Here is a 53,826-nt window from a genome sequence, read left to right as displayed (position 1 = left end):
CGCCTGCCGTCCGAGGCCCGTGGCCTGTGGGAGTCGGGTGTCACCTTCGCGTACGGCGCGCGCTCGCTCGCCGTCGGCCACCACGCACCCGCCACGCTGCTTCGCGACCTCGCGGCGCGGGCCGACGCCGCCGGCCGCACGGTCTCGGCGGTGCTGCGGCGCCCCGTACGGCCGGTGGTCGTGGTGCCGGCCAGCACCGAGGAGGCGGCGGCGCTGGCCGGCACGGGCTCGCTCGAGGGGCTGGCCGCGCTGGCGTCGCGCGGAAGGGTGATCGTCGTCCCCGGCGCCTTCTCGCGGCTGACCCCCGTGGGACGCGACGTGGTGCTCGCCCACGAGCTCACCCACGTCGCAGCGGGCACGCACGGCGGTCCCGTGTGGCTGCGAGAGGGCTTCGCCGACTACGTCGGCTACCTCGGCTCGGGGCTGGAGGTCGGCGTCGCGGCCGCGGAGCTGGCCGAGGAGGTCGGCTCGGGACGGACGAGCGCCCGGCTGCCGGCCGACGGCGACTTCACGCCGGGCGCGCCCAGGCTCGCGCAGGTCTACCAGGAGTCGTGGCTGGCCTGCCGCCTGATCGCGGGCCGCTACGGCGAGCGGGCGCTGGTCGAGCTCTACGATCGGGCTGCGGGGCGCGATCTGGCCCAGGCGCTGCGCCCTCTCGGCCTGTCGGTCCCCACGCTGACCGGCCTGTGGCGCGAGTATGTCCGGGACGAGCTGACTGCGGGGGGACACGGATGAGCTGGCTGGACCGTCGGGCGGGCATCGCGCTGGCGCTGCTGGGCGCGGCGATCGTCGCGGTGGTCGCGCTCACCACCCCCTGGGCGACGATGCGGGGCGCGCCCGCCGTGCCGCCCGACCCCTCACTCGACTTCACCGCCGCCGAGATCGCCCGCTCGCGCGCCTTCGACGCGGCCACCAGCGTGCCGTCCTACCTGTCGCTCGGCCTGACCGTGCTCTTCGCGGGCGTGCTGGTGGCCACGCCATGGGGCGCCCGCCTGCTGGCCGGGCTGAAGGGGCCGTGGTGGCTGCGGGTGCTGCTCGGCGTCGTCGTGCTCACAGCGGTGGTCGAGCTCCTGCGCTGGCCGCTCGGTGTCTGGTTCGAGGGCGAACTGCGCGAGTTCAGCCTGTCCACGCAGAACTGGGCGAGCTGGACGGGCGACAGGCTGAAGTCCATCGGGGTGCGGACCGCGATCACGGCGATCATGGTGCTGGCCGTCGTCGCTCTGGCCCGCAGGTTCGCGCGCTGGTGGATTCCCGCCGCGGTCGGCGCCTTCATGCTCACCGTGGGCGCCTCCTTCGTCTATCCGGTCGTCTTCGAGCCTCTCTTCAACGACTTCAGGTCGATGCCGGCGGGACAGCTGCGCACCGACCTGCTGGAGCTGGCCGAGCGCGCCGACGTGCCGGTCGAGGACGTGCTGGTGGCCGACGCCTCCCGCAGGACCACCGCGCTGAACGCCTACGTCTCGGGCTTCGGGGCCACCCGGCGCATCGTCGTCTACGACACGCTGCTGGCCGCGCCGGAGAAGGAGGTGGAGCTGATCATCGCCCACGAGCTCGGGCACGCCAAGTACAACGACGTCCTTCACGGCACGCTCCTCGGCGCGCTCGGCGCGGGCTTCGGCGCGGTGCTGCTGTTCTGCCTGGCCCCGCTGTGGAAGCGTCCGCTGTCCGAGCCCGTCGCGACGGCGGCGATCATGGGCTTCCTCTCGCTGGCGACCGTGCTGTCGGGTCCTGGGCAGAATCTCGTCAGCCGCCACATCGAGGCCAGGGCCGACCTGCACGCGCTCGACCTCACCCGCGACCCGCGGACGTTCGTCGCGATGCAAAAACGCCTGGCAATAACCAACATTTCCGACTTGTCGCCGGATGTCGTGGAATATGTGCTCTATGCCTCGCATCCGACCGCTCCACAGCGCATCGCCATGGCCCGCTCGTGGGAGCTCATGAAGGCCCCGTGAGCAGGGTCCTCATCGTCACGAACGACTTTCCGCCCAGGCCGGGCGGCATCCAGTCGTTCGTGCACGGGCTCGCGCTGCGCACGCCGTCCGTGCTGGTCTACGCCCCGCGCTGGCGGGGCTGCGAGGAGTTCGACGCCCAGCAGCCCTACCCGGTCGTCAGGCACCCGACCTCGCTCATGCTGCCCACGCCGGGCGTCGCGCGCAGGGCGGCGCGGCTGGTGGCCGCGCACGGGGCCGACACCGTCGTCTTCGGCGCGGCGGCGCCTCTCGGCCTGCTGGCCCCCCGCCTGCGCGCGGCAGGAGCGCGCAGGATCGTCATGCTCACCCATGGGCACGAGTCGTCGCCGCTGTTCCGCCCCCTGATGCGGCGCATCGGCTCCCATGCCGACGTGGTCACCTACCTCGGCTCCTACACGCACGCCAGGCTCTCCTCCCTGATCCCTCAGGGCAAGCTCGTACGGCTGGCGCCGGGCGTCGACGCCGACGTCTTCAGGCCTCCCACCGAGCCCGCGCGCCTCAGGAACGCGCTCGGCCTCGGGGACAGGCCCGTCGTGGTGTGCGTCTCCAGGCTCGTGCCGCGCAAGGGCCAGGACCAGCTGATCCGCGCGTGGCCGCTGGTGCTGAGGTCGGTGCCCTCAGCGGTGCTGCTCGTCGTGGGCGGAGGGCCCTACCGGCGGCGGCTGGCCGCGATGGCCGCTCACCTGGGCGAGGCGGTGCGCTTCACCGGGGTGGTGCCCGCTTCGGAGCTGCCCTCGTACTACGCGGCGGGCGACGTCTTCGCCATGCCCTGCCGTACGCGGATGGGCGGGATGGACGTCGAGGGGCTGGGGATCGTCTTCCTCGAGGCCTCGGCGACGGGGCTGCCGGTGGTGGCGGGGGCTTCGGGAGGAGCGCCCGACGCGGTCCGGCACGGGGAGACGGGTCTCGTGGTGGACGGCAGGTCGGTACCGGAGGTCGCGGGAGCGTTGGTCGAGCTCCTCGTCGACAGGGACAGGGCGCGCAAGATGGGGGAGAGGGGAAGGGAGTGGGTGGCGGGCGAGTGGGACTGGTCGCGCGTCGCGGCCCGCTTCCACGCTCTGCTCTGAGCGCGCGGCTAGTGAGAGGGGCGCAGGCGGGGGCGCTGGACGGGGTCGATGGAGTCGGCCAGGCGGTGCAGGCGCAGGGCCAGCGTGTGGCGGAAGGGCGGCCGCCTTCGTGCGAGCGCGGACAGGCGCTCGGCCTCGGCGATCCGCTCGCGGTGGAGGGCCTGGACGTGCATCAGGGTCAGCTGGTTGTTCATGGGAGATCCGTTCTCCTGTGGCGGGTGTGCGGGTGGGCGGGCGGGTGGTTCAGCGGGTGCCCGCCCGCAGGATGGTGATGTCGCCGCTCAGCGTGCGGGCGTGCACCTCGAGGGTCTCGGCGGCGTCGCCTGGCTCGCCCGACTGCTCGAGCTCGGAGCTGACGCGCCCCGACAGCGAGGAGATCTCCAGCCAGGCGGCGCTGCCCTCCGTGACCGCGAGCGTGACGTTGCCCGAGGCGCTCCTGGCGTTGACCTGGCCTCTGGTGACGGCGTGGACGACGATGTCGCCTGAGGCCGTGCGGCTGGTGACATCGCCGTGGGCGCGTCCGATCACGGCCGAGCCCGAGGCGGTGGTGACGTTGACGTGGCCGCCGACGGAGCCGACGCCGACCTTGCCCGAGGTGGCGTCGATGACCGCGTCACCCTCGATGACGTCACATCTGACGTCACCTGACGCCGTGGTGATGCGCAGAGCGACGGCGTGCTCCACGGTGACGTCGCCCGAGGCGCACGTGATGGCGACCTCGCCCAGCCGTCCCGTGGTGGTGACATCGGTCGAGGCGGTGTGGGTCAGCAGGCTCGACCCCTCGGGCAGGGCGATGTCGACGTGGACGGCGCGCCTGCTCCGCTGTCCTTCGGGGGCCTTGACGGTGATCACCCCGTCGGCCTGCTCGACCAGGATCGACCGGGCGTAGGCGTGGTCGTCGGAGCTCGCGGGCTCGGCGGGGCGCACCTCGACCACGGTGTCCTGACGCTCGGTGGCGCAGACGCGCAGGTCGCCCGCGGGGAGGTCGACGTGGACGGCGGGGGGCGTGGGGGTGGAGAAAACGGGCATGGTGGAGCTCCGTCTCTGTGCGTGGGATGAGGGAGAAGGTCAGCGGACCCAGCCGCTGATGCGGCGTCCGGCGCCGGGAGGAGAGGGGCGCTGCTGAGGGTCCGACAGCGCCGCGGTCAGCGCCCTGACCAGCCAGGCGTTGACCGAGGCCCCCGAGGCGGCGGCGGCCTGCTCGATGCGGCTCTTCAGCGACTCGGGCAGCCGCAGGGTCATCCTGGCCGTGCCCTGCTCGCCCTCGCCCGGCGGCGCGGGAGGGGCGGGAGGCTCAGGAGGCGGCGGCGGGAACGGCGGCTGCCCGGGGCCGCTCGCGGGGCTGCCGTGCCAGGTTTCGGGCACGGTGAGCACGAACTGGGGCTCTCTGCCGCGCATGCGCACATCGACGACCCCGGGATCGAGCTGCCTGGTCAGCTCGTCGGCGGCCTCGGAGAGCACCTCAATGAGTGTCAGCCTGACCGCCGAGTCGAGCATCGCGGTGAGGCGCTCGGCGGTGGCCCGGGCCTCGGGCCCCGCCGCGTCGGCAGCGTCGCCGAACTCCCTGCGCAGGTTCTCGATGTACGACGTCAGGTCCATGACGTCATCCTGACATCAATCTGACGTCACTGCAAGCGGCGCGTTGACGCCACCGGCGTCAACGCTCGAAGACGGGCCGGTCAGCCCTTGGTCGAGCCGAGCGTGAGGCCCGAGACGAACTGCTTGTGCAGGAGCTGGAAGACGATCAGCGTCGGCAGCGCCACCAGCAGCGACCCCGCGGCCAGCAGGTTGTAGTCGGTGAAGAACTGCCCGCGCAGGTTGTTCAGCGCCGAGGTGACGGGCAGCTTGTCGCCTGAGGACATCAGCACCAGCGCCCAGAGGAAGTCGTTGTACATCCAGGTGAACTGCAGCGTCGACAACGCCGCCAGCGCGGGACGGCACAGCGGCAGCGTGAGCTGCCAGTAGCGCCGCCACACGCCGGCCCCGTCGACCATCGCCGCCTCCGAGATCTCCTCGGGGATGGTCCGCATGAAGTTGGCCAGCACGAACACGCAGAAGCCGAACTGGAAGGCCACGTGGATGAGGATCAGCCCGAGATGGGAGTCGTACAGCGACAGCGAGTCCGACAGCCACCACGGCAGCGGGATCAGCGTGTACAGGGTGTAGAGCGGCGTGATCAGCACCTGGGGCGGGAGCAGGTTGCCCGCGGTGAAGACCAGCAGCAGCACCTTGCGTCCTGGAATGCGCAGCCTGGCGATGGCGAAGGCGGTGAAGGAGGCCATCAGCAGCGTGAGGATCACCCCGGGCACCACGATGATGAGCGTGTTGAGGTAGTACTTCGGCAGGTCGGCCTGGCTCCAGGCCTGGCCGTAGTAGTCGAGCGTGAGCGAGCGGGGCAGCGAGAAGTAGCCGAACCTGGCCGTCTCCTCGTACGGCCTGAGCGAGGCGTAGACGGCCAGCAGCAGCGGCAGCAGCCATCCGAGGGCGACCAGCGCGAGGAAGAGGTGCAGCACCAGCCTTGACGGCCGGAAGGGCCGCTTGGACTGCGGCCTGGGCTCCACCGCGGTGGGGCGCGAGGCGGTCGGCGTCACCGGCGATCCTCCTTGAACAGCTGCGAGAGGTAGGTGACGATGAACGCCATCGAGATCACCAGCAGGATCACCGCGATCGCCGAGCCGAAGCCGATCCTGCTGGCCTCGCCCACGATGTTCTCCGTGACCAGCACCGACAGCAGCTCCAGGCCGTTCCTGCCCTTGTTGATGGCGTAGACGATGTCGAAGGCCCTGAGCGCCTCGATCACCGTGATCACCAGGACGATGACGTTGATGGGCCGCAGCGTGGGGAAGACGACGCGGAAGAAGGTCTGCGCCTCGCTCGCCCCGTCGATCGCCGCGGCCTCCTTGAGCGCGGGGTCGACCGCCTTCAGCCCGGCCAGGTAGATGATCATGACGTAGCCGACGTGCCGCCAGGCCGCCGCGACCATGACGACCCAGATGTTGATGGAGCTGTCGCCGAGCCAGTCGGTGGTCAGCCCGGTCACGGCGTTGAGCACGCCGTAGTCGGAGGAGTAGACGAGCTGGGCGATGAAGCCCACCACGGCAAGCGACAGCACCACCGGCATGTAGAGCGCGCTCTGGTAGACCCGCGACATCCTGAGCCGCCGGTCCAGCAGCACCGCGCAGAACAGGCCGAACGGCGTCGCGACCAGGCCGAGGAAGGCCAGCCACAGCACGTTGTTGCGGACAGCCGACCAGAACGGCGGGTACTCCTCCGCCAGGTCGCCGTAGTTGCGCGTGCCGATCCAGCGCAGCTCGGAGATGCCGTTCCAGTCGGTGCCCGACAGTGCGACGGAGGCCAGCGTGGGGCCCCAGATGAGGGCCACGTTGACCAGGACGGCCGCCCCGAGGCCGAAGCCCAGGACGGCGAGGTCCCTGCGGGAGTAGCGTCGAGTGATCAACGGAAGATGTTGGCCTTCTGCGCCTCGATGTCCTTGAGCAGCGGGTCGATGTCGTCGGGTTTGCCGACGAAGCGCTGCAGCGCGGGGATCATCACGGTCGAGGCGAAGTCGGGCCTGGTGTCGCGGTCGAGGAACTGGGCGATGTGCGTGGCCTGCGAGACGAGTTCGGCGCCGCGCTTCTGCAGGGCGCTGTAGCCGCTGGTGTCGGCCTTGGAGCTGGAGGCCAGCGTGCCAGGGTCAAGCTTGGTGGCCGCGTTCTGCGAGGAGGCCTGGGCTAAGTGCTTGAGCAGCGCCTTGGCGCCGTCCACGTTCTTGGCCTTGGCCGAGATCATGTAGCCGTCGATGGGCGCGTCGATGGAGTCGGTACCGAACTGCGGGTTGATCTCGGGGAAGGTGAAGAAGTCGAGGTCGTCGCGTTCGGCCTCGGGGAACTGCTGGGCGACGAACATGCCGAGCAGGTACATGCCGGTCTTCTTCTGGGCGAGCGACTGGCCCGCCTCCTGCCAGGTACGGCCGAGCGCGGCGGGCTGGTGGAACTCCATCAGCCCTCGCCAGGTGTCGAAGACCTGCTTGACCTTCGGGTCGGTCCACGACTCCTTGCCCGCCATGAGCGAGATGTGGAAGTCGTAGCCGTTTGTCCGCATGTTGAGGATGTCGAAGGTGCCCATCGCGGGCCAGCCGTCCTTGTCGGCGAAGGCGAGGGGGACCAGCCCGTCGGCCTTCATCTTCCTGGCCAGCGCGGTGAACTCGTCGAGGGTCGTGGGCGGCACGTAGCCCTTCTCCTCCCACAGGCTCCTGCGGTAGAAGACCGCCCATGGGTAGTAGGTGAACGGCACGAAGTACTGCTTGCCGTCCGAGCCCGTCGAGGCCGCCTTGAAGGCGGGGGTGTAGTCGCCTCCGATCTCCTGCCACACGTCGGAGATGTCGGTGGCCAGGCCCTGCTCGGCGAAGAACTGCATCCGGTAGCCGGCGAACCAGGTGAAGACGTCGTCGGGCGTGCCCTTGAGGTAGCGGTTGATGTTCTCCTGGAAGGTGTTGTGGTCGACGGTGTTGATCCTGACGTCGGCCTGGGTGAAGGCCTTGACCACGGTCTCCAGTGACTTCTTGGGGATCTCGTCGGAGGCGTTGGAGCCGATCGTCACCGTGCCGCGCGCGGCCGAGCCGCTCGCGCCCTGCGTGTTCTGGGTGTTGGGGTTGCCGCAGCCCGCCAGGATCGCGGGGACTCCGAAGGCCGCGGCACCGAGCAGCATGCTCCTGCGGGTGATCGGCAGACGTGGGGTCATGGTGGGTTCCTCCTAGACCGACCCTCAGATTCCCCCGATATCACGCACGTTCCCCCATGAACAGCGCGCATGTCAACGAATCTTTTCTGACAGTTGCGCCTCGCCTTTAGTTGATATCAACTAGTTGACATCAACTAAAGGAGTGTCCGTGCGCAAGGTGTCCAACCCGCTGGCGTTGGCGGTGCTGGCGTTCCTGCTGATGGAGCCGATGCATCCGTACGAGCTGGGGCGGCGGCTGCAGGAGACCGCGAAGGACCGCAGCTTCAGGTACAACAGGGGCTCGCTCTACATGGTCGTCAAGCAGCTGGCCAAGGCCGGCTTCATCGTCGAGCAGGGCAGCGTGCGCGACACCGAGCGGCCCGAGCGCACGCTCTACGCGCTCACCGACGAGGGCCGCGCCGAGCTCCACGACTGGCTGCGCGAGCTGGTCGCCACGCCGAAGGCGGAGTATCCGCACTTCGGGGCCGCGCTGTCGCTGCTGAGCGTCCTCGACCCCGCCGAGGCCGTCGAGCTGCTCGGACGGCGGTCGGCCAGGCTGGCCGAGGAGGCCGCGCAGATCCGCGAGGCCGTGCGCGCGGCGTCCGAAGGCGGGGTCGGGTGGATCTTCCTCGTCGACGACGAGTACAGACTCGCGCTGCTCGAGGCCGAGCTGCGCTTCGTCGCCACGCTCGTCGACTCGCTCGGCCGGTCGGACTACATCGAGACATGGCACACGATCTTCGGGAGTCGCAATGACGGCGGTTAGAACGGCACTGGTGGTCGGCGGCGGCATCGCAGGACCGGTCACCGCGATGGCGCTGCGCCGCGCGGGCATCGAGGCGACGGTCTTCGAGGCCTACGCGAGCGGCGCCGAGGGCATCGGGGGAACGCTCACCATCGCGCCCAACGGGCTCGACGCGCTGCGGGCCGTGGGCGCGGAGGCGGCCGTCAGGGCTGTCGGCCAGCCGGTGACGCGCACGGTGGTCAGCGACGGAAGGGGCAGGCGGATCGGCGAGCTGGACAGCCTGCACCAAGACCCTGGGGCCCGCGGCCATCTCGGTGATGCGGCTGATGATGCCGCTGGCGGTGCGGACCTTCCTCAAGCCCGAGCGGACGCTCGGCCTCGAGCAGCGCCATCACCTCGACTGGAACGCCGTCGTGGGATGAGGCAGGGCCCCACCCCTGCCTTCACCTCTCGTACAGGGCGTCGATGTCGGCGGCGAAGTCGCGCATCACCAGGTTGCGCTTGACCTTCAGCGTCGGCGTCAGGTGGCCGCTCTCCTCGGTGAGGTCCTCTTCCAGGATCACGAACTTCTTGATCTGCTCGGCCTTCGACACGGTGGTGTTGGCCGTGTCGACGGCCGACTGGACCTCGGCCAGCACGCCGGCGTCGGCCCTGGCCTCCTTCGGCGACAGGCCGCGCTGGGCGAGGGCCTCGGGGTCGAGGGTGATCAGCACCGCGGCGAAGGGCCGGCCGTCGCCGACGATCATGGCCTGGGAGATCAGCGGATGGGCGCGGATCGCGTCCTCCATGGGAGCGGGGGCGATGTTCTTGCCCGCCGCCGTCACCAGGATCTCCTTCTTGCGCCCGGTGATGCGCAGGTAGCCGTCGGAGTCGAGCTCGCCGACGTCGCCGGTGTGGTACCAGCCGTCGGCGTCGATCGCGGCGGCCGTGGCCTGGTCGTTGTTCCAGTAGCCGTCGAAGACGTGGCGGCCCTTGGTGAGGATCTCGCCGTCGTCGGCGATGAGGACGCCGGCGCCGGGGATCGGCTTGCCGACGGTGCCGATCTTGTTGGCGCCCGGCAGGTTGACCGAGACAGGGGCCGTGGTCTCGGTCAGGCCGTAGCCCTCGAAGACCTCGATGCCGACGCCGGTGAAGAAGTGACCGAGGCGCTCGCCGAGCGCGCCGCCGCCGGAGACCGCCGCGGACAGGCGGCCGCCGGTGGCCTGGCGGAGCTTGGCGTAGACGAGCCTGTCGAACAGGGCGTGCCGCAGGCGCAGGCCGAGCGGCGCGCCGCCGGAGGCCTGGGCCCTGCTGTAGGCGATGGCCACGTCGGCGGCGCGGGCGAAGATCCTGCCCTTGCCGCCGGCGACGGCCTTCTGCTCGGCGCCGTTGTAGACCTTCTCGAACACGCGCGGCACGCCGAGCAGGAACGTCGGCTGGAAGGCCGCCAGGTCGGGTGCGACGTTCTTCATGTTCGGCGTGTGGGCCATGATCGTGCCGGTCTCGACCAGCACGATCTGGATCACCCTGGCGAAGACGTGCGCCAGCGGCAGGAACAGCAGCGCCGCCCTGCCCGGGCTGTCGAAGAGCCGGTCCAGCGGGCCTCGCGCCACGTTGATGGAGGTGAACAGCAGGTTGTCGTGGGTGAGGCGACAGCCCTTCGGCCTGCCCGTGGTGCCCGAGGTGTAGATGACCGTCGCGAGGTCGGCGCCCGACCTGGTGGTACGGCGCGCCTCGAGCTCCTCGTCGGAGACGCCGGGCCCGGTGAGCGAGGCGATCTCGTCGACCCGCCACAGGTGCTCGAGACCCGGGTGCGCCGCCTTGACCGTCTCCTCGTGCGCGTCGAGCTCGACGAAGGCGGCCTTGGCGCCGCTGTCGGTCAGGATCCAGGCGACCTGCTCGGTGGCGGAGGTCTCGTAGATCGGCACGCTGACCGCGCCCGCGGCCCAGATGGCGTAGTCGATGACGGTCCACTCGTAGCGCGTGCGCGACATGAGCGCGACCCTGTCGCCAGGCTCGACCCCCGCGGCGATGAGGCCCTTGGCCAGCGCGGCGACCTCGTCGCGGAACTCGCGAGCGGTGACGGCGGGCCAGCTGTCGCCGTCCTTCCTGCGCATCACGATCGCCCCTGGTTCCTGCTCGCCACGCCTGAACACCGTGTCGGCGCAGCTGGCGGTATGCGGGACATCCACCAGGACGGGAACGCTGTACTCGCGCACGGATCACTCCTCCGGGTGCACGCTTCTGGGACGACCGAGGACGCTACAGGGTTAAGTTACGCGTGGGTAGCTTCGTCACAGAGGCGTTATCAAGGGCTTTCATCACGCTAGCAGTCGCCGGCCGCTACTCCGCTCATCCGATCTTCTAGGCTGCGGGCATGCGGGTCCATGTCGTGAGCGATGTCCACGGAAGCGTCGAGGCGCTGGCGCGCGCGGGCGACGGCGCCGACGCGCTGATCTGCCTGGGCGACCTGATCCTCTTCATCGACTACGACGACCACGCCCAGGGGATCTTCCCCGAGCTGTTCGGCGCCGACCAGGCCGAGCGGTTCATCGCGCTGCGCACCGCCAAGCGGTTCGACGAGGCCAGGGCCATGTCGGCCCGGCTGTGGGCCAGCCTCGAAGGCGATCCGCGCGAGCACATCGAGCGCATCGTCAGGCGTCAGTACGAGAGCCTGTTCGCCGCCATGCCGACGCCGGCCTACCTGACCTACGGCAACGTCGACCTGCCGAGGCTGTGGGGCGACTACCTCAGGCCCGGTCTCCACGTTCTCGACGGGCAGACGGTCGAGCTCGGCGGGCTGCGGTTCGGCTTCGTCGGAGGCGGCCTGCGCACGCAGTACCGCACGCCCTACGAGATCAGCGACGAGGAGTTCGCCGCCAAGGTGGAGGCGGTCGGCGAGGTGGACGTGCTGTGCTGCCACATCCCCCCTGCCGTGCCCGAACTGCTCTACGACGTGGTGGCCAGGCGCTACGAGCGCGGCAGCGAGGCGACCCTGGCCGCCATCAGGAGGACCCAGCCGCGCTACGCGCTGTTCGGCCACGTCCACCAGCCGCTCCACGCCCGCACGAGGATCGGCAGGACCGAGTGCGTGAACGTCGGCCATTTCCGCGGAAAGGGCGTTCCCTACGTCCTCCAGTGGTAGCCCGACCGGTACCGTTGACGCATGGCTGATCGCACCACTTCGAGCATCACCGTCGACGCCGACCGCTCCCACGTGATGACGGTCATCGCCGACTTCGGCTCCTACCCCGAATGGGCCGGTCAGGTGAAGTCCGCCGAGGTCCTGTCCAGCGGTCCTGAGGGCCGCCCGCAGACCGTGCGCTTCGTGCTCGACGCGGGCGTCATCAGCGACACCTACACCCTCGGCTACGACTGGAACGACGACGAGAGCGTCAGCTGGCAGGTCGTCGAGGCGGGCACGATGGTGCGCGAGCTGAGGGGGAGTTACACCCTCTCCGAGCGGAGCGGCGGCACCGAGGTGACCTACGAGCTGGCGGTCGACCTGAAGGTCCCGATGATCGGCATGATCAAGCGCAAGGCCGAGAAGGTGATCGTCGACACCGCCCTCAAGGGCCTGAAGAAGCGCGTCGAACGCCGATGAGGGTCCTGCTCTTCACCGGCAAGGGCGGCGTCGGCAAGACCACGGTGGCCGCGGCCACGGCGACGCTGGCCGCGCGCAGAGGGCTGAAGACGCTGGTCGTCTCCACCGACACCGCGCACTCCCTGGCCGACGCGCTCGGCGTCAGCGTCGACGACCGGCCCGTGGAGATCGAGCCGGGGCTGCACCTGCACCAGGTCGACACCCAGCGATCCCTCGAACGCCACTGGGGAGAGCTCCAGGACTACGCCAGGGGGCTGTTCGCCGAGCTCGGCCTCGACGAGATCACCTCCGAGGAGATCACCGTCCTGCCGGGGGCCGAGGAGGTCATCGCCCTGCTCGAACTGCGCGAGCAGGCACGCTCTGGCCACTGGGACGTGATCGTGGTCGACTGCGCGCCCACCGCGGAGACGCTGCGCCTGCTGGCGCTGCCCGAGGCGCTCGACTGGCACGTCTCCCGCCTGCTGCCCGTCGGCCGCAGGCTGATGAAGATCGTCTCCCCGTTCGTGCGGAGCGTCGCCCACGTCAGCACGCCCGGCGAGGAGGTGATGAGCGCGGGTGAGCGCTTCCACCGCGGCCTCATGGAGGTGCGCGAGCTGCTGACCGGCGACTGCGCCTCCGTCCGCCTCGTGCTGACGCCCGAGTCCGTGGTCCTCGCCGAGGCCAGGCGCACCCTCACCTCGCTCAACCTGTACGGCTACCGCGTCGACGCGGTGATCGCCAACCGGGTCTTCCCCTCGGAGGGCGCCGACGAGTGGCGGGCCCAGTGGGTCGAGGCACAGGGCAGGCTGCTGGCGGAGGCGGAGGAGTCGTTCGCGCCGCTGCCCGTCCACGTCGTGCCGTACCTGCGGGGCGAGCCCGTGGGCGGCGACGCGCTCGCCGCGGTGGGGGAGAGCCTCTACGGCGACGGCGATCCCTTCGCCAAGCCCTCCGTCGAGGCGCCGCTGACCTTCGACAGGCACGAGCTCACCCTCGCCCTCCCCGGCGCCGACAAGGACGACGTCGATCTGGCGCGCAAGGGCGACGAGCTGATCGTGACCGCAGGGCCGTACCGCAGGATCCTGGCCTTGCCCGCGGCGCTGGCACGCAGGAAGATCAGCGGTGCGGTGCTCCGCGACGGCCGCCTGCGGGTACGGTTCGTGGCAGGAGGGCGAGATGACTGAGAGCAACGAAAGAGACCCCATCGGCACCGTCGCCGACGAGGCGCGCAAGCTGTTCGACACGCTGCAGGGGCGGGCCACCCGTCAGGTCGGCAGGACGGTGTTCAACTCGTTCACCGGTGGCGGCCGTCAGGACGGGGACGTGTGGGGCGAGGCCGTCGCCGAGCACCCCGAGGGCGAGTACATCTGCCGCGCCTGTCCCGTCTGCAGGGCGATCGCCGCGCAGAAGGAGTCGGGCGCCGACGTGACAGGGCACCTGATGGCCGCGGGCGGCGAGCTGTTCGCCGCCTTCCGGCAGGCACTGGACGCGCTGAGCCGTCCGAGCTCCCCCCGAGCGCCCCGCGAGGAGCGGCGCGAGGACGTGGAGCACATCGACCTGGGCTGAGGGGCCCGGAAGGAAAGGCTGGGACGGACATGTTGACGATCGGTGTGGACATCGGCGGGACCAAGGTCGCCGCGGGTGTGGTGGACGAGAACGGCGCCATCGTCGAGAACGCCCTGCGGCCCACCCCCGCCGACCGGCCCGACCTGGTGGCGGAGACGGTCGCGGACGTCGTCAAGGAGCTGTCGCGCGGCAAGGACATCGAGGCCGTCGGCGTCGGCGCGGCGGGCTTCGTCGACGAGACCCGCTCCATCGTCCGTTTCGCGCCCAACCTGGCCTGGCGTGAGGAACCGCTGCAGAAGAAGATCACTGAGCTGATCGGCCTGCCCGTCGTGGTGGAGAACGACGCCAACGCGATGGCGTGGGCCGAGGCCCGCTTCGGCGCCGGCAGGGGCGAGAGCCACCTCGTGTGCGTCACCGTCGGCACCGGCATCGGCGGCGGCATCGTCATCGACGGGCACCTCTACCGCGGCCGCTGGGGCATGGGCGCCGAGCTCGGCCACATGCAGGTCGTGCCGGAGGGCAGGCTGTGCGGCTGCGGCAACCTCGGGTGCTGGGAGCAGTACGCCAGCGGCAACGCCCTGGTCCGCGAGACCAGGGAGATCGTGGCCAACCAGCCTGAGCGGGCCACCACCCTGCTCGGACTGGCGGGCGAGACCATCGAGGGCGAAGAGGTCACCGAGGCGGCCAGGCAGGGCGACGAGGCGGCGCTGGCCGCCTTCGCCTCCATGGCCGACTGGCTGGCCCAGGGCATGGCCGACCTCGCCGCGATCCTCGACCCCGGCCGCTTCATCGTGGGCGGCGGCGTGTCGAGGGCGGCCGACCTGTTCATCGACAGGACCCGCGAGACGTTCGCGCGCGTGCTGACCGGCAGGGGCCACCGGCCCGTCGCCGACATCAGGCTCGCCGAACTCGGCGCGTCCGCCGGCCTCGTAGGCGCTGCGGATCTGGCCAGAAGGCGTTAAATTCGCGGGGTGACCATCACGGTCGGCACCTACAACGTCCGCGGGATGAAGGACGACGTGGCCGCCCTCGTCAGGGTGCTCGGCGCCATGCGCGCCGACGTCGTGTGCGTGCAGGAGGCGCCGCGCTTCCTCGGCTGGCGGCGCGACCGCATGAGGCTGGCCGAAGCGGCGGGGCTGCGCGTCGCCGCGGGCCGCAGGCTCGGCAGCGTGGCCGTCTTCGTCGCTCCCGGCGTGCGTGTGCTGCACACCGAGAGCAGGTTGTTGAAGATCTTCTTAGGTTTGGAGATCAGGGCGATCGCCATCGCCGTCGTCGAGGTCGCAGGGGCGCGCTTCGCCGTCGGCTCGATCCACCTCGATCTCGACGAGGCGGCGCGGCTGCGTCACGCCACCGAGGCCGTCGCCATGATCGAGCAGGTCGCGGCCAGGTTCGACGCCGCGATCGTGCTCGCGGGCGACATCAACGAGCAGGACGACAAGACCACCTGGCGCTACATCGCCGCCCGGCTGAGCGACTGCTATCCGAGGGCGCCCAAAGGTAATGGGATGACCTTCACCGCCAGGAGCCCGGGCAAGCGCATCGACGCGATCTTCGCTGCTCAGGGCCTCCAGGTGGCCTGGTGTGGCGGCGTCGAGGCCGATCCCGCCGACCTTGTGGCGGCCACCGACCACCTGCCGGTGGTGGCGCGGCTAGTTCGGGGGTAAGCCGCGGGTACGCGCCGCTGGGCCGTACCATTTGGTCATGACCCGTCGCCTTCGGCGGCGTGCGCTGTCCCTGTGCGTGGCAACCATCATCTCCGGCCTGCCCGTCGTCGGTGTCGCGCACGCCGAGCCAGCCCGCCCGCCGATCGAGGCGTGGCAGCGCTCGACCAGCGTGCGCCTCAGCGCTGACAGCTCGCTGACCGACGTCGACGCCTTGTCGGCCGACGAGGTGTGGGCCGTGGGCCAGCAGCAGATCTGGGACGTGTGGGAGAACCGCGGCGCCGTCGGCCGCTGGAACGGCACCGCCTGGACCGAGGTGCCGATCCGCGACGTCGCGGGGGCGGGCCCGCTGCGCGCCGTGTCGGCGGTCTCGGCCTCACAGGTGTGGGCTCTGGGCGACGGTCACGACGGCCTGCCGTACCTGGGCAGGGGCGACGCGAGCGGGCTCGACAGGGTCAGGGTGCCGGGCATGCGGGCCGGCGACTGGCTCGGCGGCCTCGAGGCGCGCACGGACAAGGTCGTCGCGGTCGGCAGCCGCGACGGCAGGGGCCTGCTGCTCATCGGGCAGGACGGCAAGTGGACCTTCCAGGAGACCAAGGAGGAGGGCGCGCTCTACGCGGTCTCCGGCTCCTTCGCGGTCGGCGACACCGGCAAGGCGCCGCTGATCATGCGCCAGTCCGACGGCGAGTGGAGCTCGATGGCGCTGCCGTCCATCCCCGGCGGCTACCTGCGTGACGTCCACGTCGACGGCAAGCGGGCGATGGCCGTGGGCGGCGTCTACAGCCAGTCGGGCGTGGTCACGCCGCTGGTGCTCACCTGGAACGGCAAGCGGTGGACCCGCGCCGAGCTCCCCAGCTCGCGCGCCAGGCTCTACGGCGTGACGGGCGACGGCAAGGGCCGCTTCTGGATCTCGGGCTACGACCCCGACCACGAGGCGGAGGCCTACCTGCTGCGCTACGAGAAGCGTCGCTGGGAGATCATCAGGGGCGGCCCCGACGCCGCCAGGGGCAGCGTACGGCTGCAGGCGGTGACCCACCTGCCGGGCACGGGCGGGGTGTGGGCGGTCGGCCACATCGTGGACGCGAACGACCGCTACACCGACGTCGTCGAGGCCTTCGCGCGGTCGTCGGCTAAATGACCGCGCCGTCGTCCCAGCCCGAGTCGTTGGGCGGGCCGTCGCCCATGCGCACCACCAGCGCGACGAAGCCGCCGATGAAGGCGGCCACCGCGGTGAACAGCGCCCACCCCTGCATGTCCCATCCGCTCATGGCCGCCACCAGCAGGTAGGCGGGGCCGCCGAACAGCGCCACCCACGCCAGCTTGGTGGTCAGGTCGACCTTGGGCAGCGGCGGAGGAGGCTCGGGCACGTAGTGGCCCTCTTCGTCCTCTTCCTGCTCGGGCTCGGGCTCGGACTCGTCGTCCTCGAACTCGGAGGCCTTGACCACCCTGCGGGTCGGCTCTGGCTCGGGCTCCTCCAGCGAGAGGTTCTCGCTGTCGGGCCACGGCTGCTCGGCCGAGTCCGGCTGGTTGTAGGACGCGACGATCTGACGCCAGACCTCGTCCTCGTCACTCTGTGGCGTCACGTCACATCCTTCACGAAGATCGCACTTTCCCCCTGGGAGCGATCAGTCCCTCTGCAAGGGTACCGAGGCGTGTGTCCTGATGAAGTCCAGGCTCCCGGCAAAGATCCTGTCGGCATCGTTGTCGAGCGTCGCAACATGGTAGCTATCGGGGAGCTCCTCGACCGTCACTCCGGCGACCCGCTCGCGCAGGATCGCCACGCTTGTGGGTTTGACCACGTGATCCTCGGGGCTGTGGAACACCAGCACCGGACAGACGAGCGTGTCGAGATCGGCCTGCACCTTCGACCACAGCCACGGCAGCGTCGCCGCCGCCTTGACGGGGGTGCGCGTGTAGGCCAGCTCGACCGCTCCCGGCTTCTTGATGTCGTTGGCCACACCCGGGACCGACGAGACGAACCATTTCAGCACCGGCGCGAGACGCAGCAGCGGCACGTCGTTGGCGATCGAGGGGTTGACCACGATCACGCCCTTGACGCCCGCCCCGTGCACCTCGGCCAGCCGTAAGGCCATGCAGCCGCCCAGCGAGAGCCCCGCCACGAACACCTCGGCACACTGGCCGCGAAGGTCCTCGAAGGCCTTCTCCAGCTCGGCGTACCAGTCCTCCCAGCGGGTGCGGCTCATCTCCTGCCAGGTGGTGCCGTGTCCCGGCAGCCTGGGCAGCGACACGCTGAGCCCGTGCGCGGCGAGATGCTCGCCCCACGGACGCAGCGACTGCGGCGTGCCGGTGAAGCCGTGGCAGAGCAGCACGCCGACCTGTCCGGCCTCGTGACGGTACGGCTCAGCACCTGGCATGACCGGCATAACCGCTCCTTGTTGGGAAATCATCCCCGATTTGCCCGATCGTCGCATGATATGGGGGAGTTGCGCGAGTGGTGGTGTAGGAGGTTCGCCCCCGAGATGCGAAGATGATGAGCGACCAATTCTAAGGAGGGGTGGCCAGGTGTTCTATTGGGTGGTCAAGGCCATCTTGGCGCCGTTCCTGCATCTGGTCTTCAGGCCGTGGGCCGAGGGCCTCGACAACGTGCCGCGTCACGGCCCGGTCATCCTGGCGGGCAACCACCTGTCCTTCGCCGACCACTTCTTCGGAGCGCTCCACCTGCCGCGCAAGGTCATCTCGCTCGGCAAGTCCGACTACTTCACAGGGCGCGGGCTCAAGGGCTTCTTCACCCGGCTGTTCTTCAGCGGGGTGGGCACCGTCCCGATCGACCGCTCGGGCGGCAAGGCCAGCGAGGCGGCGCTGCGCACCGGCAAGCGCATCCTGGCCGAGGGCAACGTGCTCGGCATCTACCCCGAGGGCACCCGCTCGCCCGACGGTCGCCTCTACAAGGGCAAGACCGGCGTGGCCAGGCTCGCGCTGGAGTCACGGGCCCCTGTCATCCCCTGGGCGATGGTCAACACCTTCGAGATGATGCCTCCGGGGCGTCCGTTGCCCAAGTTCGGCATCAGGCCGGGCGTGCGGTTCGGCAAGCCGCTCGACTTCTCCCGCTACTACGGGATGGAGGACGACAGGCTCGTCCTCAGGGCCGTCACCGACGAGATCATGTACGCGCTGATGGAGCTGTCAGGCCAGGAGTACGTCGACAAGTACGCCGCCAGCGCCAGGATCGAGATGGAGCGGGCCAGGCGCGAGTCGGTCGGCTGACCGCCTGGCTCATGCGGCGATCGCGGCGCGCACCCTCCTGATGTGCGCGGGCGTCGTACGGCAGCAGCCGCCGATGAGCGCGGCTCCCATGTCCTGCCACCGCCTGGCGGCCTCGCCGTACTCCGTGGCGTCGGCCACGCCACGCCAGCGCTGCGCCTCCGCGTCCCACGTCTCGCCCGAGTTGGGGTAGACGACGACCGTGAACCCGGTCAGCTCGGTGATGAGGCCGGGGATGTACGACGGCGAGGTGCAGTTGACGCCCACGGCGATCACCTGCGGGCTGTCGGCCAGCACGGACACGGCCTGCCTGATGGGCGTGCCGTCGTTGAGGTGCTGCGCGTCGCGGCAGGAGAAGGCGATCCACGCCTTGACCTCGGGGGTCTCCTTCAGCAGGCGGCTGATCGCCCTGGCCTCGGCGAAGGAGGGGATGGTCTCGCAGGCCAGCAGGTCGGCTCCGGCCTCGGCGAGGATCTCCCATCGGGGACGGTGCCAGTCGAGCAGGCCGTCCTCGTCGAGGTCGTAGTCGCCGGTGTACTCCGCGCCGTTGGCCAGGTAGGCGCCGTAGGGGCCGACGCTGGCGGCCACCAGGCCGCCACCTGCCTCGTCCCTCGCCTGGGCGGCCAGATCGACGGACAGGGCGATGAGGCGGGCCGCCTCCTGCCGGGTCATGCCACGGCGGACGAACGCCGGCAGCGAGGCCTGGTAGCTGGCGGTGGTGGCCACTTGCGCGCCGGCCGCGAAGTAGTCGGCGTGGACCTGACGGATGAGGTCGGGGTCTTCGAGCAGGAGGCGGGCCGACCAGAGCTCGTCGCGCAGGTCGGCGCCGAGGGCTTCGAGGTGGGTGGCAAGGCCGCCATCCAGGACAAGTGTGCTCACCATGCCACCTTATTCGGTGTCTTTGATGGCTTCTGCGGTCTGATGTCGGCCTTGAGGTTCACGGGAAGCGAGTGACGTGGCTGGTGCACAACAACGGCTGTGTTTGGTCCTCCCTTGGCCCTGATTTCAACGGGCCGGCCCGCCTCCCTGCTGTCCGGTCAGCCGCGTTTCCAGAAGGGGCGTCGCTCGGTCTCCTCCGGGGCGCCGCCCGTGAGCCGGGTCAGGACCTCGACCGCGCGCGCCCACAGCGCGTCCGCGTCGGCGCCGGGACGCTCGGCCGCCTCCAGCTCGTGGGCCAGGGCGGACAGCTCGTCGTGGCCCCCCAGGTAGGAGGCGAGGGCGGCCAGCCGGCTGCCGAGATCGGCCAGGTACTCCAGACGGCCGGTGGTCACGGTCCTCAGTCGCTCGAGCTCGGCGAGCAGCTGCGGCAGGATCGCGTCGAGCCGGTGCCTGACGGGCGCCTGTGGCGGCACCGCCTTGCCGAACCCCAGCTTGGGCATGCCCCCGGAGCGCGGCGCAGGGCCGGCGGCGCGGACGGCGCCGGAGCCGCCGAAGGCTTCGAGCGCCGAGGCCTCGGGCGCGAAGCCCCCCGGCGCCTGCGGCGCGGCGGCGGCCATGGTGGTGAACATCATGCCGGAGGCGGCGGCGGGCATGGCGGGCAGCTCCCAGCCGCTCGGCGGCTCGACCGGCTGGATCACCCGATGCTCGGGAGCGCCGTCGGCGACCTGCCGGGTGTCGACGGCGACGTAGGCGGTGAAGCGGCACAGCACGCCGTAGGTGGTCGAGGTCCGCACGATCTCCTGTTCGAGGTCGTGCTCGCCCATCGCGTAGCGGTCCTCGAGAGCGCGCAGCTGGGCGCGCGCCCAGGCGGCGCCGATGGCGGGGTCGCGGACGACGGTGCCGGGAACGGTCTGCTCCCACGGCCTGCCACCGGCCAGCCCATGGATCGTGACCGCCTCCGTGCCCTGAGCGGGCGCGGCGTCGCGGTAGCGGCCGGACACCGTCAGCGGGACGCCGGGGAAGATCGAGCCCAGGTGGCTCACCGTGCCGGGCTCGAGGTCGAGGCCCTTGAGCGACAGATCGGTCACCAGCGGGGCGCCGATGCGGCGGTGGATCTGCTCCATGGCGGCGTCGAGACGGTCCTCCGACTCGACCAGCTCGCACCGTCCCGCGCCGAGCCCCGCCAGCCTGCCGAGGAAGCCCGCGTTGACCGCCCTGTCGATGCCCACGACGTGCACGCGCATCGCCGACAGCGCGCCGCCCGCCTGTTCGAGGATCTGGTCCTCGTTGCCGACCTGGCCGTCGGTGACCAGCACCACGACGCGATCCCTCGGGCCGCCGCGCCCTGCGGCGCCGGGGGCGGGCTGCTCCTCGGCGGCGGAGGCGGTGCTGAGCAGCGAGATGGCCTGGTGGAGAGGGGCGAGCAGTTCGGTGCCCCCTCGGGCGTCCACGCGGGACAGGTGTTCGACGGCGCGGAAGCGGTTGCGGTCGGAGGCGGGGCGCAGCCCCTCGAACGCCTGCTCCACCACCGAGTCGAAGGTCAGCACCGCGAACCTGTCGTCAGAGGTGAGGGTGTCGACGATGCGCGCGGCGGCCCTGCGCGCGGCGACCATCTTCCAGCCCGTCATGCTGCCCGAGCGGTCGAGCAGCAGCACCACGTCGCGTGGCACCCGGGTCTCCTCCACGGCGGGCGGCACGACTGTCAGGTGGAAGGCGCCCTCGCCGTCGAGCAGCAGCGCCGTCGAGGCCTCGAAGGCCAGGCGGAGGATGAAGTCGCGGTCGAGGCGCTCGCCGGGCCGCAACTCGACCGTGGTTCCCTCGCGCTGGACGAGGTGCAGGCTGGAGGCCATCTCCTTCAGCTCGAGGCCGGCGGGGTCGACGTCGGCGCGCAGCGAGAGCCGTACCGGATGGGGGAAGCCGGGCAGGAGCACAGGCGGGGTGATGCGGGAGGCGTCGGGAACCGCGTCGGTGTCGGGGGCCACGCCACCGCCCACGGGAGAGCCGTCGAGGGGGGAGCCGGGGATGTAGCGGGGGGCGACGACGAGCGGGAAGCGGAAGGTGGCCGCGCCGTCCTCGTACGGCAGGGGCTGGCTCAGCGTGAGGCGCACCGTGACGCGCTCGCCCGGCAGGATGTTGCCGACGGTGATCGTGAAGACGTCGGGCCTGTCCTCCTCGGCCAGCGCCGCCCTCCTGCCCTCGCTCAGCGCCCTGTCGTAGTCGGCCCTGGCCTGGCCGCGCTCCTTCAGCAGGCCCTCGACGACCCGGCCGTCGGCCTCCATCGTGAACGCGGTCACAGCCGCCCTGTCCGGCAGCGGGAAGACGTAGGTCGCCTCGAGCGTGACGTCGAACGGGTTGCGGAAGCCCTGCGCCACCTCCACGCCCGCGATCAGGCCCGAGATGCGCGCGGCGACGTCGACGCTCTCCAGCGGGAGGTTGCCGCGCTCGGTCCGCAGCGCCCCCATGCCGGCGTCCGGCTCGGGCAGGCATTGGGCGGGGTCCAGCGAAATGATCTTCATGTCGCGCTCCCTTCGTGGAGGCGGCGCTCTTCGAGCACCGCGAGCAGCGGTCCGGCGGCGGCGAGGACTGCCTCGAGATCGTCTTCGGTGGGGGGACGGCCTGGGCCGTCGATGAGCAGGGTGACGCCCTGCGCCAGCCGCACGCCGCGCACCGGCCACGACGGGGACTCGGCCCGTCTGGCCCAGAACCTCGGCCTGGCGCTCTCGGTGACGCCCGACTCCCGGGGGCCGCGGGCGGGATGGGCCGGCGGCGATGGCCGCGGGTCGGGGGCGGGTGGCGACGGCGGCCCGGCGGGCGTCGGCCGCGCGCCCGACGGCGGTGGAGCCGCCGAGAGCGGCGCGGCAGGGGGAGGAGGGGCGGTGAGCGGGTGAAGGGGTGCGGTGGATGGAGCGGGTGGCGATGGGACAGGGGTCGTGGGCGGGTCGAGAGGCAGGCCGGCGGCCTGGGCGAGCATGGTGTCGGTGGCGCCGGCGAGGGCGATCTGGATCTCGGCGATCGAGGACCCCTCGGCCTGCATCCGCTTGACGGCCACCAGCTGCAACAGGTGCCGGCGTCCGTAGAGGGCCACTCTTCCGCGCCTGGTGAGCGGCGGGTCCAGGAGCCCGATCGTGGCATACCACCTGATCAGGCGCTCGCTGGGCACCTCGCGCACCCGCCCGTTTGCCCGCTGCCCCGACTCGCGCAGCAGGCCTGCCGCGTGGTCGGCCAGCTCGGCGATCGTCCAGGTCTCGCTCATGCTGTCATGATGACAGTGTTATCATTACAGTGTCAAGGATGGGAAGAATCGGCCCGCTTGCCGGGTTCATTCAGGTGAGACCGATTGTCGAAACGACGAGAGGAAGCGCAGCTCATGGCAAGGATCACAGGACCGCTCTCGGGCGACGCGCAGAAGGTCGTCGCGGACGCTCTGCAGGGAGCGCTCGTCGATCTGATCGACCTTTCGCTGGTGGCCAAGCAGGCGCACTGGAACATCGTCGGACCCCACTTCAGGCCGCTGCATCTCCAGCTCGACGAGCTGGTCGACGTGGCCAGGCAGCACACCGACACCGTCGCGGAGCGGGCCGTGGCCCTCGGGATCAGCCCTGACGGGCGTTCGGGCACCGTCGCGGGGGCGACGAAGGTGCAGCAGCCCGAGCACGGGTGGATCGATGACGGAAAGGTCGTCGCCACGTTCACGGACATCCTCGAAGGGGTCATCAGGCGTATGCGTGAGCGGGTGGCCGCCACGGACGAGCCCGATCCCGTCACCCAGGACATCCTGATCGCGGTGACGCAGGACGTCGAGAAGCAGCACTGGATGTTCCAGGCCCAGCGCTGATCACAGCAGGTCCTCCGCCAGTGAGGCGATGGCGGGACGGGTGGCCAGGAGCTGGCGCAGCGCCTTCTCCGAGGCCCCCGAGCCCGCCAGCTCCGCCTCCATGAGCGCCAGCAGGTCCAGCCCCGGCAGCGCCGCCTCGATCGCGAGGAAGGCGTTCTCGTCGCTGTAGGGGTGGCCGAAGACGCGGTCGGCGGCCCGCCGTACCTCCTCGGGCCTGGCGCCGATCGCGAGCTGGGCGCGCCTGCGCACGTCGAATCCGCACAGGCGCAGGGCGTGCGCGAGCCTGCGGGAAGGTTCGCCGTCGAGGAAGACCAGTGCCCTGCGCGTCTTGATCCTCGGCGCGAGCCGCACGGGTGCCATGGTGAGAATGCTGGGACTCCCAGCCCGGGGCGGCGCAGGGTTTGCGTAGTGTTTGAAGTCGGGTTCCCTTTTCATTCACGTCGTTGCGATCGACTGGGCCAGGTCTACAGGAGGCCCTCATGTTGCGCAGAACTCTCCTCCGCACGAGCGCCGTGTTCGCCGGGTCGGTGTGGCTCGGCTCGCCGCGGGCGCGCGTGGCGGTGGGCCCGTACGGCCCGCTCCAGGGGCCTGACGCCGAAGGGCTGGCCCTGCCCGAGGGCTTCACGGGCCGCGTCCTCGCCCGCTCCGGCCGCAGGGTCGCGGGCCTGACCTGGCACTCGGCTCCAGGCGACGGCGCGTGCTTCCCCGACGGCGACGGCTGGATCTACGTGTCCAACTCGGGGCTGCCCCTGCTCGGCGGCGTCTCCGCGCTGCGCTTCGGCGCCGGAGGCGACGTCCGCGACGCCTACCGCATCCTGTCGGGCACCAGCCTCAACCGCGCGGGCGGGGCCAGTCCCTGGCACACGTGGCTGTCGTGCGAGCAGATCACGCGCGGGCGCGTCTTCGAGTGCGACCCCGACGGCTCCCGCTCCGCCCGTCCCCGCCTGGCCATGGGCAGGTTCAGGCACGAGGCCGCCGCCTTCGACCCCGACAGGCAGGTCGTCTACCTCACCGAGGACGAGCCCGACGGCTGCTTCTACCGGTTCAGGCCGCTCGACTGGGGCGACCTGACCGAGGGCGCGCTGGAGGTGCTGACGACCTCGGGCGCGTGGCGGGCCGTGCCCTCGCCCGCCGCGCTGACCATGGCCACCCGCCACCAGGTGGAGGACGCCGCGCGCTTCGACAGGGGCGGGGGCTGCCACTACCTCCGCGGCGTCTGCTACTTCGCCACCAAGGGCGACGGCCGCCTGTGGGCGTACGAGGCCGAGACGGGGCGTCTCGACACGGTGAGCGGCGTCAGGGCCGCGCACGGCGAGCTGTTCGTCGCGGGCGAAGGGGAGATCGCCCTGGTCGGTCAGGGAGGAGCGGTCTCGCCGTTCCTGCGGCTGGCGGGCGACGACCGCCGCGAGCTGATCGGGCCCGCGTTCTCACCCGACGGGCGGCGGCTCTACTTCACCGCCCTGACAGGAGGCGGCGGCGAGGCCGCGGGGGTCGACGGGCACACCTTCGAGGTGGAGGGGCCCTTCGCTCACGCGGCCGACAGGTAGCCCACCAGCATGACTTTGAGCTCCTCGACCAGCTCCGGTGAGTTCTGCGGGATGACGGCCTTCACCATGGAGACCGCCATCGTGCCCATGAGCAGCGCCCTGTCCTTGTCGAGAGCGGGGGAGCGGCGCACGAGTATCTCGGCGACCTGCTCGGCGATCGCGGCGTGCAGCCGCTGGGAGGCCTCCGCGAGCCTGTCGCCCGTGGCCGAGCCGTACAGCAGCGCCCAGTAGGCGGGCGAGCTGCCCTTGAAGGCCACGCTCTCGTCGACGAAGGAGTTGACCAGCGCCTCGAGCGGGATGTCGGGGGTGACGGAGGCCATGCGCTCGGCCCAGAACTCGCGCCGATCGTCGGTGTAGCGGGCGACCAGACCGTCGAGGATCTCGTCCTTGTTGCGGAAGAACTGGTAGAGCGAGCCAGGGGACATGCCCGCCCTGGTCGCCACCTGGTTGGTCGTGAGGTCGGGGTAGCCCACCTCGGCGATGACCAGTTCGGCGGCGTCGAGGATCTCGGCCATGCGCCTGAGGCCGCGCGCCTGGCGGCGTACCGGACGGTCGGACATGCGAGCAGTTTACCGACTTTCCGCTGCGACGAGGAGCGCCTCCGCGCCCATGGGCGCGAAGCCCGCCGCGAGGAAGGCGCGCAGGCTCGCGGCGTTGCCCGGCGCGATCTGCGCCCACAGCGGCGCGTCGCACAGCCGGCGGGCCGCCAGCGCGAGCCTCCTGCCCGCGCCGCGCCCCCTGTGCTCGGGCGCGACCTCGACCGCCGCCTCCCACCGCCCCGCGACGCCCCTGCCGATCGTCAGCAGGCCCTCCTCGCACACCCACACCCGTACGGCCGAGCGGTGCCGCATCGCGCGCGCCACCCTCGGGTGGTCGTGGCCGGTGACCTCGGTCAGCCAGGAGGGGAGCGGCCCCCGCTCGGGCAGGCCGAGGGCGAGCACGTCCACGTTGTCGACCGAGCGGCCCGTCTCCAGCTCCAGGGCCCGCAGGAAGGGCGGGTTCAGCGGCGCGGACAGGTCGCCCTCGGGCAGCCGGTCGCGCAGCCACCGGGTGTCGAGGTCGGCGAAGACCACGCTGTGCCCGGTGAAGGCGATGACGCCCATGTCGCGTGGGCTGGGCTGCGCCACGATCGTCACCGTGCCGTCGGCGGCCGGCGGCCTGCCCTCGGCCGCGCGGATGAGAAAGTCCTCCAGCGTCATGTGCGTCCTCCCATAAGGTCGGCAGATGAAGTATCTGATCCTGATCTACAACAATCCAGCCACCCGGCGGTTGTGGAGCGAGTTCTCCGACGAGCAGCGCGCCGAGGGCTGGAGGGCCTACGCCGCGCTCGACGAGGAGTTCGCCGCCTCGGGCGAGCTGATCGTGTCAGAGGCGCTGGCCGACCCCTCGCAGGGCAGGAGAGTGCTGGCCCGCGAGGGCGTGACCACCACGACCGACGGACCCTTCGCCGAGGTCAAGGAGCATCTGGCGGGCTTCTACCTGCTGGAGTGCGAGAGCTTCGAGCGCGCCGTCGAGCGGGCCTCCCGCATCCCCGAGGCCGCCTTCGGCCTGGTCGAGGTGCGGCCGGTGATGGAGCTTACGTGAGCGTCGAGGGGCTGCTGCGTGAGCTGACTCCGCAGGTGCTCGGCGCGCTCGTGCGGCGCTACGGCGACTTCGACTCCTGCGAGGACGCGGTGCAGGAGGCGCTGCTGGCCGCCGCCGTGCAGTGGAAGCAGGAGGGCCTGCCCCGTGATCCCAAGGGCTGGCTGATCACGGTCGCCTCCAGGCGCAGGATCGAGCTGTGGCGCAACGAGGCGGCGCGGCGGCGCAGGGAGGAGAGCGCGGCGGCGATGGAGCCGCCCGCCGGCGCCGTCCCCGCGGCCGACGACACGCTGATCCTGCTGCAGATGTGCTGCCACCCCGCGCTGACGCCCGACTCGCAGGTGGCGCTGACGCTGCGCGCGGTGGGCGGACTGACCACGGCCGAGATCGCCAGGGCCTTCCTGGTGCCGGAGGCGACCGTGGCGCAGCGCATCAGCAGGGCCAAGCAGCGCATCAGGGCCAGCGGGTCCTCCTTCTCCCTGCCGCCCTCAGGGCGGCTGCCGGCCGTCCTGGAGGTCCTCTACCTGATCTTCAACGAGGGCTACACGGCGAGCTCGGGGCCCTCGCTGAACAGGGTCGAGCTGAGCGGGGAGGCGATCAGGCTGACCAGGCAGCTGCACGCCCGCCTGCCCTCGGAGGGCGAGGTGGCGGGGCTGCTCGCGCTGATGCTGCTCACCGACGCCCGCCGTCCCGCGAGAGCGCGCGACGACGGCACGCTGGTGCCGCTGGCCGAGCAGGAGCGCGGCCTGTGGGATTCGGCGGCGATCGCCGAGGGCGACGCGCTGCTGACCAGGACGCTGGCCACCGCCCCCATCGGGCCCTACCAGGTGCAGGCCGCGATCGCGGCGGTGCACGACGGGGCCGCGACGGCGGAGGCGACCGACTGGCGGCAGATCCTCGGCCTGTACGACCTGCTGCGGGCGCTCGCGCCCGGCCCCATGGTCACGCTCAACAGGATCGTGGCGCTGGCGATGGTCTCGGGGCCCTCGGCGGGGCTGGAGGAGCTGGCGAGGGCCGAGTCCGAGCCCGCCCTCGCGGGACACCACAGGGTGCACGCGGTGCGGGCCCATCTGCTGGAGCTGGCGGGTGACAGGGAGGGCGCCGCAGCCGGCTACGAGCTGGCCGCGAAGGCGACGCTGAGCGACCCCGAACGCCGCTACCTCAGCTCGCGCGCCGCCGCCGTCCGCGCCCGCTCATAGGTCGCGCGCCCAGACCTGCTCGACCACCTCGACGCCGTTCTCGACCGCCTTCTCCTCCGACTCGAGAGCGAAGCCCGCCGCCTGGTAGATCCTGCGCGCGCTCACGAGGCAGTCGCGGGTCCAGAGCATGATCCGCTTGTAGCCCGACTCCCTGGCGTGGCGCAGGCACTCCTCGACCAGCCTGCCGCCGAGCCCGAGCCCTCTGGCCGACGGCTCGACCATGAGCATCCGCAGCTGGGCCGTGGTGTCGTCCTTGTGCATGCAGAACACCGAGCCGACGGGCGTGCCGTCGATCTCGGCGATCCAGCCCGCGTCGCGCGCGGGGTCGTAGGCGCTGACGATGCCCGCCACCAGCTTCTCGAAGTCGAGGCCCCAGCCGTACTCCTGGCTGTAGAACGATCCGTGGCGCCAGACGACCCAGCCGAGGTCGCCCGCGCGGGGGGCTCTGATGACGTACGGCCCGCGTGGGGCGGCCGAGCGGTCGAGCACCGAGCGGATCGTCGCCATGCTCGCGCCCAGCCGCCCCCGATCCTCCTCGCTCAGCCCTTCGAGCAGCGTGGCGATCTCCTCGGCCTGCCGCTGGTCGAGCCTGGCGAAGGTGAGCGAGCCCGCCTCGGTGAGGCTGACGATCTGCCTGCGCGCGTCGGTCGCCGAGCGCTCCCTGACGATCAGCCCGTCGTTGCAGAACCTGGTCAGGATCCTGCTCAGGTAGCCGGCGTCGAGGTCGAGCAGCCTGCGCAGCTCTCCCGCCTCCATCGCGAGGCCCTCGGCCTGGGCGAGTTCGAACAGCACCCTCACCTCCGTCAGGGAGTAGGGCGAGTCGAGCATGCCGGACTGCAGGACGCCGATCACCTTGGTGTAGAAGCGATTGAAGGCCCTGATTCCCTCAATCCTTGCTTCCGTCAACGAGTTCATTGACATAGTCAAGCATGAAAGGATGTGCGCTGTGAAGCACCTCTTTGTCGGCGGATATGGCCCCGACCTCGTGACCGTCAATCCCGACCTGGCAGTGATCGCGGGCGTCGCCGCGCAGAAGGCCTCCTTCCTGGCCCCTCATCCCACGCTCGCGGTGCTCTACGCGGTGGGCGAGGCCGACAACGGGCTCGTCAGCGCCTACACCGTGGCCGACGGCGTGCTCACGCCGCTGGCCGAGCGCTCCAGCGAGGGCTCGCAGCCGTGCCACCTGGCCGTGCACCCGGACGGCGAGGTGCTGGCCGTGGCCAACTACGCCGACGGCACGGTGAGCCTGCACCGGCTCGACGAGTCCGGCGACTTCGCCGGGGAGGCGGTGGTGCTCAGGCACGCGGGCTCCGGGCCGGTGGCCGAGCGGCAGGAGTGCTCGCACGCCCACCAGGCCACCTTCCACGACGACCTCCTGCACGTGACCGACCTCGGCACGGACGAGATCCGCCGCTACACCCTCGCGGGCGCCGAGCTGGCGCCGGTGAAGCTGCCCCCGGGGACCGGCCCGCGTCACCTGGTCTTCGAGGGTGGTCGCTGCCACGTGGCCGGCGAGCTCGACGCCATGGTGCGCACCTACGACGCCGAGTGGAATGAGGTGGCCGCCGCTTTCGCCAGCGACGAGCCGGGTACCAACTACCCCTCGCACATCGAGGTGGCGGGCGCCTACCTCTACGTCGGCAACAGGGGCCCCGACACCGTCTCCGTGCTGCGCGCCGACGACCTGGGCAAGGTCGCGGAGGTGCCCAGCGGGGGCAGCTGGCCCAGGCACTTCGCCATCGACGGCGTCACGATGTACGTCGCCAACCAGACGAGCAACACCGTCGCGCTGCTCCCGCTGGCCAACGGCCTGCCGGGCCCTGCCGGGGAGACGTTCGAGGTCGCCGCGCCCGCGTGCGTGCTGCCCTGGTAGGGCCGATCAGCGGTCTTGTGCGGGCGGCGTGGTGGCGGCCCGCGCACGTGACTCAGGCCTCGCCCCTGATCCCCCTGAGCAGCTGCTCGAGCCGCTCCTCCACCGCCTGCTTGGCGATGCCGAGGCGGGCGAAGCCGTCCGCCACGGGTCCCTCCTCCAGTGAGAGCAGGCCGAGCAGGATGTGCTCGGTCCCCACGTAGTTGTGGCCCAGGCGCAGCGCCTCGCGCAGCGTGAGTTCGAGCACCTTCCTCGACTGACCGGAGAAGGGGATCTTCTCGGGCGTCGCCTCCTGCCCCTCGGAGGTGGTCGTCATGGCCTCCCGCACCGCGTCGGGCGAGGCGCCGAGTAGCTCCATGATCTTGACGGCCAGGCCCTCGGGCTCGTGCAGCAGGCCGAGGGCCAGGTGCTCGGGCTCGATGTGGCCCCTGGCGGCGGTGCGCGCCTCCTCCTGCGCCGCGACGACCACGTGGCGGGCGCGCTCGGTGAAGCGCGTGTAGTTGCGCATCTCCTCGATCAGGTTCGCCCCGTCCTTGGGCACGAACCGCTTCTGGGCGGCCTGCTTGGTCACGCCCATGCTCCTGCCGATGTCGGTCCACGACGCTCCCGCGTGGCGGGCCTGGTCGACGAAGTGGCCGATGAGGTGGTCGGCGACCTCGCCGAGGTGCTCGCCGAGCACGACCGCGTTGGACAGCCGGGTCAGCGGGTCGGGGCCGCTGGTCTTGACGGCGTCGATGAGGTCGTCGAGCTTGACGTTCGTCTCCATACGTCAACCATAGGTTGACGGCCATAGGCCGTCAACCCTGAGTTGACGATCGGCTCACGCTCGCGAACGCCGTACGGCGCCCTGCCACCGCTCGTAGGCCGCGTCGTCGCGCGCCCCCGGCTCGAAGCGGCGATCGAGCTGCCAGGTCTTGCGCAGCTGCTCGGTGGAGGACCACAGGCCCGAGCCGAGGCCCGCGAGGAAGGCCGCGCCCAGCGCCGTCGTCTCCTGGATCACGGGGCGCTCCACCGCGATGCCCAGCTGGTCGGCCTGGAACTGCATCAGCAGGTCGTTGGAGCTGGCGCCGCCGTCGGCCTTCAGCGCGGCCACCGGCGGCATCGTCTCCACCACGTCGCGCACCTCGAAGGCGATGGCCTCCAGCGTCGCGCGCACCAGATGGGCCCTGGTGGTGCCGCGGGTGATGCCCGTGATCGTGCCGCGCGCCTCGGGGTCCCAGTGCGGCGCGCCGAGACCGGTCAGCGCGGGGACGAACACCACGCCGCCGCTGTCGGGGACCGTCCGGGCCACCGCCTCCGACTCGGGCGCGGTGTTGATCAGGCCGAGCCCGTCGCGCAGCCACTGCACCGCGGCCCCTGTCACGAAGATCGCGCCCTCCAGCGCGTAGGTGCGCTCGCCCGAGGGGGTCTGCCACGCCACCGTGGTCAGCAGCCCCGCCTCGGAGCGGACGATCTCGTCGCCGGTGTTGACCAGCAGGAAGGAGCCCGTGCCGTAGGTGCATTTGACGTCGCCCGCGGAGAAGCAGGTCTGGCCGAACAGCGCGGCCTGCTGGTCGCCCGCCATGCCGGTGATCGGCAGGTCGAGCCCGAGGAAGGCCTCGGGGGCCGTCCTGCCGATCTCGCCGTAGTTCGGCACGATCTCGGGAAGGGCCCCCTCGGGAACGCCGAACAGCTCGCACAGCTCGGGCTCCCAGCCGCCGGAGGCCAGGCCGTACAGCAGGGTGCGGGAGGCGTTGGAGGGGTCGGTCACGTGCCTGGCGCCCGCGGTCAGCCTGGCGATCAGATAGGAGTCGACGGTGCCGGCCACGACGCCGTCCGTCCATGCCCTGGGGTCGTTCTCGCGCAGCCAGGTCAGCTTGGTCGCGGTGAAGTAGGGGTCGAGGCGCAGGCCCGTCAGCTCAGAGACGCGAGGCTCGTGACCCTCCTCGCGCAGGCGCGCGCAGATGCCCGAGGTGCGCCTGTCCTGCCAGACGACCGCGCGGCGCGGCGCGGCCAGCGTGCGCCGGTCCCACAGGACCGCCGTCTCCCTCTGGTTGGTGAGGCCGACACAGGTGGGGGTCGCCGACGCCCCGTCCAGGGCCGTACGGCAGGCCGCGAGCGTCGCCTGCCAGATCTCCTCGGGCGCGTGCTCCACCCACCCGGGCTGCGGGAAATGCTGGGCGAACTCCTCGTACCCCCGCGATTCGATCCGCCCCTCCTCAGTGACGATCAGCGCGGTCACGCCTGTTGTGCCTGCGTCTATCGCCAAAACGCTCACGGCGCCTCACCTTTTGGTCTAGACCATTGTCCGTGCCAAGGGGCACAATGCGTTGCGTCGGCGATACGCCGATCGCACCGCCCCATTAGTTTGGTCGTGAATCCCATCGGGAGGAACCCGCCATGCGTATTGGAGTGCTCACCGGAGGCGGAGACTGCCCCGGTCTCAACGCTGTGATCAGGGCCGTTGTCCGCAAGGGTGTCAGTGTTTACGGGCATGAGTTCGTCGGATTCAAGGATGGCTGGCGCGGCCCCCTCGAGGGCGACACGATGCCGCTGGACATCCAGGCCGTACGGGGCATTCTGCCGCGTGGCGGCACGATCCTCGGCTCGTCCCGCACCAACCCCATCAAGATTGAAGGTGGCGTCGACCGTATCAAGGACAATCTGGCCGCAGGCGGGGTCGACGCGCTGATCGCGATCGGCGGCGAGGACACCCTCGGCGTCGCCCGTCAGCTGTTCGATCGCGGGGTCAAGGTGGTCGGCGTGCCCAAGACCATCGACAACGACCTGTCGGGCACCGACTACACCTTCGGCTTCGACACGGCGGTCAACATCGCCACCGAGGCGATCGACAGGCTGCACACCACGGCCGAGTCCCACCACCGCGCGCTCATCTGTGAGGTCATGGGGCGCCACGCGGGCTGGATCGCGCTGCACGCGGGCATGGCGGGGGGCGCGAACGTCATCCTCATCCCCGAGAAGCCCTTCGACATCGACAGGGTCTGCGAGTACGTCGAGTCCCGCTTCCGCACCCGCTACTCGCCGATCATCGTGGTCGCCGAGGGCGCGCACCCTGTCGAGGGGCAGATGGCGCTGCAGGCGGGCGAGCTCGACTCCTTCGGCCACGTACGGCTCGGCGGCATCGGCGAGGTGCTGGCCAAGGAGATCGAGAAGCGCACGGGCAAGGAGGCCCGCACGACCGTGCTCGGCCACATCCAGCGTGGCGGCACGCCCACCGCGTTCGACAGGGTCCTGGCCACCAGGTTCGGGCTGCAGGCGATCGACGCCGTCCACGCGGGCGACTTCGGGACGATGGTGGCGCTGCGCGGCACCGACATCGTGCGCGTCGGGCTCGACGAGGCCACCTCCGAGCTGAAGACCGTGCCGGTCGAACGCTACGAGGAGGCCGAGGTCTTCTTCGGCTAGCGGTTGGCGGGCCGTACCCGGAGGGGCTGGAGCGTTGCTCCGCTCCGTCCCTCCGGGTACGGCCCGCGCCGCCTCTGTCACGGCCCGCTAGAAGCGCGCGGGCCGAGCCTTCGAGCTCATGTGCGGGAGTAGGGGCCGGGCGAGCGCAGGGTCTGGGCGCGGGCAGCGGCCTGACGGCGCATCTCCAGGCGGGCCATCAGCTCGGCGTCCTCCTGGAGCTCCTGCTCCGACGGCGACAGGATGACCATCAGGAGCATGGTCAGCGTGATGAGGCTGACCACGGTCATCAGCGGGACCAGGAACGACAGCGCGTCGGCGCCGCCCACGTGACCGGGCTCGGGGTGGACCTGCACCATCATCGCGAACATGCCGGTGTAGTGCATGCCGCAGACGGCCACACCCATGATCAGCGCCGCGCCCGTGATGGCGAGCGGACGCTTGACCTGCACCGTGAACCACAGCGCCACTGTCGCCGCGACGACCGCGATGGCGACGGAGGCGCCCACGATCAGCGGATCGTAGGAGACGTGCGCGGACATGTTCATGGCGTACATGCCCATGTAGTGCATGCCGGCCACGCCGAGGCCGGCCAGCAGGCCGCCGCCCAGCAGCGAGAGCACTCTGGCCCGGCCGTAGGAGACGAGGAACAGACCGGCGCCGACGACCACGATGGCCACGAGCGCGGAGGCCACGGTGAGCGGCACGTCATACCTGATCTGCGTGCCCTCCACGTCGAAGCCCATCATGGCGATGAAGTGCATCACCCAGATGCCGGTGCCGCCGATGGAGATGGCGGCGGCGACGAGCCAGCGGGCGCGCGAGGAGCCTGTCGAGGCGTTGGCCTGGGCCGTCAGCCGCAGTCCGAGCATTGACCCGATCGCCGACATCACGTACGCGAGGATCGGCGTGAGCGGGCCCTGGGTGAAATGATTAACAGCGGACATGTTGTGAGATTCCTTGCCATAGGGATCTACCGGATTGTGGCAGGCGTAGCGTCCAATTTGCATGGATAGGATCACTATCTGTCAACTGGCGTGTCGGAAACGCGAGAAATACTCATGACAATCGAGGGACCGTTCTGGCGGGCGATCGCCGTCTTCAGGGTCGCCTCGCTCGTGTACGCGGCCGTTCTGATGGCCCAGCACGAGGGCTTCGCCGAGCCCTTGACGGGCTGGGTGGTCATCGCCGTCATGGCGCTCTGGACGGCCGCCTCGACCTTCGCCTACTCCGTCAGGGCGCTGCGCGGCAGGCCGCTGCTGGTGATCGACATGCTGGTGACTCTCGCATGCCTGCTGGCCACGCCGTACGTGCAGGGTCAGTTCCAGGGCCAGCCGGGCAGCATGCCGGTGCCCGCGATCTGGGTCGCGAGCCCCGTGCTGGCCTGGGCGGTGTACGGCGGGCGCCGCCTGGGCGCGGTCGCGGCGGCCATCGTCGCGGGCGCCGACCTCTGGGTGCGCGTGAACGGGCCGGACTCGCCCGTCCTCCTCAACGGCGCGGTGCTGCTGTTCATGGCGGGCATCGTCGTCGGCCACGTGGCGCGCCTGGCCAAGCAGGCCGAGGAGCGCATGCAGCGGGCCGCCGAGATGGAGGCGGCGCAGCGCGAGAGGGAGCGGCTGGCGCGCGGCATCCACGACTCGGTGCTGCAGGTGCTGGCGCTGGTGCAGCGGCGAGGGCAGGAGATCGGCGGCGAGGCGGCCGAGCTCGGCAGGCTCGCCGGGCAGCAGGAGGCGGCGCTGCGCGAGCTGCTCGCCGTCCGCCCCGCGCCGACGGGCTCGGCCGATCTGCGGGCGCTGCTCATGAGGTACGGCTCCGCCCAGGTCACGGTCTCCACCCCGGCCACCCCCATCGTCCTGCCCGGCAGCGTGGCCGAGGAGGTGGCGGCGGCCGTGCGGGCGGCGCTGGACAACGTGCGGGCGCACTGCGGGCCGGAGGCGAGGGCGTGGGTCTTCGCGGAGGAGGGGGAGGGCGAGGTGACGGTCAGCGTGCGTGACGAGGGAGAGGGGATCGAGGAGGGACGGCTGGAGCAGGCCCGCGCGGAGGGACGGCTCGGCGTGGCGCAGTCGATCGAGGGCAGGGTGGCGGACCTGGGCGGCCGCGTGTCGATCATCTCCTCGGGCGGCGAGGGCACCGAGGTCGAGATCACCGTCCCCTCCGCCCAGCCGCCCGCCGCTGTCGAGAGGGCTGTCAGAGGGCGGCGAGGCCCGGGGCCATCAGGACGAGACCCGGCGACGTGACCACACACCCCCCAGCCTGGCGAGCCTGCCCTGCCGTACGTGCCGGTGACTGTGCTTAGAGTGGCGGCATGGTGCGGGTGATGGTGGTCGACGACCACCCGATGTGGCGCGACGGGGTGGCGAGGGACCTGACCGAGGCGGGCTACGAGGTGGTCGCCGCCGTCGGAGAGGGACGGCAGGCCCTGCGGGTGGCCGAGGCGGTCAGGCCCGACGTGGTCGTCCTCGACCTCCAGCTGCCCGACCTGTCGGGGGCCGAGGTGGCCAGGGAGCTCGGCGGCGCCAAGATCCTCGTGCTGTCGGCGAGCGCCGAGCAGGAGGACGTGCTGGAGGCGGTGAAGGCAGGGGCGTCGGGCTACCTGGTGAAGTCGGCCAGCAGGGAGGAGTTCCTGGACGCGGTGGCGCGCACCGCCTCGGGCGACGCGGTCTTCACGCCCGGTCTCGCCGGGCTGGTGCTGGGGGAGTACCGCAGGCTGGCGGCCAGGCCCGCGGCGCAGGCCGAGGGGCCCCGGCTGACCGACAGGGAGACGGAGGTGCTGCGGCTGGTGGCCAAGGGGCTGTCGTACCGGCAGATCGCCGACCGGCTCGTGCTCAGCCACCGGACGGTGCAGAACCACGTCCAGAACACGCTGAACAAGCTGCAGCTGCACAACCGGGTCGAACTCGTCCGCTACGCCATCGAACAGGGCCTGGACGACGACCCACCCCGCGCGGGGTTTTCGGGCGCGGGAGCGGACTAAACTCGGTGGGTCGCGGCGTTGCAGACAGCGCCGCGTTCCCGCATCCCTCCGGAGGTTCCCGCCATGACGATGTCCGCCCTGGGCGAGCCATGCGTTCTGCTCAAGCTGGGCGAGATCGTCCTGAAAGGCAAGAACCGCGAGCTGTTCGAGCGCAGGCTCGTCGGCAACATCCGCGCCGCCCTGAAGGACTTCGACCTCAAGATCGACGTACGGCAGCGCCACGGCGTGATCGCGATCTTCCTGCCCGCGGGCACCGGCGTCGAGGTGGCCGACCAGGTCGCCCAGCGGGTGACCGAGGTGCCCGGCCTGGTCTGGATCCATCGCGCGTGGCGGGTGGCCAAGGACCCCGACACCGTGGTCAAGGCCGCCATCGAGCTGATCAAGGACCGCGACGAGGTCAAGCGCGGCGCCACCTTCGCGGTGCGCTCCCGCCGTCGTGACAAGCGCTTCCCGCTGAAGTCCAACGAGCTCGACCGCCTGGTCGGCGGCCACATCAACGACGTCTACGGCCTGCCGGTCAACCTGAAGCGCCCCGAGCTGACCGTCTTCGTCGAGGTCGACCGCGACGAGGTGTTCGTCTTCACCGACGGCCTGCCGGGTCAGGGCGGGCTGCCGGTCGGCAGCAGCGGCAGGGCGCTGGTGCTGATGTCGGGCGGCATCGACTCGCCCGTGGCCGCCTACCGGATGATGCGCAGGGGTCTCCACGTCGACTTCCTGCACTTCTCCGGCATCCCCTTCACGACCTCAGAGTCGATCTACAAGGCCTACGCGCTCGTGCGCAGGCTCGACCGCTTCCAGGGCAAATCGCGGCTGTGGGTCGTGCCGTTCGGCAAGGCCCAGCAGTCGATCAGGAACTCCGGCCAGGACCGGCTCGCGGTGATCGCGCAGCGGCGGCTGATGCTGAAGACGGCCGAGGAGGTCGCCCACCGCATCAGGGCGGGCGCGCTCATCACCGGCGACGCGCTCGGGCAGGTCTCCTCGCAGACGCTGCAGAACATCACCGCCCAGGACCACGCGGTCGAGCTGCCGATCCTGCGTCCGCTGATCGGCTGGGACAAGACGGAGATCATGGCCGAGGCGCGGCGCATCGGCACGCTGGAGATCTCCGAGCTGCCCGATGAGGACTGCTGCACGCTGCTCGCGCCCAAGCGGGCCGAGACCAGGGCCAAGATCGAGGACCTCAAGCTGATCGAGAAGCGCCTCGACGCCGAGGAGCTGGCGGTCCAGCTGGCCGACTCCATCCAGGAGTACACGCTCTAGCTCTCCGCGCGCCGCGGCGCGCGGATCAGGCGTCGACCTTGAAGGGGTCGTGCTCGGCCAGGAGCTTGTCCAGCCTGGCCTGGTCCACGCGGGTGGTGACCGCGCTGAACTCCTGGCGGTCGCGCACCACCTTGGCCAGCGTGAACGCCGAGGTGACCACGTACAGGACGCCGACGGTGAGGAAGGCCCTGATCCAGCCGGAGACCGGCAGGTAGGCGACCCCGATCGCCACGGCGGACAGGGACAGGCCGAAGGACAGGATCGACTGGATGTAGAAGGCGGCTGTCTGGGTGGGCTGGATCGGTTTGTTCATGGCTTGATGATGGATCGCCACGAACTCCGACACATGCGGAGAAATACTTAGTTACTCGTGAGTACGGCAGGCGGGTTCGTGACGCGCCGGCCGTACCAGCCCGTGCCCAAGGGGTCAGACCATCAACGCGTCGCCGACCACGCCCTTGCCCATCAGCTGCGGGAAGGTGCGCATGATCTCGGCGAGCTCCCGCAGGTCGCCGTCCACCAGTGCCTGGGGGCCGTCGCAGAGCGCCTGCTCGGGGTGCGGGTGGACATCGATGATCACGCCGTCGGCGCCGACCGCGATGGCCGCGCGGGTCAGCGGCAGCACCAGGTCGCGGCGGCCGCCCGAGTGGGACGGGTCGATGATGACCGGCAGGTGCGACAGGCGCTGGGCGACCGGCACGGCCGACACGTCGAGCGTGTTGCGGGTGGCGGTCTCGAAGGTGCGGATGCCGCGCTCGCACAGCACGATGTCGAGGTTGCCGCGCTGGGCGATGTACTCGGCCGCCATCAGCCACTCCTCGATGGTGGCGTTCATGCCGCGCTTGAGCATGACCGGCTTGCCCGCGGCGCCCACCGCCTGCAGCAGCGCGAAGTTCTGCGCGTTGCGGGTGCCGACCTGGAGCATGTCGGCGTAGGAGGCGACCAGGTCCACGTCGTGGGCGTCCACGACCTCGGTCACGATCGGCAGCCGGGTCTCCTCGCGCACGTCGGCCAGGATGCGCAGGCCGGCCTCGCCGAGACCCTGGAACGCGTACGGCGAGGTGCGCGGCTTGTAGGCGCCACCGCGCAGCAGCGTCGCGCCCGCCGCCTTGGCCATCTGGGCCGCCTCCAGCGTCTGCTGCGGGGTCTCCACCGCGCACGGCCCCGCGATCAGCGTCACGGTGTCGGGACCGATCGGCACCCCGCCGACGTGCACCGTCGAGCGATCGGGGTGGTTCTCCCTGCTCACAAGCTTGTAGGGGGCGGTTATGCGCATGACATCGCGCACCCCGCCCATCCCGCGCAGATTGACGGCGCTGAGCTGGGTCACATCGCCCACCAGCCCGACGATCGTGCGCTGCACGCCACGGCTGACGAACGCCTCCACCCCTGCCGCCTGCACGAGGCCGACGACCGCCTCGATGTCGCCCTGCGTCGCCTCGGGGCCCATCACGATGACCATGTTCTCTCCTTGAAAATGACGAAGGCCCCGGGTCCAGTGGACCCGGGGCCTTCGATTCGCCTGTGTGTGCTAGCGCATCACCAGATGGCGAACGGTCCGACCGGGTCCGTCGCCATACCAAAACAGGAACGTGATGCGCATAGTGCGCCAATAGTAGCGCATGCCTGAGACGCGGCAACCGGGCACCGGGTCCCGGCCGCCGTGATGGTGATGGGAGGATGGTCATGAACACCGTCGGCGAGGGAGTGATCGTGGAGGAGTCGCGCCTGCCCCCAGGCCAGTACGTTCCACGCGGCCGACCCGTCATCCACTACGGCAGGGTTCCGCGCTTCAAACAGGACACCTGGGACTTCCGCGTCTTCGGCGCGACGGCCTCGGGTGAGGAGCACCGCTTCACCTGGCCCGACTTCGGCGGCCTGCCGAGGACGTCGGTCATCGCCGACTTCCACTGCGTCACGAAGTTCTCCCTCATGGGGAACGAGTGGGCGGGGGTGAGCGCGCAGGCCCTCATGGCCGCGGCCCCGCCCGCGGACGGGGTCGGCCACGTGATGATCTGGGCCGAGTACGGCTACAGCGCCAACATCAGGATGTCCGACTTCTCGGCCCCCGAGACCCTGTTCGCCACGGACCTGGACGAGAAGCCCCTCTCGCCCGAGCGCGGCTTCCCGCTGCGCATCGTGGTCCCGCACCTGTACGCGTGGAAGAGCGTCAAGTGGGTGCGCGCGGTGGAGTACCTGGTGGAGGACAGGCGGGGCTTCTGGGAGGAGCGCGGCTACCACAACGTGGCCGATCCGTGGAGGGAACAGCGCTACTCCTACCAGGAGGAGCCAGGCGAGGGGCCACCTTAGCGTTCTCGCCCGGACACGGTGCGTCATTGGCTACCGTTGCGCGCATGTCGACCACCGCCTGCGTGGGGCTGGCCGCTCTGGCGTTCGCCGCGGGGTTCGTCCTGGCCAGACGGCGTCCCGCGCTACCCGAGGGTGGCTGGAAGGACGAGGCCACCTTCACGACCCTGCACATCGCGGCGATGGCGGCGCCGTCGCTGCGCGCGGGGCTGACCAAGGAGTCGGCGCGCAGGGCCGTACGGCATCTGCGCGCCCTGCTCGGCACCTCGGCGCTGGCGATCACCTCCACCGACGCGGCGCTGGCGTGGGACGGCGCCTGCACCGACGAGGTGCTGACGCACGCGCGCGCCGCCCTGGCCTCCGGCCGCCCGCACGTGTTCGCCGGTGAGCCGTACGGCGCGGTGGTGGTGCCGCTGACCGTCGAGGGCACGGTGGTCGGCGCGCTCGCCGCCTACGACGAGGAGCTGAGCGCCGCGCTGGTGCGCACGGTCACCGAGGTGGCCAGATGGGTGTCGGGGCAGCTGGAGCTGGCCGAGCTCGACTCCTCGAGGAAGCGGGCCATGGAGGCGGAGATGCGGGCGCTGCGCGCGCAGATCTCGCCGCACTTCGTCTACAACGCGCTCACCACGATCGCCTCGTTCGTCAGGACCGACCCCGACAGGGCGCGCGAGCTGATCCTGGACTTCGCCGACTTCTCCCGCTACGCGCTGCGCAAGGCCCGCGACTTCACCACCCTGGCCGACGAGCTCACCTGTGTCGACCGCTACCTGCTGCTCGAGCGGGCCCGCTTCGGCGACAGGCTGCGCTTCAGCGTGCAGGTCGCGCCGGAGGTGCTGCCGGTGCCCGTGCCGTTCCTGTGCCTGCAGCCGCTGGTGGAGAACGCCATCAAGCACGGCATGCGCGGCCACGACGGCAAGGGCGAGGTCAGGGTGGTGGTCCGCGACGCCGGCCCCGAGGCGCACATCTCGGTCGAGGACGACGGCATGGGCATGGAGCCCGAGCGCGCGCGCCAGGTGCTCGACGACGACCCGCGCAACCAGGGCAACGGCATCGGGCTGGCCAACGTGGACGTCAGGATGCGCCAGATCTACGGCGAGGCCTACGGGTTGGTGGTCGAGACGGCGGTGGGCGCGGGCACCAAGGTGCGGCTCCGGGTTCCGAAGGCCCGCCATAGCTCTTTGTAGTCAAATCTTTACTGTCTGCTGGCGTGTCGCTTGTGACCTGGGGCGTCATGAGGCAGCGTGGGGGGATGCTACGCGTTCTGGCTGTCGACGACGAGGTGCCCGCCTTGGAGGAGCTGGCCTACCTGCTCCGCCAGGACACCAGGGTCGAGCACGTGGCGACCGCCTCCGACGGCGTCTCGGCCCTGCAGGACATGGTCCAGATGATCGGCGCGGGAGAGCGCCTCGACGGCGTCTTCCTCGACATCCGCATGCCAGGTCTCGACGGTCTCGACCTGGCCAGGCTGATCGGCGGCTTCCCCAGCCCGCCGAAGCTGGTGTTCGTGACCGCGCACGACGACTGCGCGGTGCAGGCCTTCGACCTCCAGGCGGTCGACTACCTTCTCAAGCCGGTGCGCGCCGAACGGCTGGCCGAGGCGGTGCGCAGGCTCAGCGCCGTGACCGCGCCGACGGGCGAGCAGGGCCCCGACGACGTCATCCCGGTGGAGCTGGGCGGGGTCACCAGGTTCGTGCCGCAGCAGGCGGTCTGGTTCGCCGAGGCCAAGGGCGACTACGTCCGCCTGCACACCGTCGACGGCAGCTACCTCGTGCGCATGTCGCTGGCCGCGCTGGAGCGGCGCTGGTCGAGCGCGGGCTTCATCCGCGTGCACCGCAGCACGCTGGTCTCGGCCCGCCACGTCAGCGAGCTGCGCTTCGACGGCGGCAGGGTGCTGCTCACCGTCGGCACCGAGACGCTGCCGGTCAGCCGTCGCCACACCAGACAGGTAAGGGAGCAACTGGTGCGCCAGTTCAAGGCGTTCGCGTGAACGGCAGGCGGGTGGTCGTGACCAGGAGGCCCGTCGCCGTCCACCGGGCGGCCAGGGCGTTGGGCCTCGACGCCGACGACGACGCCGACGGCGCGGACGAGACCCGCAGGCTCATGGCCAGGCAGGCCAGGATCGCGCTGTCCACGGTCGCGATGGTGGTGGCCCTGCTCGTGGGGCTGCCGCTGCTGACCGCCCCCGGCGACTGGCTGTGGGTGACGCTGGCGCTCCAGCCGGTGTGGGTGGCGCTGGCCGTGATCCAGCTGAGACGGGCGGAACGCGCGGAACGCCGGCCGTGAACGCCACCGTCGGCGCGTCCGCCGCGGGCATCGCCTTCGTGATCATTCTCGCCGTGACGGTCGGCACGGTCAGGCCCCGCCGGTACGTCACGGTGGCCGAGTTCTACGTGGCGGCCAGGGCGGTGCGGCCGTGGTGGAACGGCGCGGCGATCAGCTCGGAGTTCACCTCGGCCGCGGCCTGCCTGGGCCTGGCGGGGCTGATCGCCACGCACGGCGCGCCGATGCTGTGGTATCCGGTGGGGTCGGCCGCCGGGTATGTCGTGATCCTGGCGCTGGTGGTGGCGCCGCTGCGCCGCTCGGGCACCTACACGCTGCCCGACTTCGCGCAGTGGAGGCTCGGCTCGGCCGCCCTGCGGCGCTACGCGACCTGCCATGTCCTGGCGATCGGGCTGCTCTACCTCGTCTCGCAGTTGCACGCGGCGGGGGTGGTGCTCCACCTGCTCACCGGGCTGCCGCCGTGGACCGGCTGGCTGACCGTGTCGCTCGTCTCCGTGGTGGTCGCCCTCGCCGGCGGCATGTGCAGCGTGACGAGCGTGCAGGCGGTGCAGTACTGGCTCAAGCTCATCGTCTTCGCCGGGGTCGGGCTCGTGCTGTGGTACGCGTGGCGGTACGGGGCCGTCGGGGGGCCGCCGGAGGTGGCGGGGGCCGCCGCGCCCGCCGCGGGGGACAGCCTCGCGGGAGCGGGCGACCCGTCGCTGCCCGGCGTGCTGACCGTGTTGCTGGCGTGCGCGCTCGGCACGATGGGGCTGCCGCACATCGTCGTGCGCGTCTACACCAACCCCGACGGGCGCAGCGCGCGCCACTCGATCGTGGCCAGCCAGGTCCTGCTCGGCCTGTTCTTCCTGCTGCCGCCGCTGTACGGGATCCTGGGCCGCGTGCACGTGCCCGGCGCGCACGTGGACCAGGTCGTGCTCCTGCTGCCGGGAAAGATGCTGCCGGGCCCGGCAGGCGACGTGCTGACGGGGCTGCTGGCCGCCGGGGCCTTCGCCGCCTTCCTCGCGACCTCCTGCGGGGTGCTGGCGGCCGTCGGAGGCGCGGTGTCGGCCTGCGTGACGCGGCCGAGCGTGGCGTCCTTCAGGATCGCCGTGGCGGCGACGGCGGGGGCGGCGCTGACGCTGACCTCGCTCACCACGGCGGGCAGCTCCGTGCTGCTGGTGCTGCTCGGGTTCAGCCTGTCGGCGGCCACCTTCTGCCCGCTGCTGCTGCTCGGCATCTGGTGGCGCCGGCTCACCTCGGCGGGCGTCGTGGCCGGCTTCGCCGTGGGAGGCGGCCTGACGGTCGCGCTCGTCGCGGGCGATCTCGTGGGCGTGAAAGTGGGGGTCGTGTCGCAGTATCCCGCCCCGTTCGCCGTCCCGCTCTCCTTCGCGGTGATGGTGGTGGTTTCTCTGCTCACGCCAGGTCGGGTGCCCTTGGAGGTGGATCGGATGATGGCCATGATGCACCTGCCCGACGATCTCGCGAGCCCCTCGGAAGACCGCTCGTCGCCCGTGGACGACCGCTCATAGTATGAACACGCTCCGTATAGCGATGACTACTGACCGTTCGGCGAGCTGTTCGCCAACGGGGTTTCACGTCCAAGATCGCAACCGTAGTGTTTCCGCATCGGAGAGCCACTCCGTCGCATCGGGGGGGACGAGCCGCCAGGCTCACAGGCCTGATGCGCGGATCCTCCGGTGACCATCTGGTCACCGAACGGTGGTCGGGCCCTTTACCGGGGGGTAGGGCCCGCCCACCGACGACGTGAAGGGGCGCCCGCTGTGGCCGCGAGCTGGACCGTGATCCGGCCCTACGGGGGCGGCCGGATCGCGCGAGCGGCGCCCCTTTGCGTCTCCTGTCACGGGATGCGTCTACGTCGTGGCCGACAGGGCGGCTGATACCTGGGGCGGCCGCCACTGGGCCGCCACCGGGCCGCCGCCAGGCCCTCTGACCGGTAGCGGCGGCTCAGCTGTCGCGCAGCTTCTTCAGCAGCTCGATGTCGGCCCTGTTCTGCTCGGCCTTGCCGGGGGTCTCGATGCAGATCGGCACGCCCGCCACGGCCGGGTGCCGCATCAGCTCACCGAACGGCTGCGCCCCGATGTGACCCGCGCCGATGTTCTCGTGCCTGTCCTTCTTGGACCCGCACACGTCCTTGGAGTCGTTGGCGTGCACGAGCTTCAGCCGCCCGGGGGCGATGGCGTGCAGCGCGTCGAAGGTCTCGCGCACCCCGTCGGGCGAGGCGAGGTCGTGGCCGGCGGCGAAGGCGTGGCAGGTGTCGAGGCAGACGCCGGCCTTGGGGTGCCAGTCGAGGGCGGCCAGGTAGGGCTCGAGGTCCTGGACGGTGGCGCACAGCATCGCGCCCTGCCCCGCCATCGGCTCGAGCAGCAGGTCGGGGCCGTCGTCGGGGATCTCCTCCAACAGGGGGAGCAGATGCTCGTGCAGCTGGCGGAGGGCGTCGTCGCGGGACTGGCTGACGGCGGAGCCGGTGTGGACGACCACGCCCTTGCTGCCCGTGGCCACTCCGCGCAGCAGCGTGTGGCGCGTGATGGCGATCGAGTTGGCGAGCGTCTCGGGGTTGGGCGAGCCGAAGTTCACCAGGTAGGGCGTGTGGATGAAGGAGACGACGCCCGACTCGGCGAGCTTGGCGTCCTCTTCGGGCCTGCCCGCGGCCAGGGCCCAGCCCCTGGGGTTGGTGACGAAGACCTGCGCCATCTCGGCGCCGATCTCGGCCATGTACTTCAGGCCGCCCGTCGCCAGGCCGCCGGTGACGGAGACGTGTCCGCCGATGAGTGAGGTAGGGCTCATGATGCCGTCAGTGTAGGCCGGTGGACCGACAGTCCGCGCCGGATGCCCTCGGGCCGGGCCTTGCGGCGCGGGAGGGCGTTCACCAGGGAGTTCGGCGCCTCAGTTCCACGGGATCTCCGGCGAGCGGTAGAAGGTCACCGAGCGCGCGCTCCATCGAGGACCGTGGGCCGCGAGCCTGGCCCTGTAGCCCTCCCACGAGCGGGCGGCGGCGGGCGACCAGCCGATCTCGGCGATGCCGGGCAGGCGCGGATAGGCCATGAACTCCAGCGCGCCCGAGGTCGCCAGCGTCTCCGTCCACAGCGGGGCCTCGACGCCGAGGATGTCCTGCTCGCCGACGCCCTCGACGACGGTGGCCGGGTCCCACTCGTAGCTGTCGCTGACCTCGACCAGGCCGGCCCAGTCCAGGCCGTACTCGGTGGAGTCGGTGTACTTCATGTCGAGGTAGGCGTGGTCGGCGGGCGACATGACGAGCTTGGCCCCGCGCGCCACGGCGGCGCGGGCGCGGTCGGGTTCGCGGGGGTTCCAGTGCTGGGCGACCGAGCCGGAGGTGATCTCCGCCCAGCCCATGAGCCGCTTGCCGTGGGTGTCGACGATCTGCTGGGCGCGGGCGACGAACTTCTCGTAGTCCTCGGGGTCGGTGCTGTGCGCCTCGTCCCCGCCGAGGTTGAGGTACGGCCCGGGCGTGAGCGCGGCCACCTCCCGCACCACGTCGTCGAGGAAGCGGTAGGTGACCTCCTTGTCCACGCACAGGGAGCTGAACCCCACCTCGGTCCCCTCGTACGGCTCGCGCGCCACCCCGTCGCAGTTCAGCTCGGCGTAGGCGGCGAGCGCGGCGTTGGTGTGGCCAGGGGTGTCGATCTCGGGCACCACGGTGACGAAGCGCTCGGCGGCGTAGCGGACGATCTCGCGGTAGTCGTCCTGGGTGTAGGAGTCGTCGCCCGCCAGCTCGGGCCAGCTCCTGATCTCGATGCGCCAGCCCTGGTCGTCGGTCAGGTGCAGGTGCAGCACGTTGACCTTGTAGGAGGCGGCCAGGTCGATGTAGCGCTTGACCTGCTCGACGGTGAAGAAGTGGCGCGCCACGTCGAGCATCACGCCGCGGTAGGAGAAGCGCGGCCTGTCCTGGATGCTCACCCCGCCGATGGTCCACGGGCCCGGCTGCGGCGCGGGGCTCTCGATCGCGGCGGGCAGGAGCTGGCGCAGCGTCTGCACCCCGCGAAAGACGCCCTCGGCGGTGCCCGCCGCCAGCCGTACGCCGCCGGGGGTGACGTCGAGGGTGTAGCCCTCGCGGCCGAGCTCCTGGTCGCCGGAGACCTCCAGGGTGATCTCGGCGGGCTCGCGCACGACGGGCAGCGCGTAGCCGGTGGAGCGGCGCAGCAGCCTGGCCAGCTCCTCGGCCACCGGCGCGCCCTCGGCCGAGCGCACGCCGATCCTGGCGTCCGAGGCCAGGGTGAAGGAGCCCTCCGTCACGCGCAGCGAGGCGGGAACAGGCACCAGGGCGGGGCCGGCCGACTCGGGGGAGGAGGGGGCGCACGAGGTGGCGAGGGCGGAGGCCGTCATGAGCGCGGCAAGGCGGCGGTGCGGCAACGGACGCTCCCAATAGTAAGGTTTCTTTACATATATCACAGACCCCTCAGCCCAGGCGCAGCGCCAGGAAGAAGTCCACTCTGTCCTCCAGCCGCGACAGGTCCCTGCCCGTGAGGTCCTGGATGCGCTGGATGCGGTAGCGCAGGGTGTTGACGTGGACGTGGAGCAGCTCCGAGCACTTCGTCCACGACCCCGAACACTGCAGGAAGGCCTCCAGGGTGCGGACCAGGTCGGCCTTGTGCACCTGGTCGTAGGAGCGCAGCGGGTCGAGCAGGCGCACCTTGAAGACGTGCCGCACGTCGTCGGGCACCGAGGCCAGCAGCAGCACGTGCGTGGCCAGCTCCTCGTGGCCGACCACCGCGCCCTGACCCGGCCTGCCCTCGGCCAGGCGCCTGGCGAAGCGCGCCTCCTCGACCGCGCCGCGCAGCCCCTCGACGGGCGCCGCGCCGCTGACGCCGACGGTCAGGCGGGTGTCGGTGAGCGCGGGGGAAAGGTGCTGGACGGCGGCGCGCACCCGGGCGGTCAGGTCGCTGTCGTCGGCGGGCACCAGGGCGATCGCCTCGTCCTCGACGACCCCCACGGCGGGGGCGGCGGGCCCCTGCAGGAGCTCCTTGATGACGCTGCGCAGCTCGGCGGGGCGCAGGGCGCCGTGGGCCGCGGCGGCGAGCGCGACGTAGCCGGGCGCTCCCGCCAGTCCGGTGACCTCCAGCCTGGGCAGGATGTCGCTGGCCTTGCCCTCGGCGAGGACCAGGCGGACGAGCTCCTGGGCGATGCGCCCCTCGGGGCTGAGCCTGTCGTCGAGCCGTACGCGCTCGACCGCGGCCACGGCCGCGAGCTCCCCCGCCAGCGCGCGCCGCTCCTCCGGCCAGTCGGAGTAGCGGCCCTCGAAGGCGACGAACCAGTCGGCCACCCTGGAGGTGGTCTGCTCGTCCACGGGGAAGACCGAGTAGCCCGCACGCGTGCACGGCAGCCGCCTGGCGGTCAGGAAGGTCGTGGCCAGGGCGGTGGCCGTGCCGGGGTCGAGCGGGCTGGAGCCCGACACCAGGCGGCCCGAGGGTGTGAGCACCCAGCAGCGCATGCCGAGGTCGCGTCCGATCATCTCCAGCACAGGATCGAGCCCCGCGCCCGCGACGAGCTGGCGGTGCCGGTCGAGCACGGCGGTCACGTCGGAGGCGCGAGCCGTCGACAGGTGCCGCACGATGTGCTCGGTGACCTCGGCGAACGACAGCTCGGGCGGCACGTGGAACAGCGGCACCCGGTGCCTGCGGCAGGCCTCGACCAGGTCGGGCGGCAGGTCGCCGCTGCGCGCCTCGCAGGCGCCGAGCCCCGACACCCCCGCCCTGGCCAGCGCTCCGACGAAGGTCTCGCTGTCGTCGGCCGAGCGCCGCCAGATCAGCCCGGTCAGGACGAGCTCGCCGCCGGTGAGGTAGCGGCCGGGATCGAGCAGGTCGGTGGTGACGACCCACCGGACCGGCCGCTCGAGCTCGTCGTGCCCGGTGACGACCGACAGCCCCAGCTCCGGCATGCCCGCCAACGCGTTGAGTCGCATGCACTCGGAGGGTAACCGAAGTGCGAACAGCCCGAGCATTGGAGGTTGACACGAAAAGACCTGGCCAACCCCCCTCCCACTTCGGAGTTCTTGCTGCTGGACCGGGGACATCAGCGCTGTGTGTACTCATGACATGGTGAACCTCAACGCCCTCAGCCCCGAAGAGGCGGAGAAGGAGCTGCTGGCCTGTTGCGCCTCCCGCGCCTTCGCCCGCGAGGTGGCGGCGGGCAGGCCGTACGCGGGGCAGGCCGAGCTGGGCGCGGCGGCCGAGGCCGCGGTGCGCGCCCTGGCCTGGCCCGACGTCGAGGAGGCGCTGGCCGCCCACCCGAGGATCGGGGAGCGCGCCGCGGGCGCCGGGCGCGAGTCGGAGTGGAGCAGGCAGGAGCAGTCGGGCGTGGAGGACCACGTGCGCGCGGAGCTGGCCGAGGGCAACCGCCTCTACGAGCGGCGCTTCGGCCACGTCTACCTGATCTGCGCCACCGGGCTGTCGGGCGAGGAGATGCTCGCCCGGCTGAAGGAGCGCCTGGACCATGACGAGGCCACCGAGCGCGCGGTGGTGCGCGACGAACTGGCCAAGATCACGAAACTGAGGCTGGCGAGGATATGAGCTTCTCGACGCACGTGCTGGACGCGGTCACCGGCAGGCCCGCCGCGGGAGTCGCGGTACGGCTTGAGCACGAGGGACAGGTCGTGGCGCAGGGCCGTACCGACGACGACGGCAGGATCAAGGGCTGGAACCCGGGCGCGGGCGTGCACAGGGTGGTCTTCGACACCGGCGCCTACCTCGAGCAGACCTTCTATCCCGAGGTCGTCATCACCTTCACCGTCGCCGACCCGGCCGAGCACTACCACGTTCCCCTGCTGCTCAGCCCATTCGCCTACTCCACCTACAGAGGGAGTTAGATGTCAGTCATCCTCGGACCCAACCGCTACGGCAAGGCGGAGACGAGACTCGTCCGCGTCGTGCGGGACGGCGGGGTCCACCACCTCAAGGACATCAACGTCAGCAGCTCCCTGTCGGGCGAGATGGAGGCGGTCCACCTCACGGGGAGCAACGCCGCCGTGCTGCCGACCGACACCCAGAAGAACACCGCCTACGCCTTCGCGCGCAAGCACGGCGTCGACCAGATCGAGGACTTCGCGCTCCTGCTGGCCGGTCACTTCGTGCGGTCCCAGCCCACGATCCACCACGCGAGGGTGGAGATCGACGAGTACGGCTGGGAGCGCATCGGCGGCGGGCACTCCTTCGTGCGAAGTGGCAGGGAGGTGCGCACCTGCGTGGTCCACCACGACCGCGACGGGCGGACCAGCGTGGTCTCGGGCCTGAAGGACCTGGTCGTGCTCAACTCCACCGACTCGGAGTTCCACGGCTACATCGTCGACGAGTACACGACGCTCAGGCCCACCACCGACCGCATCCTGGCCACGGCCGTGACCGCCCACTGGCGGCACGCCTCGCCGGAGGCCGACTTCGGCAAGTCGTACGCCGAGGTGCGCCAGAGCCTGCTCGACGCCTTCGCGGGCACCTACAGCCTGTCGCTGCAGCAGACGCTCTACGCCATGGGCACGCGGGTGCTGGAGAGCAGGCCCGAGGTGTGCGAGGTTCGCATGCGGATGCCGAACAAGCACCACTTCCTGGTGGATCTGGAGCCGTTCGGCCTGGACAACGACAACGAGGTCTTCTACGCCGCCGACCGGCCCTACGGCCTGATCGAGGGCAGTGTGCTGCGCGAGGACGCGCCCGACGCGGCGTTCGCTTGGGAGTGATGATGGACTTTCTTCGGCCCACGACGTGGGAGGAGGCGCTGGCCGCCAAGGCGGACCAGCCCGAGGCGGTGCCCATCCAGGGCGGCACCGACGTGATGGTGGAGATCAACTTCGACGTGCGCAGGCCCGTCGCGCTGCTCGACCTCAACCAGGTGCGCGAGCTTCACGACGTGGAACTGGTCGACGGGGTGCAGCGGGTCGGCGCGGGCGTGCCGTACGTGCGGGTCATCGAGGAGCTGGGCGGCGCGCTGCCCGGCCTCGCCCAGGCGTCGAGGACGGTCGGCTCGCCGCAGATCCGCAACCGCGCCTCGGTGGGCGGCAACCTCGGTGCGGCCTCGCCCGCCGGCGACAGCCACCCGCCGCTGCTGGCCGGTGACGCGGTCATCGAGGTGGAGTCGCGGGACAGGGGCGTGCGGCTGATCCCCGCCGCCGAGTTCTACCTGGGCGTGAAGCGCAGCGCGCTGGAGCCCGACGAGCTGATCAGGGCCTTCCGCATGAAGCCCGCCGAGGGCCCGCAGTACTTCTCCAAGGTCGGCACCCGCAACGCGATGGTGATCGCCGTGTGCTCGTTCGCGGTCGCGCTGCATCCGTCCGAGCGCAGGGTCGGCACCGGGATCGGCTCGGCCGCCCCCACGCCGCGCAGGGCGCTGGAGGCCGAGGCGTTCATGGCCGCCGAGCTCGACTGGGACGCGCGGCTCGACCCCGCGGTTCTGAAGCGGTTCGGGGAGCTGTGCGCGCAGGCGGCCTCGCCGATCGACGACGTGCGCGGCACGGCCGACTATCGCAGGCACGCGCTCGCGGTCATGGCCCGCAGGACCCTGACCTGGGCCTGGAACGACTACAGGAAGGCGAGGGCCGCGTGATGCGGGTCAACTTCACCGTCAACGGCAGAAGCGAGGCCGTCGACGACGTATGGGAGGGCGAGAGCCTGCTGTACGTGCTGCGCGAGCGGGTGGGCCTGCCGGGCTCGAAGAACGCCTGCGAGCAGGGCGAGTGCGGCTCCTGCACGGTCTACCTGGACGGCACGCCGGTCTGCTCGTGCCTGGTGGCGGCGGGCCAGGTCGAGGGACGCGAGGTCCGCACGGTCGAGGGACTGGCCGACGGCGAGCGGCTCGACCCCGTGCAGGAGGCCTTCGTCGAGGCGGGCGCCGTGCAGTGCGGGTTCTGCACGCCCGGTCTGATCGTGCAGGCGCACGACCTCATCCAGCGCAACGAGCACCCCTCCGACGTGGAGATCCGTGAGGCGCTTGCGGGCAACCTGTGCCGGTGCACCGGTTACGAGAAGATCCTCGACGCCGTACGGCTGGCGGCCACCCGCAAGGCGGCCCTGAAGTGATCATCGAGAACGTCCACATCGCTCCGGTCGTCGGCCCCGAGATCGACTCCGGATACATCCGGATCGAAGGGGACCGGATCGTCTCGCTGGGAGCGGGACCCGCGCCCGAGGGCGGCGGCGACAGGATCGACGGCACCGGCTGCCTGGCCACGCCAGGACTGGTCAACACCCACCACCACCTCTACCAGTGGGCCTCCCAGGGCCTGGCCCAGGACGCCACGCTGTTCGAGTGGCTGGTGGCGCTCTACCAGGTGTGGGCGGCGATGGACGCCGAGGTGGTGCACGGCGCGGCCTCGGCAGGGCTCGGCTGGCTGGCCCTGTCGGGCTGCACGACCTCCTCCGACCACCACTACGTCTTCCCGAAGGGCCGCGGCGACCTGTTCGCCGCCGAGATCGAGGCGGCCCGCGAGATCGGCCTCAGGTTCCACCCCGCGCGCGGGTCGATGGACAGGGGCGAGTCGCAGGGCGGGCTGCCGCCTGACGTGGTGGTCGAGCCGCTGGAGGAGATCCTCACCGCCACCCACGAGGCCATCCGCGCCTACCACGACCCCTCCTTCTCCTCCAAGCTGCGCGTCGCGGTCGCGCCGTGCTCGCCGTTCTCTGTGAGCGCCGAGCTCATGACCGAGGCCGCCGCCCTGGCCAAGGCGGAGAACGTGCGCCTGCACACCCACCTGGCCGAGACGCTGGACGAGAACGAGCACTGCGTCGAGCAGTTCGGCATGCGGCCCGTCGACTACATGGAGAAGCTCGGCTGGCTCGGGCCCGACGTGTGGTTCGCGCACGCCGTGCACCTGAGCGACGGCGACATCGCGAAGTTCGCGGCCACCGGCACGGGCTCGGCGCACTGCCCCTCCTCCAACGGGCGGCTGGGCGCCGGCATCGCCAGGGTGTCGGAGATGCTGGAGCGCGGCGCCAACGTCGGGCTCGGCGTCGACGGCAACGCCTCCTCCGAGCTCACCACGATGGCCGGCGAGATGCGGCAGGCGCTGCTGTTCCAGCGCGCCCGCTACGGCCCCACCGCGCTCACCGCCAGGCAGGCGCTGGAGATCGCCACGCTCGGCGGGGCGCGCAACCTCGGCAGGCAGGAGGAGCTCGGCTCGATCGAGCCGGGCAAGCTGGCCGACCTCGCGCTGTGGCGGGTGGACGGAGCCTTCGGCTCGGCCGTCGCCGACCCGGTGTGCCAGCTGGTGTTCGGCACCAGGCAGCCGCCGCTGGCCAGGCTGCTGGTCGGCGGCGAGACGGTCGTCGAGGACGACGAGCTACGCACGGTGTCGCAGGACGCCGTGGGCAGGGCGGGCGCGCGCGCTCGCGACCGTCTGCTGCGCACGGCGGCGGAGCGGGGATTCAGCGCGGCGAAGGAGGTTCACTCATGAGGGGGACACCCGAGGTCATCACGGTACGGGGAGCCGGCGGGGTGGGCGACAGCCCGCCGCGGCCCGACGGCACCCTGAAGGTGGAGACCGCCGTGTCGATCGTCGCGGAGGTCATCGCCTCCAGGCGGGGGGCCGGCGGGCTGCCGCTGTCGGAGACGCGCGGCCCCATCCACCCCGAGATCCACCCCGAGATCCACCACGAGGCTGTGGGTCGCTAGCGGAGTGAACGTTCCAGCGGGGTGCGGAAGCGGGGGGTCACCGTCACGCCGTCCAGCCACGCCGTGAGCCTGGCGGCCTCGCGCTCCACCGCCGCGACCGCGTCGGCCCCCACGTCCTCCAGCAGCCGCCACACCACCTCGCCGTCGGCGCGCTGTCCCCAGCCGCCCACCACCGCGCCGTTCCACCAGACCGTGGGGCCGACGTTGCCCGACCTGTCGAACAGCTCGGCCCTGTGCGCCTGCGGGAGGTACCAGTCGCGCTGCTGCCAGCCCATCGGCGTCGGGTCGAGCGCGGGCAGCAGCGCCGCCCACGGCTCGGCGGGCGCGGCGGGCTCGACGTCCGAGGGCAGCACGTAGCCGGGCGCGCTCTCCTCCAGCTCGACCGTCACCGCCTTCACCGCCCGCAGGGCCCTGCGGACCTCGCCGAGGTTCCAGCCCGTCCACCACTTCAGGTCGGCCTCGGTGCCGGGGCCGTAGGCCGCCAGCCACCTGCGCACGAGCTCGGCCTGCGCCTCGCCCGCCGTCAGCACCGGCATCTCGGGCGCCGGCGCCCACCGGTGCTGCCCGCTGATCCACGAGCCGGACGGGCGGCCCTGCCTGACGATCAGCCCCTCGGCCGCCATGACGAACAGCAGCCTGGTGCTCACGCCCTGCTTGACCTCGTGGGCGGTGCCCGGCGCGTAGACGATCTGCGTGCGCAGGTCGGGGACCACCTCGCCGAGCCGCGTCGCGGTCAGCTCGCCGTGCTCGCGCAGCGCGGCCAGCACCTCACCCTCGACCCTGGAGATCCACCGCTCGTCGAAGCCCCCGCCGTCCATGAAGTGCTGGGTGAGCCGCTTGCGTTCGCGCACCGCGATGGCCAGCGCGCTGGAATGGTGGATGACGGGGGCCAGCTCGCGCGGCACCACGAAGATCGTGCGGCGCATCCCCGTCATCCTGACGAGGGTCCTGTCCTCGTACAGCGCCTTCTCGACAGGCTCGGGCCCCGGCGTGCCGGTGCGCGCGCCCGCCGACAGGAACACCGTGGCGGGGTCGGTGCCGTGCAGCGCGACGACCGACTCGACGGCCTCCTCGACGCTGCCCGCGCGGACGGCGAGCGCCTGGCGCAGGCCGAGCCTGGCCCGCCGCTCGTCCGTGGTGACCAGGCGGGACCCGCTCATCGGCGACCGACTTCGGGTCGCGGTGTCATGGGGCGATGGGGAAGAGGGGGTCGGCTCACAGGGTGAGGCTAACCGCTCCCACCGACGGAAATCACTTTGGACCAACCCACAACCGTTCGCTCCGGCCGGGTCGGCAGCTTCGGACTTCCTGCCGGTAGACCGGGCGCGAGGCCAACACCCCGCACGGGCTGTCCATCGACGCGGTACGCGAGTTCGAGCCGCTTCCCACCGAGGTGTGATGATGGGTCATCGCAGGCACGCCTTCCTGCCCGCTCGCACCGGGCAGGAAGGCGTGTCCGCCCATTCTTCATCATCGGCTGGGGAGTTTCGCAGTGGTTGAACATGTTCTCGTGGCGCCGGACAAGTTCAAGGGGTCGTTGTCCGCGGCCGAGGTCGCGGGCAGGGTGTC

The 53,826-nt window shown here is 71.2% G+C and carries 58 protein-coding genes and 1 pseudogene (1 of these 59 only partly in view); 34 read left to right on the top strand and 25 right to left on the bottom strand.

What is annotated here, in order from left to right:
* The 3 genes in view from ABFX50_RS44490 to ABFX50_RS44480 are tightly spaced (each overlapping or abutting the next) and all read left to right on the top strand, a layout consistent with a single transcriptional unit that may run on beyond the window.
* On the top strand, positions 1-735 hold the 3' portion of the coding sequence (locus tag ABFX50_RS44490; RefSeq protein ID WP_346155638.1) for a hypothetical protein. The gene continues 66 nt to the left of window position 1, outside the view; 735 of the gene's 801 nt are visible here — the last part of the coding sequence; its start codon lies off the left edge, out of view; the stop codon is at positions 733-735.
* Positions 732-1,955 carry a M48 family metallopeptidase gene (locus ABFX50_RS44485; RefSeq protein ID WP_346155634.1) on the top strand — a complete coding sequence of 408 codons (1,224 nt, stop codon included), beginning with the start codon at positions 732-734 and terminating at the stop codon, positions 1,953-1,955. The genes ABFX50_RS44490 and ABFX50_RS44485 overlap by 4 nt, the downstream gene beginning before the upstream one ends.
* Positions 1,952-3,040 (top strand): glycosyltransferase family 4 protein, encoded by a 1,089-nt coding sequence (locus ABFX50_RS44480; RefSeq protein WP_346155631.1) that lies wholly within the window; start codon positions 1,952-1,954, stop codon positions 3,038-3,040. Before ABFX50_RS44485 ends, ABFX50_RS44480 begins: the two co-directional genes overlap by 4 nt.
* A gap of 8 nt (positions 3,041-3,048) precedes the next feature.
* On the opposite strand, the gene ABFX50_RS44475 is transcribed toward ABFX50_RS44480, so the two are convergent.
* The 6 genes from ABFX50_RS44475 to ABFX50_RS44450 form a co-directional block, all read right to left on the bottom strand.
* Positions 3,049-3,234 (bottom strand): hypothetical protein, encoded by a 186-nt coding sequence (locus ABFX50_RS44475; protein ID WP_346155628.1) that lies wholly within the window; start codon positions 3,232-3,234, stop codon positions 3,049-3,051.
* A 49-nt stretch (positions 3,235-3,283) separates the two neighbouring features.
* Positions 3,284-4,069, bottom strand: a complete 786-nt coding sequence (locus tag ABFX50_RS44470; protein WP_346155625.1) for a DUF4097 family beta strand repeat-containing protein — start codon at positions 4,067-4,069, stop codon at positions 3,284-3,286.
* Positions 4,070-4,108: 39 nt separating this feature from the next.
* The gene (locus ABFX50_RS44465; RefSeq protein WP_346155623.1) at positions 4,109-4,639 is read right to left on the bottom strand and encodes a toxin-antitoxin system HicB family antitoxin; all 531 of its coding nucleotides are present in this window, start codon (positions 4,637-4,639) and stop codon (positions 4,109-4,111) included.
* Positions 4,640-4,719: 80 nt separating this feature from the next.
* The gene (locus ABFX50_RS44460; protein WP_346155620.1) at positions 4,720-5,631 is read right to left on the bottom strand and encodes a carbohydrate ABC transporter permease; all 912 of its coding nucleotides are present in this window, start codon (positions 5,629-5,631) and stop codon (positions 4,720-4,722) included.
* Positions 5,628-6,497: a carbohydrate ABC transporter permease gene (locus ABFX50_RS44455; RefSeq protein WP_346155618.1), complete on the bottom strand. Its 870-nt coding sequence runs from the start codon at positions 6,495-6,497 to the stop codon at positions 5,628-5,630. The genes ABFX50_RS44460 and ABFX50_RS44455 overlap by 4 nt, the downstream gene beginning before the upstream one ends.
* A complete protein-coding gene (locus tag ABFX50_RS44450; RefSeq protein ID WP_346155613.1) occupies positions 6,494-7,780 on the bottom strand; it encodes an ABC transporter substrate-binding protein in 1,287 nt (428 codons plus the stop codon). The genes ABFX50_RS44455 and ABFX50_RS44450 overlap by 4 nt, the downstream gene beginning before the upstream one ends.
* 148 nt (positions 7,781-7,928) lie before the next feature.
* On the opposite strand from ABFX50_RS44450, the gene ABFX50_RS44445 reads away from it, so the two are divergent.
* On the top strand, positions 7,929-8,525 hold the full coding sequence (locus ABFX50_RS44445; protein WP_346155609.1) for a PadR family transcriptional regulator: 597 nt from the start codon (positions 7,929-7,931) through the stop codon (positions 8,523-8,525).
* A pseudogene (locus ABFX50_RS44440) lies at positions 8,512-8,733 on the top strand (FAD-dependent oxidoreductase); the annotation flags it as partial. The gene ABFX50_RS44445 and the pseudogene ABFX50_RS44440, both read left to right, overlap by 14 nt.
* A 214-nt stretch (positions 8,734-8,947) precedes the next feature.
* On the opposite strand, the gene ABFX50_RS44435 reads toward ABFX50_RS44440, so the two are convergent.
* On the bottom strand, positions 8,948-10,702 hold the full coding sequence (locus ABFX50_RS44435; protein ID WP_346155607.1) for an AMP-dependent synthetase/ligase: 1,755 nt from the start codon (positions 10,700-10,702) through the stop codon (positions 8,948-8,950).
* A gap of 158 nt (positions 10,703-10,860) precedes the next feature.
* Between ABFX50_RS44435 and ABFX50_RS44430 the strand changes: the two genes are divergently transcribed.
* From ABFX50_RS44430 to ABFX50_RS44400, 7 genes are read left to right on the top strand one after another with little or no spacing between them, the layout of a single operon-like run.
* Entirely contained in the window at positions 10,861-11,628 is a 768-nt protein-coding gene (locus tag ABFX50_RS44430) for a metallophosphoesterase family protein (RefSeq protein WP_183658811.1), read from the top strand.
* 21 nt (positions 11,629-11,649) lie between these two features.
* Complete coding sequence (locus tag ABFX50_RS44425) at positions 11,650-12,087, top strand: SRPBCC family protein (protein WP_346120549.1); 438 nt, start codon at positions 11,650-11,652, stop codon at positions 12,085-12,087.
* Positions 12,084-13,247, top strand: coding sequence for an ArsA family ATPase (locus ABFX50_RS44420; protein WP_183658815.1), 1,164 nt, complete (start codon positions 12,084-12,086; stop codon positions 13,245-13,247). The genes ABFX50_RS44425 and ABFX50_RS44420 overlap by 4 nt, the downstream gene beginning before the upstream one ends.
* A complete protein-coding gene (locus tag ABFX50_RS44415) occupies positions 13,240-13,629 on the top strand; it encodes a DUF5304 family protein (protein ID WP_183658817.1) in 390 nt (129 codons plus the stop codon). The genes ABFX50_RS44420 and ABFX50_RS44415 overlap by 8 nt, the downstream gene beginning before the upstream one ends.
* 29 nt (positions 13,630-13,658) lie before the next feature.
* The gene (locus tag ABFX50_RS44410; protein WP_346155598.1) at positions 13,659-14,591 is read left to right on the top strand and encodes an ROK family glucokinase; all 933 of its coding nucleotides are present in this window, start codon (positions 13,659-13,661) and stop codon (positions 14,589-14,591) included.
* A 9-nt stretch (positions 14,592-14,600) separates the two neighbouring features.
* Positions 14,601-15,293, top strand: coding sequence for an endonuclease/exonuclease/phosphatase family protein (locus ABFX50_RS44405; protein ID WP_346155594.1), 693 nt, complete (start codon positions 14,601-14,603; stop codon positions 15,291-15,293).
* A gap of 37 nt (positions 15,294-15,330) precedes the next feature.
* Entirely contained in the window at positions 15,331-16,428 is a 1,098-nt protein-coding gene (locus ABFX50_RS44400) for a hypothetical protein (protein ID WP_346155592.1), read from the top strand.
* On the opposite strand, the gene ABFX50_RS44395 is transcribed toward ABFX50_RS44400, so the two are convergent.
* Together ABFX50_RS44395 and ABFX50_RS44390 are read right to left on the bottom strand one after the other, a co-directional pair.
* A complete protein-coding gene (locus tag ABFX50_RS44395) occupies positions 16,421-16,873 on the bottom strand; it encodes a hypothetical protein (protein ID WP_346155590.1) in 453 nt (150 codons plus the stop codon). The two genes, ABFX50_RS44400 and ABFX50_RS44395, sit on opposite strands and share 8 nt — an antisense overlap.
* Before the next feature lie 42 nt (positions 16,874-16,915).
* A complete protein-coding gene (locus tag ABFX50_RS44390; RefSeq protein WP_183658823.1) occupies positions 16,916-17,674 on the bottom strand; it encodes an alpha/beta hydrolase in 759 nt (252 codons plus the stop codon).
* A gap of 139 nt (positions 17,675-17,813) precedes the next feature.
* Between ABFX50_RS44390 and ABFX50_RS44385 the strand changes: the two genes are divergently transcribed.
* Entirely contained in the window at positions 17,814-18,515 is a 702-nt protein-coding gene (locus tag ABFX50_RS44385; protein WP_183658826.1) for a lysophospholipid acyltransferase family protein, read from the top strand.
* A 9-nt stretch (positions 18,516-18,524) separates the two neighbouring features.
* On the opposite strand, the gene mmuM is transcribed toward ABFX50_RS44385, so the two are convergent.
* The 3 genes from mmuM to ABFX50_RS44370 form a co-directional block, all read right to left on the bottom strand.
* A complete protein-coding gene (gene mmuM, locus ABFX50_RS44380; RefSeq protein WP_346155583.1) occupies positions 18,525-19,394 on the bottom strand; it encodes a homocysteine S-methyltransferase in 870 nt (289 codons plus the stop codon).
* Positions 19,395-19,549: 155 nt separating this feature from the next.
* Positions 19,550-21,907 (bottom strand): VIT domain-containing protein, encoded by a 2,358-nt coding sequence (locus ABFX50_RS44375; RefSeq protein ID WP_346155579.1) that lies wholly within the window; start codon positions 21,905-21,907, stop codon positions 19,550-19,552.
* Positions 21,904-22,644, bottom strand: a complete 741-nt coding sequence (locus ABFX50_RS44370) for a MerR family transcriptional regulator (RefSeq protein WP_346155578.1) — start codon at positions 22,642-22,644, stop codon at positions 21,904-21,906. The genes ABFX50_RS44375 and ABFX50_RS44370 overlap by 4 nt, the downstream gene beginning before the upstream one ends.
* A 114-nt stretch (positions 22,645-22,758) precedes the next feature.
* Between ABFX50_RS44370 and ABFX50_RS44365 the strand changes: the two genes are divergently transcribed.
* Entirely contained in the window at positions 22,759-23,226 is a 468-nt protein-coding gene (locus tag ABFX50_RS44365) for a Dps family protein (RefSeq protein WP_346155575.1), read from the top strand.
* Here the strand turns inward: ABFX50_RS44365 and ABFX50_RS44360 are convergent, their stop codons facing one another.
* Complete coding sequence (locus ABFX50_RS44360) at positions 23,227-23,586, bottom strand: hypothetical protein (protein WP_346155573.1); 360 nt, start codon at positions 23,584-23,586, stop codon at positions 23,227-23,229. It abuts the gene before it with no gap.
* A 119-nt stretch (positions 23,587-23,705) separates the two neighbouring features.
* On the opposite strand from ABFX50_RS44360, the gene ABFX50_RS44355 reads away from it, so the two are divergent.
* Positions 23,706-24,773, top strand: coding sequence for an alkaline phosphatase PhoX (locus ABFX50_RS44355; RefSeq protein WP_346155570.1), 1,068 nt, complete (start codon positions 23,706-23,708; stop codon positions 24,771-24,773).
* Here ABFX50_RS44355 and ABFX50_RS44350 read toward each other — a convergent pair.
* Both ABFX50_RS44350 and ABFX50_RS44345 read right to left on the bottom strand, forming a co-directional pair.
* Positions 24,755-25,333 (bottom strand): TetR/AcrR family transcriptional regulator, encoded by a 579-nt coding sequence (locus ABFX50_RS44350; protein ID WP_346155569.1) that lies wholly within the window; start codon positions 25,331-25,333, stop codon positions 24,755-24,757. The two genes, ABFX50_RS44355 and ABFX50_RS44350, sit on opposite strands and share 19 nt — an antisense overlap.
* Before the next feature lie 9 nt (positions 25,334-25,342).
* A complete protein-coding gene (locus tag ABFX50_RS44345; protein WP_346155565.1) occupies positions 25,343-25,972 on the bottom strand; it encodes a GNAT family N-acetyltransferase in 630 nt (209 codons plus the stop codon).
* Between the two features lie 25 nt (positions 25,973-25,997).
* On the opposite strand from ABFX50_RS44345, the gene ABFX50_RS44340 reads away from it, so the two are divergent.
* Both ABFX50_RS44340 and ABFX50_RS44335 read left to right on the top strand, forming a co-directional pair.
* Positions 25,998-26,357 carry a YciI family protein gene (locus ABFX50_RS44340; protein ID WP_346155563.1) on the top strand — a complete coding sequence of 120 codons (360 nt, stop codon included), beginning with the start codon at positions 25,998-26,000 and terminating at the stop codon, positions 26,355-26,357.
* Positions 26,354-27,553 (top strand): RNA polymerase sigma factor, encoded by a 1,200-nt coding sequence (locus ABFX50_RS44335; RefSeq protein WP_346155562.1) that lies wholly within the window; start codon positions 26,354-26,356, stop codon positions 27,551-27,553. The genes ABFX50_RS44340 and ABFX50_RS44335 overlap by 4 nt, the downstream gene beginning before the upstream one ends.
* Here the strand turns inward: ABFX50_RS44335 and ABFX50_RS44330 are convergent.
* The gene (locus ABFX50_RS44330; RefSeq protein WP_346155559.1) at positions 27,548-28,468 is read right to left on the bottom strand and encodes a bifunctional helix-turn-helix transcriptional regulator/GNAT family N-acetyltransferase; all 921 of its coding nucleotides are present in this window, start codon (positions 28,466-28,468) and stop codon (positions 27,548-27,550) included. The genes ABFX50_RS44335 and ABFX50_RS44330 overlap by 6 nt on opposite strands.
* A 31-nt stretch (positions 28,469-28,499) precedes the next feature.
* Between ABFX50_RS44330 and ABFX50_RS44325 the strand changes: the two genes are divergently transcribed.
* Positions 28,500-29,426: a lactonase family protein gene (locus ABFX50_RS44325; RefSeq protein WP_346155557.1), complete on the top strand. Its 927-nt coding sequence runs from the start codon at positions 28,500-28,502 to the stop codon at positions 29,424-29,426.
* Between the two features lie 52 nt (positions 29,427-29,478).
* Here the strand turns inward: ABFX50_RS44325 and ABFX50_RS44320 are convergent, their stop codons facing one another.
* Positions 29,479-30,189 (bottom strand): Clp protease N-terminal domain-containing protein, encoded by a 711-nt coding sequence (locus tag ABFX50_RS44320; protein WP_346155554.1) that lies wholly within the window; start codon positions 30,187-30,189, stop codon positions 29,479-29,481.
* Between the two features lie 54 nt (positions 30,190-30,243).
* Entirely contained in the window at positions 30,244-31,680 is a 1,437-nt protein-coding gene (locus ABFX50_RS44315) for an FGGY family carbohydrate kinase (protein ID WP_346155552.1), read from the bottom strand.
* A 122-nt stretch (positions 31,681-31,802) separates the two neighbouring features.
* On the opposite strand from ABFX50_RS44315, the gene ABFX50_RS44310 reads away from it, so the two are divergent.
* A complete protein-coding gene (locus ABFX50_RS44310) occupies positions 31,803-32,828 on the top strand; it encodes a 6-phosphofructokinase (RefSeq protein WP_183658853.1) in 1,026 nt (341 codons plus the stop codon).
* A gap of 116 nt (positions 32,829-32,944) precedes the next feature.
* Here ABFX50_RS44310 and ABFX50_RS44305 read toward each other — a convergent pair whose 3' ends face one another.
* Positions 32,945-33,772, bottom strand: a complete 828-nt coding sequence (locus tag ABFX50_RS44305) for an MHYT domain-containing protein (protein ID WP_346155549.1) — start codon at positions 33,770-33,772, stop codon at positions 32,945-32,947.
* A 114-nt stretch (positions 33,773-33,886) separates the two neighbouring features.
* On the opposite strand from ABFX50_RS44305, the gene macS reads away from it, so the two are divergent.
* From macS to thiI, 3 genes are all read left to right on the top strand, one after another.
* Entirely contained in the window at positions 33,887-35,062 is a 1,176-nt protein-coding gene (gene macS, locus ABFX50_RS44300) for a MacS family sensor histidine kinase (protein WP_346155546.1), read from the top strand.
* Between the two features lie 68 nt (positions 35,063-35,130).
* Entirely contained in the window at positions 35,131-35,799 is a 669-nt protein-coding gene (locus tag ABFX50_RS44295; RefSeq protein WP_346155543.1) for a response regulator, read from the top strand.
* Positions 35,800-35,862: 63 nt separating this feature from the next.
* Entirely contained in the window at positions 35,863-37,059 is a 1,197-nt protein-coding gene (gene thiI, locus ABFX50_RS44290; protein ID WP_183658860.1) for a tRNA uracil 4-sulfurtransferase ThiI, read from the top strand.
* A gap of 25 nt (positions 37,060-37,084) precedes the next feature.
* On the opposite strand, the gene ABFX50_RS44285 is transcribed toward thiI, so the two are convergent.
* On the bottom strand, positions 37,085-37,372 hold the full coding sequence (locus ABFX50_RS44285) for a YiaA/YiaB family inner membrane protein (RefSeq protein ID WP_183658862.1): 288 nt from the start codon (positions 37,370-37,372) through the stop codon (positions 37,085-37,087).
* Positions 37,373-37,486: 114 nt separating this feature from the next.
* Entirely contained in the window at positions 37,487-38,521 is a 1,035-nt protein-coding gene (gene aroF / locus ABFX50_RS44280; RefSeq protein WP_346155537.1) for a 3-deoxy-7-phosphoheptulonate synthase, read from the bottom strand.
* Positions 38,522-38,745: 224 nt separating this feature from the next.
* Here aroF and ABFX50_RS44275 point away from each other — a divergent pair, with 224 nt between their 5' ends.
* The 5 genes from ABFX50_RS44275 (at position 38,746) to ABFX50_RS44255 (ending at position 43,154) form a co-directional block, all read left to right on the top strand.
* On the top strand, positions 38,746-39,369 hold the full coding sequence (locus tag ABFX50_RS44275) for a molybdopterin-dependent oxidoreductase (RefSeq protein ID WP_183658866.1): 624 nt from the start codon (positions 38,746-38,748) through the stop codon (positions 39,367-39,369).
* A gap of 44 nt (positions 39,370-39,413) precedes the next feature.
* The gene (locus tag ABFX50_RS44270) at positions 39,414-40,550 is read left to right on the top strand and encodes a sensor histidine kinase (RefSeq protein WP_346155532.1); all 1,137 of its coding nucleotides are present in this window, start codon (positions 39,414-39,416) and stop codon (positions 40,548-40,550) included.
* Positions 40,551-40,615: 65 nt separating this feature from the next.
* On the top strand, positions 40,616-41,353 hold the full coding sequence (locus ABFX50_RS44265; RefSeq protein ID WP_346155528.1) for a LytR/AlgR family response regulator transcription factor: 738 nt from the start codon (positions 40,616-40,618) through the stop codon (positions 41,351-41,353).
* Complete coding sequence (locus tag ABFX50_RS44260) at positions 41,350-41,649, top strand: hypothetical protein (protein ID WP_346155526.1); 300 nt, start codon at positions 41,350-41,352, stop codon at positions 41,647-41,649. Before ABFX50_RS44265 ends, ABFX50_RS44260 begins: the two co-directional genes overlap by 4 nt.
* Complete coding sequence (locus ABFX50_RS44255; RefSeq protein ID WP_346155524.1) at positions 41,646-43,154, top strand: sodium:solute symporter family transporter; 1,509 nt, start codon at positions 41,646-41,648, stop codon at positions 43,152-43,154. Before ABFX50_RS44260 ends, ABFX50_RS44255 begins: the two co-directional genes overlap by 4 nt.
* A gap of 436 nt (positions 43,155-43,590) precedes the next feature.
* Here ABFX50_RS44255 and ABFX50_RS44250 read toward each other — a convergent pair whose 3' ends face one another.
* From ABFX50_RS44250 to ABFX50_RS44240, 3 genes are all read right to left on the bottom strand, one after another.
* Complete coding sequence (locus tag ABFX50_RS44250) at positions 43,591-44,430, bottom strand: deoxyribonuclease IV (protein ID WP_183658875.1); 840 nt, start codon at positions 44,428-44,430, stop codon at positions 43,591-43,593.
* A gap of 99 nt (positions 44,431-44,529) precedes the next feature.
* Positions 44,530-46,014, bottom strand: coding sequence for a beta-N-acetylhexosaminidase (locus tag ABFX50_RS44245; protein ID WP_346155519.1), 1,485 nt, complete (start codon positions 46,012-46,014; stop codon positions 44,530-44,532).
* A 46-nt stretch (positions 46,015-46,060) separates the two neighbouring features.
* Positions 46,061-47,563, bottom strand: a complete 1,503-nt coding sequence (locus tag ABFX50_RS44240) for a PucR family transcriptional regulator (protein WP_346155515.1) — start codon at positions 47,561-47,563, stop codon at positions 46,061-46,063.
* 133 nt (positions 47,564-47,696) lie between these two features.
* Between ABFX50_RS44240 and uraD the strand changes: the two genes are divergently transcribed.
* Genes uraD through ABFX50_RS44205 form a run of 7 tightly spaced genes read left to right on the top strand, consistent with a single transcriptional unit; the run spans position 47,697 to position 52,257 of the window.
* The gene (uraD, locus tag ABFX50_RS44235; RefSeq protein WP_346155512.1) at positions 47,697-48,170 is read left to right on the top strand and encodes a 2-oxo-4-hydroxy-4-carboxy-5-ureidoimidazoline decarboxylase; all 474 of its coding nucleotides are present in this window, start codon (positions 47,697-47,699) and stop codon (positions 48,168-48,170) included.
* A complete protein-coding gene (gene uraH / locus ABFX50_RS44230; RefSeq protein ID WP_183658881.1) occupies positions 48,167-48,466 on the top strand; it encodes a hydroxyisourate hydrolase in 300 nt (99 codons plus the stop codon). Before uraD ends, uraH begins: the two co-directional genes overlap by 4 nt.
* Positions 48,467-49,330: a factor-independent urate hydroxylase gene (gene pucL, locus ABFX50_RS44225; RefSeq protein ID WP_346155505.1), complete on the top strand. Its 864-nt coding sequence runs from the start codon at positions 48,467-48,469 to the stop codon at positions 49,328-49,330.
* 2 nt (positions 49,331-49,332) lie between these two features.
* Positions 49,333-50,193: an FAD binding domain-containing protein gene (locus ABFX50_RS44220; RefSeq protein WP_346120623.1), complete on the top strand. Its 861-nt coding sequence runs from the start codon at positions 49,333-49,335 to the stop codon at positions 50,191-50,193.
* On the top strand, positions 50,193-50,666 hold the full coding sequence (locus ABFX50_RS44215; RefSeq protein WP_183660558.1) for a (2Fe-2S)-binding protein: 474 nt from the start codon (positions 50,193-50,195) through the stop codon (positions 50,664-50,666). The genes ABFX50_RS44220 and ABFX50_RS44215 overlap by 1 nt, the downstream gene beginning before the upstream one ends.
* Before the next feature lie 2 nt (positions 50,667-50,668).
* The gene (locus ABFX50_RS44210) at positions 50,669-52,039 is read left to right on the top strand and encodes an 8-oxoguanine deaminase (RefSeq protein WP_346155699.1); all 1,371 of its coding nucleotides are present in this window, start codon (positions 50,669-50,671) and stop codon (positions 52,037-52,039) included.
* Positions 52,036-52,257 carry a hypothetical protein gene (locus ABFX50_RS44205; RefSeq protein WP_346155502.1) on the top strand — a complete coding sequence of 74 codons (222 nt, stop codon included), beginning with the start codon at positions 52,036-52,038 and terminating at the stop codon, positions 52,255-52,257. The genes ABFX50_RS44210 and ABFX50_RS44205 overlap by 4 nt, the downstream gene beginning before the upstream one ends.
* On the opposite strand, the gene ABFX50_RS44200 is transcribed toward ABFX50_RS44205, so the two are convergent.
* A complete protein-coding gene (locus tag ABFX50_RS44200; protein ID WP_346155501.1) occupies positions 52,254-53,417 on the bottom strand; it encodes a winged helix DNA-binding domain-containing protein in 1,164 nt (387 codons plus the stop codon). The two genes, ABFX50_RS44205 and ABFX50_RS44200, sit on opposite strands and share 4 nt — an antisense overlap.
* Between the last annotated feature and the right edge of the window lie 409 nt (positions 53,418-53,826).

It is taken from the genome of Nonomuraea recticatena, from assembly GCF_039533245.1.
Classification (GTDB): Bacteria; Actinomycetota; Actinomycetes; order Streptosporangiales; family Streptosporangiaceae; genus Nonomuraea; species Nonomuraea roseola.
Note: the sequence above shows the minus strand (reverse complement) of the source record. Positions and strands in the feature narration are given on the sequence as shown.

Excerpts from the sequence above, each read along its gene's own strand:
- ABFX50_RS44485 (WP_346155634.1), top strand. The coding sequence starts at position 732 with ATGAGCTGGCTGGACCGTCGGGCGGGCATCGCGCTGGCGCTGCTGGGC.
- ABFX50_RS44475 (WP_346155628.1), bottom strand. The coding sequence starts at position 3,234 with ATGAACAACCAGCTGACCCTGATGCACGTCCAGGCCCTCCACCGCGAG.
- ABFX50_RS44470 (WP_346155625.1), bottom strand. The coding sequence starts at position 4,069 with ATGCCCGTTTTCTCCACCCCCACGCCCCCCGCCGTCCACGTCGACCTC.
- ABFX50_RS44465 (WP_346155623.1), bottom strand. The coding sequence starts at position 4,639 with ATGGACCTGACGTCGTACATCGAGAACCTGCGCAGGGAGTTCGGCGAC.
- ABFX50_RS44450 (WP_346155613.1), bottom strand. The coding sequence starts at position 7,780 with ATGACCCCACGTCTGCCGATCACCCGCAGGAGCATGCTGCTCGGTGCC.
- ABFX50_RS44430 (WP_183658811.1), top strand. The coding sequence starts at position 10,861 with ATGCGGGTCCATGTCGTGAGCGATGTCCACGGAAGCGTCGAGGCGCTG.
- ABFX50_RS44425 (WP_346120549.1), top strand. The coding sequence starts at position 11,650 with ATGGCTGATCGCACCACTTCGAGCATCACCGTCGACGCCGACCGCTCC.
- ABFX50_RS44420 (WP_183658815.1), top strand. The coding sequence starts at position 12,084 with ATGAGGGTCCTGCTCTTCACCGGCAAGGGCGGCGTCGGCAAGACCACG.
- ABFX50_RS44415 (WP_183658817.1), top strand. The coding sequence starts at position 13,240 with ATGACTGAGAGCAACGAAAGAGACCCCATCGGCACCGTCGCCGACGAG.
- ABFX50_RS44410 (WP_346155598.1), top strand. The coding sequence starts at position 13,659 with ATGTTGACGATCGGTGTGGACATCGGCGGGACCAAGGTCGCCGCGGGT.
- ABFX50_RS44400 (WP_346155592.1), top strand. The coding sequence starts at position 15,331 with ATGACCCGTCGCCTTCGGCGGCGTGCGCTGTCCCTGTGCGTGGCAACC.
- ABFX50_RS44390 (WP_183658823.1), bottom strand. The coding sequence starts at position 17,674 with ATGCCGGTCATGCCAGGTGCTGAGCCGTACCGTCACGAGGCCGGACAG.
- mmuM (WP_346155583.1), bottom strand. The coding sequence starts at position 19,394 with ATGGTGAGCACACTTGTCCTGGATGGCGGCCTTGCCACCCACCTCGAA.
- ABFX50_RS44375 (WP_346155579.1), bottom strand. The coding sequence starts at position 21,907 with ATGAAGATCATTTCGCTGGACCCCGCCCAATGCCTGCCCGAGCCGGAC.
- ABFX50_RS44370 (WP_346155578.1), bottom strand. The coding sequence starts at position 22,644 with ATGAGCGAGACCTGGACGATCGCCGAGCTGGCCGACCACGCGGCAGGC.
- ABFX50_RS44365 (WP_346155575.1), top strand. The coding sequence starts at position 22,759 with ATGGCAAGGATCACAGGACCGCTCTCGGGCGACGCGCAGAAGGTCGTC.
- ABFX50_RS44360 (WP_346155573.1), bottom strand. The coding sequence starts at position 23,586 with ATGGCACCCGTGCGGCTCGCGCCGAGGATCAAGACGCGCAGGGCACTG.
- ABFX50_RS44355 (WP_346155570.1), top strand. The coding sequence starts at position 23,706 with ATGTTGCGCAGAACTCTCCTCCGCACGAGCGCCGTGTTCGCCGGGTCG.
- ABFX50_RS44350 (WP_346155569.1), bottom strand. The coding sequence starts at position 25,333 with ATGTCCGACCGTCCGGTACGCCGCCAGGCGCGCGGCCTCAGGCGCATG.
- ABFX50_RS44345 (WP_346155565.1), bottom strand. The coding sequence starts at position 25,972 with ATGACGCTGGAGGACTTTCTCATCCGCGCGGCCGAGGGCAGGCCGCCG.
- ABFX50_RS44340 (WP_346155563.1), top strand. The coding sequence starts at position 25,998 with ATGAAGTATCTGATCCTGATCTACAACAATCCAGCCACCCGGCGGTTG.
- ABFX50_RS44330 (WP_346155559.1), bottom strand. The coding sequence starts at position 28,468 with ATGAACTCGTTGACGGAAGCAAGGATTGAGGGAATCAGGGCCTTCAAT.
- ABFX50_RS44320 (WP_346155554.1), bottom strand. The coding sequence starts at position 30,189 with ATGGAGACGAACGTCAAGCTCGACGACCTCATCGACGCCGTCAAGACC.
- ABFX50_RS44310 (WP_183658853.1), top strand. The coding sequence starts at position 31,803 with ATGCGTATTGGAGTGCTCACCGGAGGCGGAGACTGCCCCGGTCTCAAC.
- ABFX50_RS44305 (WP_346155549.1), bottom strand. The coding sequence starts at position 33,772 with ATGTCCGCTGTTAATCATTTCACCCAGGGCCCGCTCACGCCGATCCTC.
- macS (WP_346155546.1), top strand. The coding sequence starts at position 33,887 with ATGACAATCGAGGGACCGTTCTGGCGGGCGATCGCCGTCTTCAGGGTC.
- ABFX50_RS44295 (WP_346155543.1), top strand. The coding sequence starts at position 35,131 with ATGGTGCGGGTGATGGTGGTCGACGACCACCCGATGTGGCGCGACGGG.
- thiI (WP_183658860.1), top strand. The coding sequence starts at position 35,863 with ATGACGATGTCCGCCCTGGGCGAGCCATGCGTTCTGCTCAAGCTGGGC.
- ABFX50_RS44285 (WP_183658862.1), bottom strand. The coding sequence starts at position 37,372 with ATGAACAAACCGATCCAGCCCACCCAGACAGCCGCCTTCTACATCCAG.
- aroF (WP_346155537.1), bottom strand. The coding sequence starts at position 38,521 with ATGGTCATCGTGATGGGCCCCGAGGCGACGCAGGGCGACATCGAGGCG.
- ABFX50_RS44275 (WP_183658866.1), top strand. The coding sequence starts at position 38,746 with ATGAACACCGTCGGCGAGGGAGTGATCGTGGAGGAGTCGCGCCTGCCC.
- ABFX50_RS44270 (WP_346155532.1), top strand. The coding sequence starts at position 39,414 with ATGTCGACCACCGCCTGCGTGGGGCTGGCCGCTCTGGCGTTCGCCGCG.
- ABFX50_RS44265 (WP_346155528.1), top strand. The coding sequence starts at position 40,616 with ATGCTACGCGTTCTGGCTGTCGACGACGAGGTGCCCGCCTTGGAGGAG.
- ABFX50_RS44250 (WP_183658875.1), bottom strand. The coding sequence starts at position 44,430 with ATGAGCCCTACCTCACTCATCGGCGGACACGTCTCCGTCACCGGCGGC.
- ABFX50_RS44240 (WP_346155515.1), bottom strand. The coding sequence starts at position 47,563 with ATGCGACTCAACGCGTTGGCGGGCATGCCGGAGCTGGGGCTGTCGGTC.
- uraD (WP_346155512.1), top strand. The coding sequence starts at position 47,697 with ATGGTGAACCTCAACGCCCTCAGCCCCGAAGAGGCGGAGAAGGAGCTG.
- uraH (WP_183658881.1), top strand. The coding sequence starts at position 48,167 with ATGAGCTTCTCGACGCACGTGCTGGACGCGGTCACCGGCAGGCCCGCC.
- pucL (WP_346155505.1), top strand. The coding sequence starts at position 48,467 with ATGTCAGTCATCCTCGGACCCAACCGCTACGGCAAGGCGGAGACGAGA.
- ABFX50_RS44220 (WP_346120623.1), top strand. The coding sequence starts at position 49,333 with ATGGACTTTCTTCGGCCCACGACGTGGGAGGAGGCGCTGGCCGCCAAG.
- ABFX50_RS44215 (WP_183660558.1), top strand. The coding sequence starts at position 50,193 with ATGCGGGTCAACTTCACCGTCAACGGCAGAAGCGAGGCCGTCGACGAC.
- ABFX50_RS44205 (WP_346155502.1), top strand. The coding sequence starts at position 52,036 with ATGAGGGGGACACCCGAGGTCATCACGGTACGGGGAGCCGGCGGGGTG.
- ABFX50_RS44200 (WP_346155501.1), bottom strand. The coding sequence starts at position 53,417 with ATGAGCGGGTCCCGCCTGGTCACCACGGACGAGCGGCGGGCCAGGCTC.